General features: G+C 34.6%; 36 protein-coding genes, 2 tRNA genes and 4 pseudogenes (2 of these 42 running past the window's edge). 22 read left to right on the top strand and 20 right to left on the bottom strand.

All coding sequences use genetic code 11. The features are described 5' to 3' along the window. A protein-coding gene (locus tag P5P89_RS03320) for a C40 family peptidase (protein ID WP_278010733.1) crosses the window boundary here: on the bottom strand, window positions 1–69 show its 5' portion. Its footprint begins 276 nt before the window's first position; the window shows 69 of its 345 coding nt (coding positions 1–69); its start codon is at window positions 67–69; its stop codon lies beyond the left edge, outside the window. A gap of 347 nt (window positions 70–416) precedes the next feature. Between P5P89_RS03320 and P5P89_RS03315 the strand changes: the two genes are divergently transcribed. The 4 genes from P5P89_RS03315 (at window position 417) to P5P89_RS03300 (ending at window position 6,594) form a co-directional block, all read left to right on the top strand. Beyond that, on the top strand, window positions 417–1,511 hold the full coding sequence (locus P5P89_RS03315; RefSeq protein ID WP_278010732.1) for an SGNH/GDSL hydrolase family protein: 1,095 nt from the start codon (window positions 417–419) through the stop codon (window positions 1,509–1,511). Beyond that, on the top strand, window positions 1,501–2,877 hold the full coding sequence (locus P5P89_RS03310) for a sialate O-acetylesterase (RefSeq protein WP_278010731.1): 1,377 nt from the start codon (window positions 1,501–1,503) through the stop codon (window positions 2,875–2,877). The genes P5P89_RS03315 and P5P89_RS03310 overlap by 11 nt, the downstream gene beginning before the upstream one ends. A gap of 319 nt (window positions 2,878–3,196) precedes the next feature. After that, on the top strand, window positions 3,197–5,494 hold the full coding sequence (bglX, locus tag P5P89_RS03305; RefSeq protein ID WP_278010730.1) for a beta-glucosidase BglX: 2,298 nt from the start codon (window positions 3,197–3,199) through the stop codon (window positions 5,492–5,494). 143 nt (window positions 5,495–5,637) lie between these two features. Next, a complete protein-coding gene (locus tag P5P89_RS03300; RefSeq protein WP_278010729.1) occupies window positions 5,638–6,594 on the top strand; it encodes an aldo/keto reductase in 957 nt (318 codons plus the stop codon). A gap of 37 nt (window positions 6,595–6,631) precedes the next feature. Here the strand turns inward: P5P89_RS03300 and P5P89_RS03295 are convergent, their stop codons facing one another. The 9 genes and pseudogenes from P5P89_RS03295 to P5P89_RS03255 all read right to left on the bottom strand — a co-directional run. Further along, on the bottom strand, window positions 6,632–8,611 hold the full coding sequence (locus tag P5P89_RS03295; RefSeq protein ID WP_278010728.1) for a retaining alpha-galactosidase: 1,980 nt from the start codon (window positions 8,609–8,611) through the stop codon (window positions 6,632–6,634). A gap of 94 nt (window positions 8,612–8,705) precedes the next feature. Beyond that, window positions 8,706–9,995, bottom strand: coding sequence for a glycoside hydrolase 5 family protein (locus tag P5P89_RS03290; protein WP_278010727.1), 1,290 nt, complete (start codon window positions 9,993–9,995; stop codon window positions 8,706–8,708). Window positions 9,996–10,106: 111 nt separating this feature from the next. Next, on the bottom strand, window positions 10,107–11,336 hold the full coding sequence (locus tag P5P89_RS03285; protein WP_278010726.1) for a glycoside hydrolase family 26 protein: 1,230 nt from the start codon (window positions 11,334–11,336) through the stop codon (window positions 10,107–10,109). A 7-nt stretch (window positions 11,337–11,343) separates the two neighbouring features. Further along, entirely contained in the window at window positions 11,344–12,366 is a 1,023-nt protein-coding gene (locus P5P89_RS03280; RefSeq protein ID WP_278010725.1) for a carbohydrate binding domain-containing protein, read from the bottom strand. 138 nt (window positions 12,367–12,504) lie between these two features. Beyond that, on the bottom strand, window positions 12,505–13,698 hold the full coding sequence (locus P5P89_RS03275) for an AGE family epimerase/isomerase (RefSeq protein ID WP_278010724.1): 1,194 nt from the start codon (window positions 13,696–13,698) through the stop codon (window positions 12,505–12,507). Window positions 13,699–13,701: 3 nt separating this feature from the next. Further along, window positions 13,702–14,889 (bottom strand): glycoside hydrolase family 130 protein, encoded by a 1,188-nt coding sequence (locus tag P5P89_RS03270; RefSeq protein ID WP_278010723.1) that lies wholly within the window; start codon window positions 14,887–14,889, stop codon window positions 13,702–13,704. Window positions 14,890–14,901: 12 nt separating this feature from the next. Then, on the bottom strand, window positions 14,902–16,305 hold the full coding sequence (locus P5P89_RS03265; RefSeq protein WP_278010722.1) for an MFS transporter: 1,404 nt from the start codon (window positions 16,303–16,305) through the stop codon (window positions 14,902–14,904). A 34-nt stretch (window positions 16,306–16,339) separates the two neighbouring features. Beyond that, window positions 16,340–16,588 carry a hypothetical protein gene (locus P5P89_RS03260; protein WP_278012049.1) on the bottom strand — a complete coding sequence of 83 codons (249 nt, stop codon included), beginning with the start codon at window positions 16,586–16,588 and terminating at the stop codon, window positions 16,340–16,342. A gap of 21 nt (window positions 16,589–16,609) precedes the next feature. Beyond that, a pseudogene (locus P5P89_RS03255) lies at window positions 16,610–17,355 on the bottom strand (glycoside hydrolase family 26 protein); the annotation flags it as partial. Between the two features lie 426 nt (window positions 17,356–17,781). On the opposite strand from P5P89_RS03255, the gene P5P89_RS03250 reads away from it, so the two are divergent. The 7 genes from P5P89_RS03250 (at window position 17,782) to P5P89_RS03220 (ending at window position 28,737) form a co-directional block, all read left to right on the top strand. Next, window positions 17,782–18,660: a helix-turn-helix domain-containing protein gene (locus P5P89_RS03250; protein ID WP_278010721.1), complete on the top strand. Its 879-nt coding sequence runs from the start codon at window positions 17,782–17,784 to the stop codon at window positions 18,658–18,660. Window positions 18,661–18,972: 312 nt separating this feature from the next. Next, window positions 18,973–22,167, top strand: coding sequence for a SusC/RagA family TonB-linked outer membrane protein (locus P5P89_RS03245; protein WP_278010720.1), 3,195 nt, complete (start codon window positions 18,973–18,975; stop codon window positions 22,165–22,167). Window positions 22,168–22,178: 11 nt separating this feature from the next. Then, window positions 22,179–23,777 carry a RagB/SusD family nutrient uptake outer membrane protein gene (locus P5P89_RS03240; protein ID WP_278010719.1) on the top strand — a complete coding sequence of 533 codons (1,599 nt, stop codon included), beginning with the start codon at window positions 22,179–22,181 and terminating at the stop codon, window positions 23,775–23,777. 17 nt (window positions 23,778–23,794) lie between these two features. Next, window positions 23,795–24,850, top strand: coding sequence for a hypothetical protein (locus tag P5P89_RS03235; RefSeq protein WP_278010718.1), 1,056 nt, complete (start codon window positions 23,795–23,797; stop codon window positions 24,848–24,850). Between the two features lie 90 nt (window positions 24,851–24,940). Then, a complete protein-coding gene (locus P5P89_RS03230; protein WP_278010717.1) occupies window positions 24,941–26,173 on the top strand; it encodes a glycoside hydrolase family 27 protein in 1,233 nt (410 codons plus the stop codon). 11 nt (window positions 26,174–26,184) lie between these two features. After that, window positions 26,185–27,150, top strand: a complete 966-nt coding sequence (locus tag P5P89_RS03225; protein WP_278010716.1) for a glycoside hydrolase family 5 protein — start codon at window positions 26,185–26,187, stop codon at window positions 27,148–27,150. A 786-nt stretch (window positions 27,151–27,936) separates the two neighbouring features. Further along, on the top strand, window positions 27,937–28,737 hold the full coding sequence (locus tag P5P89_RS03220) for an outer membrane beta-barrel protein (protein ID WP_340696539.1): 801 nt from the start codon (window positions 27,937–27,939) through the stop codon (window positions 28,735–28,737). A gap of 510 nt (window positions 28,738–29,247) precedes the next feature. Here the strand turns inward: P5P89_RS03220 and P5P89_RS03215 are convergent. From P5P89_RS03215 to P5P89_RS03195, 5 genes are all read right to left on the bottom strand, one after another. Next, the gene (locus tag P5P89_RS03215) at window positions 29,248–30,159 is read right to left on the bottom strand and encodes an N-acetylmuramoyl-L-alanine amidase (protein ID WP_278010715.1); all 912 of its coding nucleotides are present in this window, start codon (window positions 30,157–30,159) and stop codon (window positions 29,248–29,250) included. A 33-nt stretch (window positions 30,160–30,192) separates the two neighbouring features. Then, window positions 30,193–30,735, bottom strand: a complete 543-nt coding sequence (locus P5P89_RS03210; RefSeq protein WP_278010714.1) for a hypothetical protein — start codon at window positions 30,733–30,735, stop codon at window positions 30,193–30,195. Between the two features lie 33 nt (window positions 30,736–30,768). Continuing rightward, complete coding sequence (gene rimO / locus P5P89_RS03205; RefSeq protein ID WP_278010713.1) at window positions 30,769–32,082, bottom strand: 30S ribosomal protein S12 methylthiotransferase RimO; 1,314 nt, start codon at window positions 32,080–32,082, stop codon at window positions 30,769–30,771. A gap of 216 nt (window positions 32,083–32,298) precedes the next feature. Beyond that, the gene (locus tag P5P89_RS03200) at window positions 32,299–33,813 is read right to left on the bottom strand and encodes an OmpP1/FadL family transporter (RefSeq protein WP_278010712.1); all 1,515 of its coding nucleotides are present in this window, start codon (window positions 33,811–33,813) and stop codon (window positions 32,299–32,301) included. Window positions 33,814–33,861: 48 nt separating this feature from the next. Next, window positions 33,862–34,881: a hypothetical protein gene (locus P5P89_RS03195; protein WP_278010711.1), complete on the bottom strand. Its 1,020-nt coding sequence runs from the start codon at window positions 34,879–34,881 to the stop codon at window positions 33,862–33,864. A 101-nt stretch (window positions 34,882–34,982) separates the two neighbouring features. Between P5P89_RS03195 and proS the strand changes: the two genes are divergently transcribed. The 5 genes from proS to P5P89_RS03170 all read left to right on the top strand — a co-directional run bounded on the left by proS (window position 34,983) and on the right by P5P89_RS03170 (window position 39,649). Next, window positions 34,983–36,461: a proline--tRNA ligase gene (proS, locus tag P5P89_RS03190; protein WP_278010710.1), complete on the top strand. Its 1,479-nt coding sequence runs from the start codon at window positions 34,983–34,985 to the stop codon at window positions 36,459–36,461. A 77-nt stretch (window positions 36,462–36,538) separates the two neighbouring features. Next, window positions 36,539–36,610, top strand: a tRNA-Glu gene (locus P5P89_RS03185). 38 nt (window positions 36,611–36,648) lie between these two features. Further along, window positions 36,649–36,720: transfer RNA gene (locus P5P89_RS03180), tRNA-Glu, on the top strand. Window positions 36,721–36,875: 155 nt separating this feature from the next. Further along, on the top strand, window positions 36,876–37,127 hold the full coding sequence (gene rpsT, locus P5P89_RS03175) for a 30S ribosomal protein S20 (protein WP_041517133.1): 252 nt from the start codon (window positions 36,876–36,878) through the stop codon (window positions 37,125–37,127). 152 nt (window positions 37,128–37,279) lie between these two features. Beyond that, window positions 37,280–39,649: a GAF domain-containing protein gene (locus P5P89_RS03170; RefSeq protein ID WP_278010709.1), complete on the top strand. Its 2,370-nt coding sequence runs from the start codon at window positions 37,280–37,282 to the stop codon at window positions 39,647–39,649. A 12-nt stretch (window positions 39,650–39,661) separates the two neighbouring features. Here P5P89_RS03170 and P5P89_RS03165 read toward each other — a convergent pair. Continuing rightward, window positions 39,662–40,839: pseudogene (locus P5P89_RS03165) on the bottom strand (Pycsar system effector family protein). Window positions 40,840–40,865: 26 nt separating this feature from the next. Here P5P89_RS03165 and P5P89_RS21760 point away from each other — a divergent pair. Then, window positions 40,866–44,599, top strand: a pseudogene (locus P5P89_RS21760) (metallophosphoesterase). Here P5P89_RS21760 and P5P89_RS03155 read toward each other — a convergent pair. Then, entirely contained in the window at window positions 44,600–45,460 is an 861-nt protein-coding gene (locus P5P89_RS03155) for an SdiA-regulated/phytase-like domain-containing protein (RefSeq protein WP_278010708.1), read from the bottom strand. Between the two features lie 11 nt (window positions 45,461–45,471). Beyond that, window positions 45,472–46,524: a hypothetical protein gene (locus P5P89_RS03150; RefSeq protein ID WP_278010707.1), complete on the bottom strand. Its 1,053-nt coding sequence runs from the start codon at window positions 46,522–46,524 to the stop codon at window positions 45,472–45,474. A 98-nt stretch (window positions 46,525–46,622) separates the two neighbouring features. On the opposite strand from P5P89_RS03150, the gene P5P89_RS03145 reads away from it, so the two are divergent. The 3 genes from P5P89_RS03145 to P5P89_RS03135 all read left to right on the top strand — a co-directional run bounded on the left by P5P89_RS03145 (window position 46,623) and on the right by P5P89_RS03135 (window position 53,022). Beyond that, window positions 46,623–47,534 carry an ABC transporter ATP-binding protein gene (locus P5P89_RS03145; protein ID WP_278010706.1) on the top strand — a complete coding sequence of 304 codons (912 nt, stop codon included), beginning with the start codon at window positions 46,623–46,625 and terminating at the stop codon, window positions 47,532–47,534. 3 nt (window positions 47,535–47,537) lie between these two features. Next, entirely contained in the window at window positions 47,538–48,374 is an 837-nt protein-coding gene (locus tag P5P89_RS03140; RefSeq protein ID WP_278010705.1) for an ABC transporter permease, read from the top strand. A 121-nt stretch (window positions 48,375–48,495) separates the two neighbouring features. After that, window positions 48,496–53,022, top strand: coding sequence for a T9SS type B sorting domain-containing protein (locus tag P5P89_RS03135; protein WP_278010704.1), 4,527 nt, complete (start codon window positions 48,496–48,498; stop codon window positions 53,020–53,022). A 92-nt stretch (window positions 53,023–53,114) separates the two neighbouring features. Here the strand turns inward: P5P89_RS03135 and typA are convergent, their stop codons facing one another. Beyond that, window positions 53,115–54,911, bottom strand: a complete 1,797-nt coding sequence (gene typA / locus P5P89_RS03130; protein ID WP_278010703.1) for a translational GTPase TypA — start codon at window positions 54,909–54,911, stop codon at window positions 53,115–53,117. 167 nt (window positions 54,912–55,078) lie between these two features. Between typA and P5P89_RS03125 the strand changes: the two genes are divergently transcribed. Both P5P89_RS03125 and P5P89_RS03120 read left to right on the top strand, forming a co-directional pair. Continuing rightward, the gene (locus P5P89_RS03125) at window positions 55,079–56,788 is read left to right on the top strand and encodes a PAS domain-containing sensor histidine kinase (protein WP_278010702.1); all 1,710 of its coding nucleotides are present in this window, start codon (window positions 55,079–55,081) and stop codon (window positions 56,786–56,788) included. Window positions 56,789–56,791: 3 nt separating this feature from the next. Next, window positions 56,792–57,199, top strand: coding sequence for a response regulator (locus P5P89_RS03120; RefSeq protein ID WP_278010701.1), 408 nt, complete (start codon window positions 56,792–56,794; stop codon window positions 57,197–57,199). A gap of 66 nt (window positions 57,200–57,265) precedes the next feature. Here P5P89_RS03120 and P5P89_RS03115 read toward each other — a convergent pair. Then, a pseudogene (locus P5P89_RS03115) lies at window positions 57,266–57,671 on the bottom strand (nucleoid-associated protein); it runs 652 nt beyond the window's last position.

Here is a 57,671-nt window from a genome sequence, read left to right as displayed (position 1 = left end):
ATTTTTGAAAACGTAAGATACAAAACCCGAACAGTCAAATCCTTTGTCTGGATTGCTGCTTGCATACAAATATCGTGTTCCTAAATATTTTTTTGCATACGAGATGACAGAATCCCGTTCAATTTCAGTCTGGATTTTTTAACCGAATCAGATTGTGTTTTGTTGTCTTTTTTTAAAGTAAAAGAAGAAAATAAAATAGTAAGCAAAAGAAACAGGGTGGGAATAGTAGTTTTCATGTGAGCGGGCAGATAAATATTAGTTTATAAAGGTAAAGTGTTTGTTTAGAATAGCAAAAAGAGGCTGATTTAATAAACGTTTTTGGTATTTTTTTATTGCTTTTTGATATTTTAGTATCTTTCTGTAAAATGTAATTCGGATATATTTGTGAAATGTATTTATATTTTAACGAATAAATTATGTTTATCAAAAAAATACCTTATTTAATTTTGTTTTTGCTGATTTCCGTAATGTCGATTTCGCAAACTAAAGTAAAAACCTTTTTATATGCCGGAAGAGTAGATGTACTGCAGGATAATAAAGCTGTTCTGATCGGGACTGCAGCTTCGGTATCGTTTAATTTTTCAGGCGAAAAATGTTCTGTTTTACTCCAAAGTATTGATTCGTGGGAACATCATAATTATGTGGTGTTAGAACTTGATGGGCAGTATATGGGAAAAGTAAGAGTCGAAAAGGGACCGGTTCAGTCTTTTGAAATTAAAGTTACTTCCAGTCAAAAAGTACATACGTTAACTATCTATAAAGGAACGGAAGCCACAATGGGCAATGTTTTATTTGCCGGAACTACAGCCAAATTAATGACAATAACTCCAGTCAGAAAGAAAAAAATCGAATTTATTGGAGATTCCATAACTAGTGGTGCAGCAAATGATCCATCCACAATTCCGTGTAATCAGGGCGAATATTTTGACCATCACAATGGATTTTATGCCTACGGACCCGTCTTGTCCAGAAATATTGATGCCGATTATTTATTGAGTTCCGTTTCCGGAATCGGAATTTATCGCAACTGGAATGAAGAAGGTTCTGATGCACCAATTATGCCTGCTGTTTATGAAAATTTGTATTTGACAAAAGACTCTTCAAAACCTAAATATGATTTTGCTTTTCAGCCTGAAATTATCAGCATTGCGTTAGGAACCAATGATTTTTCTAATGGTGACGGCATCAAAGAACGTTCGCCTTTTAGTCCTGAAAAATATGTTTCGAATTATGTCAATTTTATAAAGATGTTATACCAGCATAATCCAAATGCACAATTGGTTTTAACAAACAGCCCAATGGTAAACGGAGAAAAAGCCGTAATTTTTGAAGACTGCCTGAATAAAATAAAAGCCGAATTTGATACTGATAAATCACACAAACCAATTCTGATATTCAAATTTAAGCCTATGACACCAAGCGGATGTTCCGGACATCCAAATATTGAAGAGCACAAAATTATGGCTGCCGAATATGGTCCTTTTTTAAAAAATCTGCTAAATGAAAAATAATATATTTAAGTTTGTTTTTTCTCTGATTTCAGGTACGATGATGGCAAACGTTTCCCTTCCTAATATTTTTGGCGATAATATGGTATTGCAGCGCAACTCCGAAGTCAAAATTTGGGGTTGGGGCAATCCAAAAGAGGAAATCAAATTGGTTTCCAGCTGGAATAATCATGAATATAAAGTTACAACAAACAATCAGGCGCAATGGGAACTCAAAATCAAAACGCCTGAAGCCGGAGGACCTTATACGATTTCAATAAAAGGTTATAATGAGGTTGTACTAAAGAATATTTTAATTGGCGAAGTCTGGGTTTGTTCTGGTCAGTCGAATATGGAAATGTCTGTAAGCTGGGGAATCGATAATGGCGAGGAAGAGGCTAAAAATGCAACAAATCCTAACATTCGTTTTTTTACCGTTCCAAAATTAACCGCAATGACACCTCAAAACAACTTACTGGGAAACTGGACCGAATCGACTCCGGAAACCATGAAATATTTTAGTGCGGTGGGTTACTTTTTTGCCAAACGTTTACGTGAAGATTTAAAAAATGTCCCTATCGGATTAATTTCTTCCAACTGGGGCGGAACTCCTGCAGAAATCTGGATGCCCGAAGAAGTCGTTCAGAACGATGCTGTTTTATTAGAAAATGCCAAAAAACTAAACGAGCAGGAATACGGACCAAGACAGCCAGGACGTGCCTACAATGCGATGATTTACCCATTTGTCGGGTTTAAAATTGCAGGAACTCTTTGGTATCAGGGCGAATCCAATGTGGGTTCAGAAGTTTATAATAAAACATTATCGGCTTTGATTACGTCATGGCGAAAAGGCTGGCAGGATGATTTCCCTTTTTATTATGTTCAAATTGCGCCTTTTAAAACAGGCAGTAACAACTTCTCAAATGTTACCCTTCGCAACTCCCAGCGAAAACTTTTAAAGGAAATCAATAATACCGGAATGGTCGTTATCAGTGATGTTTCGGATACGATTGATATTCACCCTAAGGATAAAAAATCCGTTGGAATTAGATTAGCAAATTTAGCATTGGCAAATACTTATAAAACCAATTCTAATCTGGTAAACGGACCACTTTTTAAAGAAATCAAAATTGATAAAAACAAAGTAACTGTCTCTTTTGATTATGCTGACGGATTGTATTTTAAAGATAAAATCACGAAACAGTTTGAAATTGCCGGTGCTGATGGAACTTTTTATCCTGCAGAAGCTTCGATAAAAAATAATCAGGTCATTGTAACGAGTAAAAAAGTGCTGAATCCTGCAAAAGTGAGATTTGCGTGGGGAAATACAATTCAGTCTGATTTGTTTAATAAAGCGAATCTGCCGGCTTCCTGTTTTATTTCGGAGTAAAAGTTTACACGCTTTTTTGTGTCATTTTGACGAAGGAGAAATCACACAAGAAGCTCGACGAAGATTGGCGATTTTGATTGAGGAATTCCGAGTGTGATTTACTTCGTCTGTTCGCTATCACTTTGGTCTCGTTCCTCGGAATGACAAGATTGTGGATAATTGTAATTCCTTAACAACCGAAAAAGTTCTCGTTACCCGTCGCGTGAGGGATAGAGGCGGTATCCTTTTGTGAAGAGAAACGGAACAAAAGATATAGCCGAAAGCCCGACACTTGCCTTTTTTTGGCAAGGGACACGCCCAAAATATGAAACTAATTATCATGAAAAATAAAAAAATACTAATTATTGGGGTTTTTGCCCTGTTTACTGCTGGAAATATGAATGCACAGAAGAAACCGTATCTGGATAAAAATAAAACGATTGAACAACGCATTGATTTGCTTTTGCCATTGATGACCCTTGAAGAAAAAGTAGGACAAATGAATCAGTATAATGGTTTTTGGGATGTGACGGGACCCGCTCCAAAAGGCGGAAATGCCGAGTTAAAATACGAACATCTGAGAAAAGGATGGGTAGGTAGTATGCTCACAGTTCGCGGTGTGAAGGAGGTTCGTGCGGTGCAGAAAATTGCTGTGGAAGAAACCCGGTTGGGGATTCCGCTGATTATTGGTTTTGACGTCATTCATGGCTACAAAACGTTAAGTCCAATTCCGTTAGCAGAAGCGGCGAGCTGGGATTTGGATGCAATTAAAAAGTCAGCTGCGATTGCGGCAGATGAGGCTTCGGCATCCGGAATTAACTGGACTTTTGGTCCTAATGTAGATATTACAAACGATGCGCGCTGGGGACGTGTGATGGAAGGCGCCGGAGAAGATCCGTATCTGGGAAGCAAAATTGCTGTTGCGAGAGTAAAAGGATTTCAGGGAGAAACAACTGCTGATCTGGCAAAAGTAAACACAATAGCAGCCTGTGCGAAACATTTTGCAGCGTATGGATATGTAGAATCCGGTCGTGATTATAATTTGGTTGATATCAGTAATTCGAAATTATTCAATACTGTTTTGCCTCCTTTTAAAGCGGCGACACAAGCAGGCGTGAGAACCTTTATGAACTCGTTTAATCTGGTAAACGGAATCCCGGCAACCGGGAATGTTTTTCTGCAAAGAGACATTTTAAAAGGCAAATGGAAGTTCGATGGTTTCGTGGTTTCAGACTGGGCTTCGGTTCGTGAAATGATTCCGCATGGTTATGCCAAAGATGGTGAAGATGCTGCATTAAAAGCAGTAACTGCAGGCTCTGATATGGATATGGAGTCGCATTTATATGTTGCCGAATTAGCCAAGTTAGTGAAAGAAGGAAAAGTTAAGGAAGCTTTAGTTGATGATGCTGTGAGAAGAATTTTGCGCGTGAAATTTGAACTGGGTTTATTTGATGATCCGTACAAATATTGTGATGAAAAACGTGAAAAAGCAACTATCAGAAATAAAACCAACAACGACGGTGTTTTGGATATGGCGAAAAAGTCAATTGTATTGTTGAAAAACGATAAAAATTTGCTTCCGCTAAAGAAGTCCGGACAAAAAATTGCTTTGATCGGCGCTTTGGCAAATGATAAAAACAGCCCGTTGGGAAGCTGGAGAATCGCTGCAGAAGATAATACAGCGGTTTCAGTTTTAGAAGGGATGCAGCAATACAAAGACAACCAACTCATTTTTGAAAAAGGAGCTGATTTAATTGTTGGGAAAGCGACTTTTTTGGATGAGGTCGTTTTTAACACAACCGATAAAACCGGATTTGAAGCAGCGAAAACAGCGGCTAAAAACGCAGATGTTGTAGTAATGGTTTTAGGCGAACATGGTTTTCAGAGTGGTGAAGGGCGCAGCAGAACAAACCTTGATTTACCGGGATTACAGCAGGAATTATTGGAAGATATTTATAAGGTGAATCCAAATATCGTTTTGGTTTTAAACAATGGGCGTCCGTTGACTATTCCGTGGGCAGCAGAACATATTCCGGCAATTGTAGAAGCATGGCATTTAGGAACTCAAACAGGTAATGCAGTAGCCCAGGTTTTATACGGAGATTATAACCCAAGCGGGAAACTTCCAATTTCTTTCCCAAGAAACGTAGGTCAGGTTCCCATTTATTATAACAATTACAGTACAGGAAGACCTGTAAATGTTGATAAAAATGTGTTCTGGTCGCATTTTTCCGATGTAGAAAAAACGCCTCAGTTTCCTTTTGGCTTCGGATTGAGTTATACAACTTTCGATTATAAAAAGCTGAAATTAAATAAGACAACTTTTGCAAAAGGAGAGCCGGTTCAGGTAAGTGTTGAAGTTACGAATTCAGGTGATTATGATGGAAAGGAAGTTGTTCAGTTATATATTCACGATGATTTTGCCAGCATTGCCAGACCGGTTGAAGAACTGAAAGGTTTTGAATTGGTAAGTTTGAAGAAAGGAGAAACTAAAACAGTAAACTTTACTTTGACAGATGCAGAACTTGGTTTTTTTGATAATAACGGAAATTACTTGGTTGAACCTGGGACTTTTAAACTTAAAGTTGGAGGAAGTTCTGATTCAGGTTTAGAGCGTGGATTTGAGATAAAGGAATAGTTTTAAGATTAACCAAAAAAGACTATTTTCTCTCGCAGATTTTGCAGATCAGGAAGATTTATTATCTCCTAAATCTGCAAAATCTGTGAGAGTTTTTTTATCTTTAAAACCTAAAAAAAACTAAACTATTAAACTTTTAATTAATGAAATACAACAGATGTGGAAAAAGCGGGTTGCTATTACCTGAAATTTCTTTAGGATTATGGCATAATTTCGGATCGGTAGATAATTTTGAAAATGCTGAAAGTATAGCTGTAGAAGCCTTTGATAAAGGAATAACTCATTTTGATCTGGCAAACAATTACGGACCGGTTCCAGGTTCGGCAGAAACCAATTTTGGTAAAATACTTTGGCATAATTTTCAGGGAAATTTACGTGATGAAATCATTATTTCTACAAAAGCAGGTTACACGATGTGGGATGGGCCTTATGGGGACTGGGGTTCCCGTAAATATCTTTTATCCAGTTTAGACCAGAGTTTGAAAAGAATGAAGATTGATTATGTAGATATTTTTTACTCACACCGTCCGGATCCTGAAACCCCAATTGAAGAAACGATGATGGCGCTTGATTACGCTGTTCGAAGCGGAAAAGCATTATATGTTGGAATCAGTAATTACTCAGCTGAACAAACCCGAGTGGCTGTTGATGTTTTGAAACAATTAGGAACACCATGTTTGATCCATCAGGCTAAATACTCCATGCTGGTACGCTGGGTTGAAGAAGGTTTATTAGATGTTCTGGAAGAAAAAGGAGTAGGGTGCATTGCCTTTTCCCCTTTGGCACAAGGGCTTTTAACCGATAAATATTTAAACGGAATTCCTGAAAATTCCCGCGCTCATAATCCAAACGGACATTTAAAAGAAGACGAAGTTACTCCAGAAAGAATTCAGAAATTAATTCAATTGAATGAAATTGCTCAAAACAGAAACCAGTCTTTAGCGCAAATGGCTCTGGCGTGGCTGCAAAAAGACAAACGAATTACGTCTGTTTTAATTGGGGCGAGTTCTGTAAAACAATTATGTAATAATATTGACTGTCTGCAGAACACTGAATTTTCTCATGATGAATTGAATGCGATTGAAAACATCTTAGTGTGAAATGTAAAATGTAGAGACGCAATGCTATGCGTCTCTTTTATTTTACAATCATTGCAATTCCGCCACCGCTTGCCATTCTGTATTTTAATTTTGTTGTTGAATCAACTGTTACAGTTTCTCTTTTGTAATCATTAGCAGCTTTATCAGCATTTAAGCCATCCGATAAAATTTCTGCTTCATACTTTTTGTCCTTTTCAAGGAAAGAAAAATCAATGGTTATCTCTCTTGAATCCCAATTGGTAATGGCTCCTAAATACCAAACATTCGCTTTTTTACGTGCAATTGAAACAAATTTCCCAACTTCGCCATCTAAAGCTACAGTTTCATCAAAAACGGTTGGAATCTTAGCAATGAAATCAGTGCTTTCCTGTTCTTTCATATAAGCTGTCGGACTGTCAGCCATCATTTGCAGGGGAGCTTCAAAAATCGTGTATAATGCTAATTGATGAGATCTTGTTCCCTGACTCACCGGATTAGAATGGCTGGGTTTGAACTCGCTTTTAGTTGCATTTCGCATTGCACCAGGCGTGTAATCCATTGGTCCTGCCATCATTCTGATAAACGGAATTGAGCAATCATACAACGGAACATCATCATTTGGTGTCCATTTATTGTTTTCCAGTCCTTTTACGCCTTCAAAATTTAAAATGTTAGGGAAAGTGCGCTGAATTCCCGTTGGTTTGTACATACCGTGAAAATCCAAAAGCAATTTATGATCGGCAGCTTTTTGCGCAATATCATAAACCGAATTTACCATTTTGGCATCGTCACGATCCAGAAAATCAACTTTAAACCCTTTGATTCCTAAGTCAGCATAATTTTTGAAAATTTCTGCTGTGTTTTTTGTCAAAGCCATCCAGGAACTCCACAAAATAACACCAACATTGCGTTCTTTTCCGTACGCAATCAAAGCTTCCAAATCGACATTTGGATTGTGTTTCATAATATTGTCTTCCAGACTCCAGCCTTCGTCTAAAACCACATATTCAACTTTGTTTTTGGAGGCAAAATCAATGTAATATTGATACGTCTGCGTATTGATTCCTGCTTTAAAATCGATGTTGTAAATGTTCCAGTCATTCCACCAGTCCCAGGCTACTTTTCCGGGTTTGATCCACGAAAGATCTTTAATTTTTGTTGGTTCGGATAATTTCTGAATCATATCATTATTCGCTAATTCAGCATCGTTTTCAGAGATCACAATCGCTCTCCATGGAAAAGTCCGGCTTCCTTTGGTTTTAACCAGATAATCGGCTCTCTCCGTAATTAGTAGGTTGATGTTGTTAAATCCGCCGTTGGTTTCCTTTAACGGATATCTGGAAAAACGTGCTTCAAAACCTGATTTAGATTTAGTATTGGTTACAAACAATCCAGGGTAATCTTCGAGATTAGCTTCCAGAAAAACAGCTTTTTTACGGTTTTTGAAATCAATTAAAAATGGTAAAAATGCCAAAGTATCTTTAGAAAATTCACTGATTTTTTTGTTTTCGTACTGTGCTTCAAAAGACGAAATATAAGGGTCTTTCGGATTTCTTAAATCACGAACATACGGTATTAAAGTATTGTAGTCCTGATCAAAATTCAAAGAAACTTCTTCTGCTTTTACTGTAATGTCTTTTTTCTTTTTAGTTATAAAACGATACGCAACACCATCATCAAAAGCGCGATATTCAATACTGAAATCATTTTTGAAATTTAAAACCAAAAGATTATACAGGTTTTTTACATTGCTCTTTTTGTAAAATGGTGATGGAAATGTAGTATTGACTTTTTCTCTTTTTGAATTCAAAAGCGAAGCATTTTTTCCTAAAACTTCATTCAGATCCAGCGTCATTGAAACCGATGATGGAGTCAGAATCAAATCTTTTTCATGCAAAACAGACCAGGTTATTTTTTCGCTGATTTCAATGTTAACTTTTATTTTTCCATTTGGAGATGCCAGTGTAAAATCTTGCTTCTGTTGAGAAAAACAGATATTAAAAAGTAAAATTGAGAAGGTATAAAATATTTTTTTCATAATATATGTTTTAAACGACAGAAGTGATTACAAGTCCATTAATTTTGACAAAGCCAGTTAAATGTACTTATAATCACTTATATGGTTAAGAGAATTATTTTTTCTTCAGTTCTTTATTGTATTTTTTTACAATTTCTAAAGTTGATTTATCACCATTAAAAACTGAATTCAGTCCTTGTGGTTCCTGCGGCGGGTCTGTTGTCAAAGGTTCTCCCGGATTCCATTTTCCGGTTTCATTAACGGCTTTTCCTTCACCTCCAAATCCCCAGAAATTCGCAGCCTGCAACGGGCCATTATTTTTTTTGTTTTCTAAAACACTATTAAAAATAAAATTGTAAAATTGATCTCTGTGTACAGAAGATGCTCCTGCATTTAAATTTTCGTTTTCCCTTGGTAATCCAAATTCTTCTATTATAATTGGTCGTTGCAAATTGTTGGCAACTTTAACATGGGCATCAATGTATTTTCCGGCATTTGCAATAGTAGCAGGAATAGTAGCTTCGGCATTATCCGCTTTAAACCAGTTCCAGTTTTTTGGCCAGATGTGCATGGTCAGATAATCGATATTTGGGTTTTTGTGAGTTCTTTCAAAAATTCCAATGTCATCGTTCGAACTGTTCAAACCTTCAGAACCTGTAGAAATTAAATGGTTTTTATCTAAACTGTCTATTAAATTGACAATATTGTTCAGCCAGATTGTAAACTTTTCTTCGTTTTCTACCGTAAAAAGTCTGGGTTCATTACCCACCTGCCAGGCCATGATGGTATGATCTTCACTGTATTTCTTTTTCGAATATGGATTGGTACGGGTCATGATAAATTTTACATGCTTATTCAAACCTTCCATACAAGGTTCACAACTGTAAAATTGCTGCGTATATGCCATAAACTGAGGCCAGGTATTTGGAGCTATGGCCGGAATCGGAATAGCACCTTTGCCATTCCACTCGAGATATTGCGACATTCCGCCAGACCATTCCCAGTTATTGGTGAGATACAAAACCGCATACATGTTGCGTTTTCTCATTTCATTCATCAGGAAGTCCAGTCCGTCAAGTAAATCCTCATCATATTTTCCCTGCTCATACTGCAAAGCCGGACGAACTGTAAAATCATATTTTCCACCATCGGCACCCACTAAAATTCGCAAGTTGTCGATTCCGTTTTTCTGCATAAAATCCAGTTCCCGAAGCAGCCTTTTTCGGTCGCCTACTTTTTTAGATGCCAGTAAACTTCCGTACCAATAATTGGTTCCAATGTAAGAATAAGGTTTGTCTCCCTTATAAAATTGCGTTCCTTTTACCGTAATTCTTTCCTGCGCCTGACAAGAAAAAATGGAGAAAAGTAAAGTTAATCCAAGGATTTTTAAAAATCTGTTTTTCATAGTATATTTTTAGAAGCTAATCCTGCTATCCGTTACAATCTTTTGTGCCGAACCCCGGCAAAAAAGGATTTTCACTTCTATCAGGGCTAGGAATTTACATTTTTAAAGAAACTATTTTGGTAATTCATACATTTTTGGCAACGAATTTACTAATGCCGATTTTGGTTTTGAAGCAAAGTTTTTAAAATCAGCTGCATTCGAAACACTGGAGTTTGGAACATAGTATCCATTATTATCATTAGTCCAGAACATCATATAGCTTATTTCTATACTATTTGATGTCAAAGCATTATATAAATAGGTAGAAAACCAATCATTTATTGGCGTGTTTGAACTTGTAACTCTATAACCTGTTTCTGTTAAAGCTGCTATTTTTACTTTAGTTTTAGCAAGATCTGAAATGATTTTTAATTTGGTATTTGCTTTAACAGCTCCTGTTGAACCCTGATTGTCAAAATCACCGTAATTATCCATTCCTAAAACATCTACATATTTATCTCCCGGATACCTGCTTAAATAATCGGTTGAGGTTGAGTAGGTTCTGTCAGGTGAAAAAGCATACAAGATATTGTGTACGCCTTTTGTATCTCTTAAATATTCAACCGTAAATTTGTAAGCTGTTTTATATTCTTCGGGAGTACAAAAATTAGCGCCCCACCAAAACCAGCTTCCGTCAAATTCGTGAAAAGGTCTGAAGATTACGGGAATCAATTCGCCTTTAGAACCTTTTAAATTTAAAAATACACTTGCTAACTTATCCAGTTTTTTCTTGTACCATTCGTGATTGGCTCCTCCGGGCAAAATACTTTTAAAAGCCTTACTTTTTTGGTCGGTTGTCATTTCATCTGTATAAAAAGTATCTTCATTATACGGTTCTCTCAAATGCCATGAAAAAGTATTGATCATTCCTTTGATATAAGCAGCTTTTGTATCACTGATAATCTTTTGCTCTTGCTGGTAAAACCAGTTATTAGATTGATTATTGTTGTTTTTATCTGTAATAAACATAAAATCAGACCCTAGGATAGCAGGATCAAAACCCGTGTTTTTTTTGATATCCGAATCACCACCGGCATCCTGATAAAAGTTATTGAAAGCATCCTGCTGTCCAATTGCAATTTTGGTTTTACCTAGTCTCTTTAAGTTATAAAATAGTGCTATGGTTTCTTTTGATGCGTTTGCATCGGCCATATAATTTGATACATTTTGTGTAGTCAGAGGATCATCCTGCGTTGGCGGGTCAACTATAACTTCGTTATCTGATTCTTTATCAGATGAGCAGCTTGTAAGTGCCAAAGACAAGAAACTCAAAAATGCTGTTTTTAGAAATGTATTTTTCATTTTTAATTTATTTCGATAGCTTAACTTCGATATTATCAGCTAATAAAGTTCCCGTACAAACACTCATGGCAACCATAATCCGGTATTGTTTTGCACCTTCCGGAATTAGGAACGTTTTTTTGAAAGCTGTCCAGTCAGTAGTTCCGGTTACAGTTCCAATAATTTGGTCTTCTGAGGCTTTGGTTGTGTCGTTTTTTTTGAATTCGATGATAAACATTCCGTTATTCCAAGGATCTTTACCTTGTTGAATATCTTTTGCTTTTAACCAGCCTGAAATTTCTATGGTTTTATCTCCGTTATTAATATCAGCTATCTGGTCAATTGCTTTCCATTCGGCTGTTTTTGAAGTGATTTCTACAGCGGTATTGCCCTCTTTTTTATCTGTAGCCGAAATAATTCCGGCGCCATTCCATGAGTTTAGATTGTCTTCGAAATTTCCGTTAGAAAATTGTTTTGGAGTTGAAATTGTTTTCTGGCCTTCGTGAATTGTAATTATTGGATTTAGCTTAAAATATTCTTCTTCAGAAAGGGCAGTTGCATTTACATCATCAAAAAAAATAGAACCGTTTATTTGTGCCAAAGCCAGCATGATTCTGATTTGTTTGGCTTTTTCAGGTACCAAAACCGTTTTTTTATAATTGGTCCAGTCCACAGTTCCTTTTACTTGTGCAATGTTTTCGGAAATTATTTTCTTTCCACCACTATTTGTAAATTCGGCAATCATTAAACCGGCATTGTAAGCTTCCTTACCGTCTTCAACTTGATCTGCTTTTACCCAAACACTGAATTCTATAGCATAAGAATTTTTCGGGATATTTATAATTTGATCAATTGCTTTCCATTCGGCACCTACAAACTGATTAATGACAGCGCTGTTTTTACCCGTTTTTTTGTAATATGGAGACAGGGTAGCAGCATCGCCATTCCAGTTTAACGTTTCAGATTCAAAACCACCATTTTTAATCAGATTGGTTTGTGCATGGCTTATTGCGCTAAAAAATAATAAACTAAAGAAAAAGAGTTGTTTCATATATGTGAAATTTATTTTTTAAAGGTCATATATGGGATCGCTTTTTTATTTGTAGGTTTTGCTTTTGCAAACTTGTTAGTGGCGATTTCATAATTGTTTTTTTAATGCAATAATCAGTTTTTATGAAAGTGAAATAATTTAAGTTTTTATTCTTTGTATCAGTTCCAGGCAGGCACGGCTGTTGTGGTAAGGACATTTCCAGAAGCCGGCTTTGTCTTTCTGAATCAGGCTGTAATCCTTGTAAACTCCCCAAAACCATTCTCCATTTTGCTGGTCTAAAATGTGATTTTTTATAAATTCCCAGTTTTTCAATACAATGTCTAAAAACTTTTCATCACGGGTTAATTGGTATGCATTGTAAAAACCTATTAAAGCTTCGGCTTGTACCCACCAATGTTTTTCTGCTATAAGTTTGTTTCTTTTTGGATCAAATTCATACCACAAACCGCCGTCTGAATCTAAACCTTCCTGCGTAACTTCTGCTATTTGAATGGCATGTCTTTTATAATTAGCAATCAGGTTTTCATCTTCTGAAATTTCGGCACACTGCAATAAAAGCCAGGATGCTTCAATATCATGACCGTACGAAATAACATCTGGTTTTTCAATCCAGTTTTCGTCAAAAAACAAATGCAAATGTCCCGTTCTGGTATTGATAAAATGTTCTTCTATGGTTTGCAATAATTCTATAATATCACTTTGCAGTTTTGGATTTTTCCATACCCTGAATAATTTTGCATAAGCTTCAATAATATGCAGATGCGTGTTCATAGTTTTCTTTTCATTAGCATCTTTACTGCTCAGCCGCAAATCTTCAATAGGCTGCCAGTCTCTTGTAAATGCCTCTAAATAACCTTTTTTTACAGGGTCGTAACTGTATTTTTGGATTGTTAAATACAGATTGATTGCAATTGTCAGAGCTTTTTCATCTTTCGAAATGATATAATATTCAGACAATCCATAAATGGCAAAAGCTAAACCATAAATTTGATTTTTAGTATCTTTTGGTGTTGTATCTGAATTGATGCTCCAAAATAAACCTCCAAATTCAGGATCATAAAAATGATTTGAAATACATTTAAAAGCCCTTTCTGCTATTTTTTTATGTTCTTTATTTTGAGTAACCTGATAACTGGCTGAGAAAGACCATAAAATCCTTGCGTTTAGAACACAACCTTTATCAGCATCAGGAATTATTTTTTCATTGCTATCAATCTGACCAACAAAACCATCGTTTTTATTATCAATTGCGTTTTTTGCCCAATAGTCTAAAATAGAACTAAGTTCAGCTGATAATTCGGTTTTTAGCTGTTGTAATATTGATGATACCATGAATTATATTGCGTTGTTTTTTTCGATCTGACTGATTATTGTTTCTACTGATCCTGCAGAGATAAAGGTGTCTTCAGGAGTATTCGTAACATAATCAACCAGTTTTTCTGTAGAAGAAACAGCAACATGCATTCTCGTGTCTGATGATGCATAATAGATGTAAACAGTTCCATCAGTGTCTTCAATCCATCCGTTAGAAAATAATACATTTGAAACATCACCAACTCTTTCGATACCTTCTGGTCCCATGAAATGTCCGGCAGGAACGTGGGTAACTTTCGAAATATCATTCAGATCGGTCATAAACATATACAAAGTGTAGCGTAAACCTGCAGCAGTGTTACGAACGCCATGTGCTAAATGCAGCCAGCCTTTTTCTGTTTTAATAGGAGAAGGGCCAAGGCCGTTTTTTAATTCATATATGGTGTGATACTGTTTTCCGAAGATAATTTTTTCTTCTTTTACAACCGGATTTGCCATATCATCAACATAGCCTAAACCAATTCCGCCGCCAGATCCAACATCAATAAAACCATCCTGAGGGCGCGTGTACAAGGCGTATTTACCGTTAACAAATTCAGGATGTAAAACAACATTGCGCTGCTGTCCTGTATTCGAAATTAAATCAGGAAGTCTTTCCCAGTTCACTAAATCTTTTGTACGGACTATCCCTGCATTGGCTACAGCTGAACTAGTGTCTCCTTTTGGAGCCTTTGGATCTTTTCTTTCTGTGCAAAAAATACCGTAAACCCAGCCGTCTTCATGATGAATCAGGCGCATATCATACACATTGGTGTCCGGTTCTTCTGTTTGCGGAATGACGCACGGTTTGTCCCAAAATTTGAAATTATCAATCCCGTTTGGACTTTCGGCAATGGCAAAAAAAGATTTTCTGTCAATACCTTCAACACGAACGGCTAGTAAATATTTACCGTTCCATTTGATGGCTCCGGCATTAAACGCAGCATTCATTCCGATACGTTCCAGTAAAAAAGGGTTTGTATTTTCGTTGAAATCAAAGCGCCAGTTCAATGGTACATGAGCAGCGGTCATTACCGGATTTTTATATCGCTGATAAATACCGTTTCCGATTGTATTTTGAGGTTCATTTTTTAGTCGAATGAGTGTTTGATGTTCCTTTTCTAATGCTATTTTTCTATCCTGAAATGTAGCGGACGTTATTGTTGTCATATAAATTGATTTCTAAATCTGTATTTTATTTTTTTGGTCTCTTTTTGCATTCAAGTCCTGTTCTATAGTTTGCAGCTTTTCTTCGGTTAAAGGATAAAATGCTATAAAACCGACTGATATTGCTGCAGCAATTGCAGGAAGAATACTTAACATTAACTGAATTCCGTTTTGCGCCGTGGCAGTTTGTTCAACATTCGCCTGAAAACCGTAGTAGCCCAGAAGCCAACCAGCTCCTGCACCTCCAATAGTCCATCCGAATTTTTGTGACATTGATGATGCTGAAAAAACCAATCCCGTAGCCCTGCGTCCTTGTTTCCATTCTGAATAATCGGCGCTGTCAGCATACATAGACCAGATAAGAGGAAAGATACAGCCGGCACAAATGCTAATTAATATTTGAAAACTCATGATTAAGAAAATATCTTCTTTTCCGAAGACATAGAAAATTAAACTCAGGATTGCAGCAAAAGTCATTGCACCAAAAAAGGTTTTCTTTTTTCCAAATTTATTAGCCAGTGGGGTTGCTGCAATGACTCCAATAATATTGGCTGCCTGTCCCAATACTAAATAAATAGAAGTTGGCGTCATGTGAAAATCTGTTCCGAAAAGGTTAAAATCAAAATTTACATTGCTGCTTACATAATATTTAAAATAATAAACTGCTGCGCCGTCACGGATAGAGTTGAATACTAATGCCCCAATTCCGGCTCCCAGTAAAATCCACCAGGGCCTGTTCTTTACTAAATCTTTTAAATCTTCCTTTAGATTTGTTTGTTCCTCATCAATTGGTTTTATTCTTTCTTTTGTCCAGAAAAAACAAGCCCAGAAAAATATGGTTGTTATAATTCCGAATACAGCTATTGTAGCTAGCCAGCCGTTTTTTGAATTAAGGTTTCCTCCAAAATAATTGACAAGGGGCTCAATTAACCAAAGAGCTAAAAGGCTTCCTCCAAAGGCAAAAACCATTCGGTAAGAGGATAATGTGTTTCTGTCTTTTCGGTCAGAAGACATTACTCCTAAAAGCGAAGCATACGGAACATTGATCAAGGAATAAATCATCATCATTAAAGAGTATGTTACGTAGGCATAGATTATTTTTCCTTTTTCATCAAAATCAGGAGTGTAAAAAGTCAAAACTCCAATTACAGCAAAAGGTATAGCAATCCATAATAAATAAGGCCTGAATTTTCCCCATTTGGATTTGGTTCTGTCAGCTATGATTCCAACAATTGGATCAAAGCAGGAATCCCAGATTCGGGTTATTAAAAACATAGTTCCGACTACTGCTGGTGCCAGTCCGAAAACATCGGTGTAGAAAAACAGCAGATACATGCTGAATATTTTCCAGAACATAGAAGAGGCGGCGTCTCCAAGTCCGTAGCCTATTTTTTCTTTTAAGCTGATTTTTTCGTGCATTTAGATTTATTTTAAAGGTTGTAGTTAGGTTAGTTTATTTTTTTGATAGTTTTTGAATGTCTTTTTCAAATAAAGTTTTATCAAGATTGTAAAACTCGACAAAATTTTTTTCACTTATCTGACCAGGGTAGGGAGCATAATAATGCATTTTTTGCTCTTTTTCCTGCCAGCCATGATTTCTCCAGAGCAAAGCGTATGAAATTTTATAATCACCAATAGCTTTAGAAAAAGTGCCTGTCCACCATTTGGGATCTGGAATGGCTTCATACCCTGCTTCTGCCAAAGCAATTAATTTATGTTTTTTTTGAGCAATTTCATTTATGATTCTAAACTGACTCTGGACTTCGGCTATGAATTTTTCACCGTTTTTGTCATCAGCATTTTGGTAAGTGTCAAAGCTTAAAATATCAGCATAGCCATCGCCCGGATAGTTTTCTAAAAAAGCTTCTTTGGAGTTGAAACTACTTGTGTTATATACGTAAATTAAATTATGAACTCCTTTTTTTGAAGATATTCGAAAGTGAATTTCCAGATTGCCTTAAATTCTTCGGGAGTACAGTTTCCTTTTCCCCACCAGAACCAGCCACCAGTCAATTCATGGTAAGGCCTGAAAAGAACCGGAATGTTTTTTCCTTTTTTATCTTTCAATGATAAAAAGAAACCGGCTGCTTTATCAAGCCAGGATGTGAATTTTACATGATTTTTTTCACCCGGTAAAATGGTTTTTAGTGAATTTGGAGTGTTATCCCAGGCATTTTTTTCGGTTGCCGGATTGTCAAAATGCCAGCTTATTGTTGAAATCCCTCCTCTTTCATTCGCCTCTTTTATGTATTGTTTCATTTTTTCAAAAGGAACTCCGTCAATATTATTATGTTCGTCCTTTTCCAGGCCCGCGATGTCCCATCCATAAACGGCGGGATAGTCGCCGCAAACTTCTTTTACATCACTTCTTCCATTTTGATATTTCCAGTTTACACCATAAGCCAGGTCATCCTGATGTCCAAAAAGATATCCTTTTTGAGTTAATACATTCAGTTTTTTATAAAGCAAAACTGTTTCGTGTGTAGATTTTTTATCTGAAAGTGACAAATTAATATTATCTGTAACTGTCTTTGATGAACATGAAATTCCCGTAAGGGCTGATATTATAAGGATTATTATGTTTTTTTCATTTTTTGACTACTTGTTTTTAAATAAAGCAGAAAGTAATTTCTACTTAAATAGTGTATTGTAATTTTCTTAATTTTTTCAAATAGGAATTAATATTATATTTCCTTTAAAATTATTAAAACTATAAAAAAATATTAGTTTAAAAATCATTAATGCTTAATATTAATAGTGTTTTAAAGGAAATGATAATTTTATTTTTCAAAGATAATCGGATGTTTATAGTAGAATTAATATTATTTTATCAATTATATATCATATTATTGCAATTGAATTTATTGTATCATATCCTTAAAAATATATTATAAGATGAGTACTGCTAAAAATTTTTATAGAGAAATTGCTCCATTGTCAAGTGGAGATAGTTTTTTAGTCTTTGACAGAATTAAAGATAGTTTTGATTTTCCGGTGCATTATCATCCTGAATTTGAAATTAATTTTATTTTAAACGGAAAAGGAGTTAGGCGTGTCGTGGGAGATAATATTGAGGAAATTGATAATGTTGAATTGGTTCTTATCGGTCCAAATTTATATCACGGTTGGGAATTAAATAAATGTACAAGTAAAAAGATTCATGAAATTACGATCCAGTTTCATAATGATTTATTTCACGAATCCTTACTTTCAAGACGGATTATGAATCCGATTCGGGACATGTTTAATCGCTCTATTCATGGTATTTTGTTTTCTAAAAAAGTAGCCGAAGAGTTAACTCCTAGATTGATAAAGATCTCTAAATTAGATGGTATGGATTATTTTTTAGAAATTACTTCGCTGTTGTATGATTTAGCAAATTCCAGAAATCAGAGACTGCTTTCTACCTATACAGTAGATTACGATACTTTTGATGATTATGATAAAATGAAGTTGGTTTATGAATATGTGCAAAAACATTTTTCAGATAAAATTACTTTAGAAGACGCAGCAAATGTAGCGAATATGTCTATAATTTCTTTTAACCGGTTTATTAAAAAGCGTACCGGAAAAACTTTTGTAAACTATATTAATGATATCCGTATAGGTTATGCTGCCCGATGGCTGGTTGAAAAAGATATGAGCGTTTCAGAAGTGGCTTTTAAATCCGGATTTAATAATATTGCGAATTTTAATCGTAGTTTTAAAGCTATTAAAAACTGTACACCCAGTCAGTACAGGGAAGATTTTTCTGGGTTAAAGCGTATTTTATAGTGATACTTTTTTTTCATATACAAATATTATTTTTAACGAAATCGTTTTAATTTTTTGAGTTTCATTAATTATTGTTTATTGTTTGTTGGGTTTTCAGGGTGTTTAATTACGAATATCTTAATAAAATGATATTTTTATTTTGTTATATGTTTTTTTAAAACAACATAGTAAAAATATTATCATTAAATGATATAATACTATTAACTTCCTATATCGTTCTGTTATAGATTTGTTAAAAATAAATCGGTAAAATATAACTTCCTTTTTACTGCTTTATAAAGGATTAAACTTTCAACTAACCAAACATTTATTATGAAAAAACTAATCACTAATTTTATTCACTGGAATGCTAGCCGTAAGACCATTCCATTGATGTTATTTCTGTTGCTGAGCAACTTCATTACTGCTCAGGTAAAAGTATCAGGTGTCGTGTCTGATGAAAAAGGATTATCGATTCCTGGTGCCAATATTTCGATTGCCGGTTCTAAAGTTTCGACTTCAACAGACTTTGACGGAAAATATTCGATCGATGTTCCTGCAAATGGAACTTTATTGTATTCTTTTATCGGATTCAATACTCAAAAAGTTGCTGTTGACGGCAGAAAAACCATAAATGTAATTTTAAAATCAGCTGCAGAAGATCTTAAAGATGTAGTTGTAATTGGTTACGGTACTCAAAAACGAAAAGATGTAAACAGTGCAATTTCGAGCATCAGCTCAAAAGATATCGAAAACTTAAAAGTAGTTTCTTTTGACCAGATGATGCAGGGTAAAGCGGCAGGGGTAGTCGTAAATAGTAACTCTGGTGAACCGGGAAGTAACGTTTCGGTGAGAATTAGAGGGGTCTCTTCTCTAACAGGGACAAACGAACCGTTATATGTAATTGATGGAGTGCCAATGTCTGGAGACGCAAGGAACTCATCTACATCTGGAAGAAATGCTCAGGGAAACTCGAATTTTTCTAATAATGGTAATATTACACAAAGTCCGCTTGCGCTTTTAAATCCAAGTGATATCGAATCGATTGATATTTTAAAAGATGCTTCTGCGACTTCTATTTATGGTTCGCGCGGAGCAAATGGGGTTGTGATTGTTACAACAAAATCAGGTAAAAAAGGAACTGGAAAATTGTCTTTGGAGAGTTCCTATACAATTAGTAATCTTCCTAAAAAGCTTCATTCTATGGATCTTCAGGAATATGCGAGGCATCAAAATGCATTGTCAGCAGTTTATGATCCAACTTCTTACAGACCAGAATTTGCTCATCCTGAACTTTTAGGAAAAGGTACTGACTGGCAGGATGCCATTTACGAAACAGGATTGATGAGTTCGAATCAATTGTCATTTTCTGGCGGAAAAGAAGGAATTAATTACTATATCTCTGGAGGTGTTTTAAATCAGGAAGGTATTGTGATCGAATCTGGTTTTAAACGATACAACTTCAGAACTAATATTGATGCTAAAGTAAACAGCTTTATTAAAGTTGGTGTAAACGTAAGTGGTGCTATAACAGATGAAAAACTAACACTCAACGGACAATTTAACGGAGTTGTAGCGACTTCATTATTAGCGACTCCAGATGTGGCGGTTAGAGAATTATCAGGCGCTTTTGCAGGACCTCCTGCGGGCGGAGCAACATCGTTTGTAAATCCTGTTGCTACTTCTTTATTAGGATCAAATACTTTAGTTAGAAAAAACTATTCAGGAAATTTTTATACTCAGGTTGATATTGCCAAAGGTTTAGAATATCGTTTTGAAGCTGGTGGATATATTTATGACAACTTAGGTCAGCGATTCGATCCAATGTATTCTTTAGGAAACGCAGTAAAAAGTTTTGCCAATTTGTATTATAATCCTTCTTCAGGAAATTCATGGAACTTAAAAAACATGCTTACCTATAGAAAAACAGTGGATAAACACAATTTTACACTTCTGGCTGTTCAGGAATCAAACAGGGCACACTGGCAAGGTTATACGATTACAGGTTATGGCTATAAAGATAACAACGATAAATCGCTAGCAGCTTCAGACTTATCAAAAGCAGTTACAAGCGGAGTTTACTCTGGTACTCAAACGTTGGCTTCTTACTTAGGAAGGGTAGTTTACGATTTTGGAGACAGATACGGAATTACAGCTGCGGTTAGAACTGACGGATCTTCAAAATTCTTTGTGGGTAATAAATGGGGTGTTTTCAGCTCAGCAAGTGGTTCATGGAAACTTTCAAATGAAGCTTTTATGGCAGGAACGAAAAAATATGTTGACAATATTAAACTGAGAGCAGGTTGGGGACAAACAGGAAACAATCAGATTGGAAACAATTTGTATGATTCTAATCTTCACCTGATTAATAGCACAATGGGAACTTCTTATCTTCCATCAAATTCGGCTAATAAAGATTTGAAATGGGAGACTCAAGAGCAGACCAACTTAGGGTTGGATTTTACTTTGTTTAATTCATCACTTTCTGCAACTGTTGATTTGTATAAGAAAGTTTCTAAAAACTTCTTGTATCAGGTGCCGCTTCCAAACTTTCTTTCAGGTGGTGGAGATTATGAGGGAGGAGTTAATCCTCCATACTTTAACTTAGGAAGTATGCAGAACAAAGGTCTTGAGGTAACGCTTACTTACAACAAACAGTTTACTCAGAACTTTTCTTGGAATGCCAGTGCCAACTTTACTAAATATGTAAATGAGGTTACAAACATGGCTGGATTAAACATTGTAAAAACAATGGGAACACTAGCTTATAATACTGTTACAGTTTCCAGAACTCAGGAAGGTCTGCCAATTGGTTCATTTTTAGGGTATCAAGCAACAGGGATTTACAGAACCGATCAGGATTTATTGACTTACGGCCATGATAATGGTTCTGGAACAAAAGTAGTTTTGAAAAACGGTACCAACTCATTATTGCCTGAATTCCAAAAAGGAGATGTGATTTACAAAGATCAGAACAACGATGGTGTTATTGATACTAAAGATTTAGTGACAATTGGGAATCCAAATCCAAAATTCACATATGGTTTCACTAATAATTTCAAATACAAAAATGTTGATTTGTCTATTTTCCTTCAAGGAACTTCTGGAAATAAGCTGATGAATTTAACTCGTATGTCGGGTACATTAAATAGTAATTTAGGAACTAATTATTTAACAGAAGCTGCTGATTTTTACTCAGCGACAAATACCAATGCTGCGTTGCCAAGACCATCTGCATATAATGATATTAATAATGCAGTTTCTTCAAGATTTATTGAAGATGGATCTTATTTAAGAATTCAGAATGTGACTTTAGGATATTCACTTCCTTCTGATATAATTTCAAAAATTAAACTCACAAGATTAAGAATTTATGCTTCTGGTCAAAACTTATATACTTTTACAAAGTATAAAGGATATGATCCTGAAGTAGGTTCATACAATCAGGATGCTTTATTATCTGGTGTAGATAACGGACGTTACCCAGTGCCAAGACAGATTTCTTTTGGTTTTAATGTTGAATTTTAATACGAAATAATATGAAAAATATAATAAAAAGAAGCGGTGCTGTTGCTTTAACAATCATTATGTTAATGTCTTCTTCTTGTTCTCAGGACTTTTTAGATGTACCTGCAGAAGGAGTACCAACAATAGGGAATTATTATGATTCTGATGTAAAGCTGGATAACGCTAGTAACGGACTTTACGGTATTGTATGGTTTAATATGAATAAAGAAGGATTTTATGGTATTACCGATGTTATTTCGGGGAATATGTATGCAGGTCCTTATAATGAGTTTGGAAAATTTACAGATTTGAGTTTTACAAGCAGCCAGTCTTTTATTGGTGATTCATGGAGATCATGTTTTGGAGCGGTTGCCAATTGTAATTCTTATATTAATACACTGCCTCAAAGTGTTGGCCCAAACGTTTCAAAAGAAGCTTTGAACAATGCAATGGGAGAAATGCATTTTATTAGAGCTTTTGCTTATTTCTTCTTAGTAAGATTATGGGGAAATGTGCCAATCATCGAAAACAATGCTGATTATTCTAAAAACTTCGTGATTCCAAGTAATCCGGTTGAAGATGTTTATAAATTTATTGAAAACGATTTAAAATTTGCTATCGATAATTTAAGATCAAAAAACAGAGGTTCTGATTACGCGGCAAACGCACATGTGTCTAGCGGATCTGCAAAAGCACTTTTGGCAAAAGTATATTTGTATCAAAAGAAATATGATCTGGCAAGAACAATGGCTCAGGAAGTAATCAACAGCGGAGAATTTAAATTATTAGGAGGAGATGAACTGCCAACAAAATCATTTGCTGATTTATGGCTTCAGAAAAATAATAACAACGAAGAATCTATTTTTTCATGGCAATGGACAGGAGCAGGGACCTATTTCGAAGGAAACTTCTCTAATACATTATTTGCACCAGAAAACAGATTGGTTGAAACTTCTTATTCAGGTCAAATTGCGCCATCTCAGGATTTAATTCATAATGTTTATGAGCCAGGCGATAAAAGGAGAGCCGAAACATTTATGCTTCCTGGAGATTATTATCCAAACTTAATGTATGCACAAACACTTGCGGTAGATTCACCAAAACTTTTAGGATATACTTTTGATGAAGAAAATGAGGCGCAGAATTCAGGAGCTGGTTTGAAGAAATATGTTATTGGGAAAGAAAATTTAGCGATTACTGGACCATTCAATGCACCATTTAATGGAGAAAGTAGTATGAATAGTTATATGATGCGTTATGCTGATCTGCTTTTAATTCATGCCGAAGCAATATTAGGTTCGCAATCAGGAAGTACTTCAGATCCTGCTGCTTTAAAGTCATTTAACGCAGTTCGTAAAAGAGCTGGTCTGCCAATTAAAGCTTCTGTTTCATTTGATGATATTTTCAAAGAAAGACGAGCCGAGCTAGCTTGTGAAGGAGATTATTATTTTGATTTAGGACGTTTGCCATTCGCGAAAGCAAAAGCAATTTTAGAAGCACAAAACAGAGGAGATAAAGAAACGCCAAAACACATTACCATTTCGGCATCAAATCTTTTACTCCCTTATCCTGCAGATGATTTAATTAAAAATCCAAAATTAACAGAAGTAGCGCCGTATACTTTTAAATAATTTTTAAAAATAATAGTATGAAAAATATAAAAATTGTTTCGTTAACAATAAGTATGGCGTTGATGCTTTTTCTGACGCTTTTTACTTCATGTTCAAGTGATGACAGTACTGAAGCTTATAATGGCGCTCCTGTAATAGAATCTGTGATGCCTTCAGGATATAATGTAGACGGAAGTCTTAAACCATTAACACCGGTAACATTAGTAGATCCAAAAAACTATTATGTAATTCATGGAAAAGGATTGCTTACTACAAAAAAAGTATACTTTAATGACTTCGATACGTATTTCAGACCAACATTTGTAACTGATACTGATATTATTATATTAGTTGATGAAGATACGCCTTATGCGAATGCTTCTAATCAGTTAAAAGTAGTTACTGATAGAGGAACTGTGGTTTACAATTTGACAGTTGCGCCTCCAGTGCCTACATTCAGCGGTTTTAATTCTATAAACTGTTCAGAAGGAGATCAGGTAATAATTAAAGGTAAATACTTCTTAGATCCTGTAGTTACTTTGGCAGAAACACCAACACAACCTGCGGTTCCGGTTACAGTAGTTTCTTCAACTTTAGAGCAGATCGTGGTAAAAATCCCGGCAAATGCTAATCACAGATATCTTTCTGTAACTAATATATCTGGAACAGCAACCTCAAAAGAAGCTATCGGGACAGCATTGTATGATGACGTATTGTATGGTGTGCAATGGGGAGGTCCATGGGCTGGTAAAGGTGTTAATTTTGATTTTGGCGGAGATTCTTATCAAGGCCAAAAATCCTGGCAGTGGGAATTCGGTCAATGGGACGGAGGAAATTGGGGGTTCAATGTAGATTTAACTCCATACAAAGCATTGCGTATTGCTATTAAAGGGGCAAAAACCGGACGAGTTAATTTTAATGTAAATGGCGGTGTAAATTATGTATTGCCTGTTACAACTTCATGGGTGTATCTGGAAATTCCTTTTAGCGATTTAGGAAACCCAACCAGCCTTACAATGCTTACCTTCCAAGAATCAAATAGTGATGGTGGTAATACCGTATTATTTGACGATATAGGATTTGTATTAAAATAAGAGATTTCTTTTTGAGTTAGTTTATGTGATATTCCCTAGTTGAAAAATTAGGGAATATCTTTTTTGTGAAGAACTTTAAATTTAAAAATAATGAAAAAAATAGTTTTAGGATTGATTTTACTTAGTTCGGTTTTAGTTTTTAGTCAGGGAAATACACATAATCAAGTAGGAGGGAAATTCGAAGGTCTCGCCATGACCCCGCCAATGGGCTGGAATTCATGGAATACTTTTGCAACCAATATCGATGAAAAATTGGTAAAAGAAACGGCTGATATTATGGTTTCATCAGGAATGGCCGCGGCAGGTTATAATTATATTGTCCTGGACGATGGATGGATGGCAAAAGAACGAGATGCAAACGGAGATTTAGTGCCGGATCCGGTTAAATTCCCTAACGGAATGAAGGCAGTTATAGATTATGTGCATAGCAAAGGTTTGAAATTTGGTTTGTATAATTGTGCAGGTACGCAAACTTGTGCCGGTTATCCTGGAACACGCGGTTATGAATATCAGGATGCCCGTTTTTATGCGAAACTTGGAATTGATTTCTTGAAATACGATTGGTGTAATACAAAAGGAATTACAGCTCCGGAGGCATACACAACAATGAGTAATGCGTTAAAAATTGCTGGAAGACCAATTGTTTTTAGTCTTTGCGAATGGGGAGATAACCAGCCTTGGGAATGGGGAAAACCGGTTGGGAATCTTTGGAGAATTTCGGGAGATATTTATCCTTGTTTTGACTGTGAATTCAAACATCCTGAAAATTGGTCATCCTGGGGGTTTATGAAAATTGCAGATATGCGTAAAGATATTCGTAAATATTCGGGTCCTGATCACTGGAATGATTTTGATATGATGGAAGTAGGAAATGAAATGAATGATATTGAAGATAAGGCGCATTTTAGTATTTGGTGTATGCTGGCATCACCATTGTTTAGTGGAAATGATTACAGAAAGATGACAAAAGAAACACTAGCAATTTTAACTAACAAAGAATTGATTGCTGTGAATCAGGATAAATTAGGAATACAGGGTTTTAAATATCTTGCTGAAGATGGTGTTGAAGTTTGGGTAAAACCCTTGTCAGATGATAATTGGGCGATTACTTTTTTGAACAGAAGCGATGTTGCTAAAAAAATCAATTTTGACTGGAAAAAGTATTTAATAAAAGATGTGGATTTTGGTTATGAAGCCGACTTTAATAAAAAAGTTTTCAGGTTAAAGGACCTTTGGAAAAATAAAGAAATCGGGAATACTAAAAAGAATTTTACAGCAGATCTTGGATCTCATGATGTAATTACATTACGATTAATTCCATAACACTCTTTAATATGAAAACAGAAGCTAGACTTTTTGTCTATACCTTATTATTAATGTTTTGTTTTACCAATGCTCAATTTGTGAAAAGACATGGTCAGTTAAGTGTTCAGGGGACTCAATTAGTTGATCAGGATAATAATCCGATAGTTTTACGCGGAATGAGTTTTGGATGGCATAGCATGTGGCCCAGATTTTACAATGAAAAAGCAGTTAAATGGCTAAAAAAAGATTTTAACTGTAATGTAGTTCGTGCTGCTATGGGAATCGAATTAGGAAACATGTCTTATATAAAGGAGTCGCAGTTTTCGAAAGATAAAATTGAGGCAGTTATAAAAGGGGCTATAAAATCGGATATCTATGTAATTATAGACTGGCACAGTCATAATATAAATTTAGAAGAAGCAAAAGCTTTTTTTGCTGAGATATCTAAAAAGTATTCTAAGTATCCAAATATTATTTATGAGGTTTTCAATGAACCGGATGATGAAACCTGGCCACAAATTAAGGAGTATGCTGAAGAAGTTATTAAGATAATAAGAAGTAATGATCCTAAAAATATTATTCTGGTCGGATCTCCGCACTGGGATCAGGATGTTCATCTTCCGGCAGCAGATCCTATTTTAGGATACACTAATATAATGTATACGATGCATTTTTATGCTGCAACACATGGAAAAGAATTAAGAGACAGAACGGATCAGGCAATAAAAAGCGGTCTGCCCATTTTTATTTCAGAATCAGCTGGTATGGAGGCTACTGGAGACGGACCTTTAAATATGAATGCTTGGCAGGAATACATCGATTGGATGGAATCCCGAAAGTTAAGCTGGATTACCTGGTCGGTTTCTGATAAAGATGAAACATGTTCAATATTGAAAAAATCTGCAAAATCGGAAGGGAAATGGAAGGATACTGATTTGAAAGAGTCAGGAATTAAAGTTCGTGAATTTTTAATAAAATATAATAGTCAGAAGTAGTATCAGTTATTTTTAGATTATAAGAAGGCCTGTTTATTTTAACAGGCTTTCTCCGTTTTAAAAGGTCTTTTATAGCGGTTAATCTAAGCTGATCTCGTGTGTTGTTTTGTAGGAATTTTATTTGATTGCTTTTTAGCTGTTATTTAATATGTATTCTTTGTTGGTTATTTTTGATTTACATTTTTTTAATGTGCCCCCTTATTTTTTTAGGGTCTTCTGTTTTTTTTATTTAAAAAAAGATTAAAAAGTGGCTATTTTATTATTTTAAAAATTTTAAACCCTATTTTTTAAGGCTTAATGTTGAAAAAATCGTTGTTGAATTTTTAAAAAGCTATCCTTATAAATATCAAATAACGATTATTTTTAATTTAATTTTTGTAATCCGTAATTCTGCTCTAAAAACATTAAAAAAATAGTTTTCGATTCTTCTACTCATACAAAAGTTAATAAATTCGCTGAAGAAAATGATGATGATTTAGACCGATTTAAAGTTCAAAAAAAGCAATCGTAATTATAAAAAGATAAAAATTTAACTAACCAGAATCAATTAATAACTAAAACCAATTTACACATGAAAAAAGTATTATGTATTTTATCATTAGCCCTAACAACAAGTTTTGCATTTGCACAAGATGAAACATCAGAAACCACTCCATTAGAAATTTCAGGTTCAGGTGATATATATTACAAATATGATTTTGCTAAAGTTCCTAACATTCCGACAAGTTTTGCAACAGACCAGAATTCAGTTTCTTTAGGGATGTTGGATATCGCTTTGAAGAAAAAATTAAAAATATTTCTTTTGTTGGCGAAATTTCTTTTGGACCAAGAGGTCAATATCAGTCAATACCAAATGGTGATGGAACTGATGCAAATTCATTTCACATCCAAAATTTATATGCAAGCTATGCAGTTTCTGATAAACTTAGCCTGACTGCGGGTTACATGGGCACATTTATTGGGTATGAAGTAATCTCGCCTGTTGGTAACTTTCATTACTCCACTTCTTATTTGTTTACTAATGGACCATTTCAAAATGCAGGTGTTAAAGCAAATTATGCTATAACTGAAAAATTTGGAGCAATGGTAGGTGTATTTAATGACTCATGGAATACATATAAAGCAGATCCTCAAAAAGGATTAAATGCTGTAGGGGGGCAATTGTCTTATGTAACTGATAAAGCAAGTGCATATTTAAATTTTATGGATGGCTCTGTAAGTGGTACTATTGTTGATTTAACTGCAACATTCCAATTAACCGATAAATTCAAATTAGGTTTAAACGCTGCTGATTTTTCAAACGAAGGTGATGTAGGTTATACAGGAGCCGCATTATACCCATCTTATGCGATTACTGATGCTTTTGCTTTGGGAATACGTGGTGAATATTTTAAGTCTAAAGAGGGGTCAGATGACACAGATATTACAGCTTTGACTTTGTCTGGGAACTACAAAATAAACGGTTTGACTATTATTCCAGAGTTCAGATTTGATTCAAATTCAGATAAAGTTAAGTTTGTAGATTCTGATTTAGTGCCTGCTAAATCTGCTTCTCAAGTGCTTCTGGCTTTAGTTTACGGATTCTAAAATCAATTATAAAACATACTCTTTCTAGAAAAGAGATAAAGATTGATATTTTTTTTTTTTTTGGAAGCTGTCAAAAATTATAAATTTTTGGCAGCTTTTTTATATGTAATTGAATTTGAGTTTATAATTCTCATTCGGTACAATTAGTCAACAGGTAAGGAAAATTATGCTTAAGAAAAATCTTTAACCTAAATAAGTCTTTGTGTACGACTTTGTATGAAAAAAAGATTAGGATGAACTGGATCAAATCATTTTTATGATGATAAACCATCTTCAAATACTCAATGTTTTTATTTATTTCTAATGATATAAAGTAGTACTTAAGTTTTATATGTAAGGGTTGTTTTTTTGCCTCAGGCATTGCTGGTAATTATGAATGAATAGGGGTAAGGCTTCGGACAAACTTTTTTGATAGTATTTTGAAGGTCTTGAAAATCTAATAATAAAAAAACGCATTCTCTAAATTTTATCAGGAATGCGTTATTTATTTTATTTTTAATGTATTATCGTCTATTGAACCTGTTTTTTGTAAATAGAATAAATAGTGTCTATTGTTTTTCGGTCTAAAATAGCTGTAGTATCTGTTTGAATATAATGTAATTTAAAAGCCTGAATCGCTGCTGAAAGATTTTTGGTATTGTACCCAATAATTCGCAATGCCGGTTCAATTTTAAAATCAAAAGGGGCTTCTTCCAGAACTTCATCGGGCCAAATTCCAAATCCTTTTTCCGCTAAAGTCTTCCATGGGAATAAAGCACTTGGATCTTGTTTTCTTCCTGGAGCGATATCAGCATGACCTAAAATATTTTGTGTCGGAATATTGTAATCTTTTTTCAGTTTTGTCAAAAGGGCCACTAAACTGCTGATTTGAGCTTCTGTAAAAGGTTTGAAACCATTGTTATCAAGTTCTATACCTATTGAAGAAGAATTTAAATCCGTGTTTTTTCCCCAGCTGGATGCCCCGGCATGCCACGCTCTTAAGTAATCATTTAACATCTGAACTACTTTTCCGTTTTCAGAAATGATATAATGTGCACTAACCTGTGTTCTGCTTTTTGTAAATGTACTTACAGTTTGCTGGAGTGAATCCTGAGCAGTATGATGAATAACAATAAAACTCGGCTTTCTTAGATTAAAATTGACTGTTCCAATCCATTCTGTTGTAATACCATTTACTAAAGAAGTAGAGCCTGTTTTTGAAAGTGTATCCTTTACAATCCCTAATTGCGAAGCATAAGTAGTATCTATAACTACAGGCGGAACAGCTGGTGGTATTGGCTGGACTTCTTTACTTGTAATTTGATTTTCTAAAGTTTTAAGCTGCTGATCGTAAACTTTTTCAGTAGTTTTATATGGATTTTTTGTCCCGCAGGAAGTTATAATAATGGCTGAAATCAGATAAAAAAAATGTTTTTTTAACATGCTTTAATTACATTTAAGGTTGAGTCAGGATTGTTATTCAGCAGGCTTTATTGCTTCAGTGTCTTCTTTGACTTCTTTAGTGTCTTTTGAATCTTTATCTTTTTTCTTTTTAGATTTAGTTTTTTTTATTTCTTTAAAATTAGCCATAAAAGTAGTATACTTTTCGATTTGCCCAGGATTAAGGAAAGCTGTTATTTTTTTTGTCGTAACTTCTCTTAGTGCGTTTATCTGTTCAATTTTCTGATCCTGGCTGCTGCTTTCGTTTTTCAAAAGAACGCCTTGTTCTCTCATGCTGTCTGCCAAAACATTTGTAATAGCGATAACCTGTAATTCATCAAGATTTACTTCGGGTTTCATTTGCTCTACAATTTTAGCAGCTGTTTCTTCTACAGGAACTTCTTTTGGTTTGCTTGGGCTGCTTTGGGGACCCTGCATCATGCTTCTGTCCATGCCCATTCCGCCTCTGCCGTAACCGTTCCCATAGCCATTATTGTAGCCATTTCCATATTGTGCTGAAATAGAATTATAGCTTAATAAAGCGAAAGCTAAAAGAAAAATAGAGTGAAAAGGTTTCATAAACTTTAAAATTGATGATTGGTTAGCGTAAATTTAAGCAGGTTCTCCGTATAAATCAAATTCGGTCGCTTCTATTATCCTTATATTAACAAATTCGCCAGTTTTTACATAATGTTTTGAGGCGTCTATTAAGACTTCATTGTCAACATCCGGACTGTCAAATTCTGTTCTTCCTACAAAATGAGCACCTTCTTTTCTGTCAATAATACATCTGTAAACCTGACCTATTTTTTCCTGATTCAAATCCCATGAAATTTGTGATTGTAGTTCCATGATTTCATTGGCTCTGGCTTGTTTTACATCAGCAGGAACATCATCTTCCAATAAATAAGCATGCGTATTTTCTTCATGGGAATAAGCAAAACAGCCCATTCTGTCAAATTTCATTTCCTGAACAAAATCTTTCAAAATTTCAAAATCTTCTTGTGTTTCACCAGGATATCCAACAATTAATGTGGTTCTAATAGCCATTCCCGGAACTGCAGCGCGAAAATCTTTTAATAACTGAGTCGTTTTTGCCTGAGTAGTACCGCGGCGCATCGATTTTAGAATGTTATCCGAAATATGCTGCAACGGAATATCAATGTAATTACAAATTTTTGGTTCGCGTTTCATTAGCTCCAGAACATCCATCGGAAAACCGGTAGGGTAGGCATAATGCAAACGTATCCATTCGATGCCTTCTACAGCTGCCAGTGCTTCTAATAATTCTGCAAGATTTCTCTTTTTATAAAGATCAAGGCCATAATAAGTCAGGTCCTGAGCGATTAAAATCAATTCTTTTACGCCGTTTTTGGCTAATCCCTGTGCTTCTTTTACTAATTTTTCGATTGGCTGAGAAACATGCGAACCTCTCATTAACGGAATAGCGCAGAAACTGCAGGGCCTGTCACAGCCTTCAGCGATTTTTAAGTATGCGTAATTTTTTGGAGTAGTCGTTAAGCGCTCTCCCAATAATTCATGTTTATAATCTGCACCCAGCGCTTTCAAAAGCTGAGGCAGTTCTGTGGTTCCAAAATATTGATCCACATTTGGGATTTCTTTTTCCAAATCAGGTCTATAACGTTCAGATAAACATCCTGTTACGAAAACCTTGTCAACTAAACCTTTGTCTTTTTTATCAGCGTATTCCAAAATCATGTTTACCGATTCTGCTTTCGCATTGTCAATAAAACCACAAGTGTTGATTACGATAATGTTTCCTTCTTCTTTTGCAGTCGCTTCGTGAGTAACTTCTTTTCCGTTTGCACGAAGCTGTCCCATAAGCACTTCGCTGTCATATACATTTTTCGAACACCCAAGAGTGATTACGTTAATTTTGTTCTTTTTTAAAGACTTGGTTCTCATACTTTTATAAATTGGAGTGCAAAATTACACTTTTTTATTCAAACACCGCTTGTTTAGAGTTCTTTTAGGTGTTTTTTCGGGAGCTATTTCCCGCTATCCGTTGCAATCTTTTGTGCCGAACACCGGCACAAAAGGATTTTCACTTCTATCGGGGCTAAAAAAAATCCGCCGGGTCAGACCAGACGGAAATTTTCAATCCTCTATTTTGATTTTTAATTACAATTCAAATAATAAAGTTACGGAAACATTGTTGAGTTTAGAATTGATTTTTGCAGGGTTGGTTAATCCGGTTGCAAAAAATCCCTGATTAGATTCTCTTTCAGTATAAGAATAGGCAAGATCAATTTTTGTGCCTCCAAAATTATAGCCTAAACCTCCCGAATAGCTGTTTAAATCCCCAATTGTTTTGCCGTCTTTGTAAGGGCTTCCTTCAAAACGATATCCACCCCGCAGGCTTAATCTCTTGATTTTGTACTCGCCTCCAATCCTTAATTCGCCACTTGTTGTTAGTTGGTTGCTTATGTCATTGTTCAGTTCCCTGAATCCTGAATCACTCGTCGGTTTGAATTTAGTATTTCCGTAGTCTTTAATAGAATAGTCAAGACTGATTAAACCGGTTTTTCCAAATATATAAGCACCGCTAAAAGTGAATTTCCCTGGAGTCTGGAGGGTGTAAGGTTTGTAAACGTTCGTTATATTAGGATTTACGGCATAATCAAAAACCTCATTTGCGCTATTTTCTGTTGTGGTAAATAAACTTTGGGTGATTTCATCATATAATTCATACCATGTATTCGATTCGTATGCTACGCCAAGTCGAAAAGAATCTGTGATTTTTCCAATTGCTCCCAGTTGAAATGAAAAACCATTGCCATATGTATAAATTTCGTTATTAAAACGCAAATTTGAAATTGTTTCTCTGGCTTGCAATGGGTTTGCGTTGTCCTCGTAAAAAGTTCTTGTGCTTCTGTGATCCGTAACATGGACATTTAAATTAGCTCCCAGATAAAGTCTGTCATTGTAGGATGTTGCTATGTTAATACTTAATTTACTGTTGTATCCGACAGTATGAACTTCATTTTCTTGATAATATTTACCTTTTGTAGGGTCACTTCCCGCAGGAACATTTGTTAGGTATTGAGTATTATTGGCAGTATTAGAAGCCGGTATGATAACTTTTCCTCTAAGTCCGAAATAAGCCTGTTGTTCACTGTAGGATTGATCTCTATAATCCAGATTTGTATTTCTTAGTTCTATTCCGTTTGCATATGCTAAAAAATAATCATCTATAGAATTGTTTGTGTTGGTTCCTACTGAAACTGTTTTGTTGCTGAAATTGTTTGTGTTTTCATAATTCGCTCCAATAGTTATTTTTTTCCAGTTGTTGTTTGGATTCATGGTGTTAAATACAAAAACAACTCCGGCCTGATTTAAAACCGACGAGTTGTCTTTCGTGGACATTTCATCGTTGAAATAATTGGAATTGTTTTTAATGTTCTGATTGCTAAAAGTCAGTCCAGCCTGATTATTGTTAAAAATTGCAGATCCGGCAGGGTTTACAGATAATGATGATAAATCTCCTCCAAGTGCTCCAAAGGCGCCACCCATTGCCCTAAAACGGGCAGTTCCTGTTAAATTGTCCTGAGAATATCGTACACCATCCGAAATTTCCTGAGAATAAGAGACGCTGGCAGTTAATCCTGTTATAAGTAGGATGAATATTTTTTTCATTTTTTGTTGAATTTGATTTGTAACTAAATAAGCTGAAGAATGAAATTGTTACCTTCTTCCGCCACCGCCACCACCATAGGATCTGCCGCCTCCACCGCCGCCAGAGGATCTCATACTTCCGCCACCTCCGCTACTGTTATATGAACGGGAAGGAGAAGAACTGGGTGCTGAATAACTTCTTGAAGAATTGTTGCTATTGTTGTTGTAATTGTAAGTTCTGTTTGAATTAGTAGTACTTGATCTTCTGCTTGAATCGTAACTGCTATTGTTTTGATTTGAACTTCTTCTGTCTGAAAATGTAGGACTTGATGTTCTGTTTACTGATGATCCTCTTCTGTAATCTGAAAAGGTGTTTTGTCTGTTTGTATTGTAACTTCTGTTTGTAGTATAGTTTCTGTTGCTGTTATAGCTTCTGCTTGTGTTGTAACTTCTATTTGTGCTATAGCTTCTGTTTGACGTATAATTTCTTCCGCCATAGTAAGCAGCAGATCCTCTTCTTCCGTAATTATACGAATAGTTATTATATCTGTATCCGTAGCCATAAGCGGGTCCCCAATAGCCGGAATATCCCCATCCCGGTCCCCAATAAGGAGGATATCCCCATCCGTATCCAGGATAACCCCATCCGTATCCGGAATAACCCCAGTAGCCTCCGTATCCTCCCCATCCGTAATATGGATATCCAAAGCCATAACCAAATCCCATAGACCACATTGGGCTGGAATAAACGTTGACTGAGACTTCAGAATTACTGCTTCCCCATGAAGGGTAAGATGATACTGAGGCAACTTGTGTGCTGTCATTTTCTGCGTAATTACCATAGCTGTCTACGTCAGTAAATATTTCGGTAGGCATTCCGTCGTTTTGAAGTGATTTAAAATAATCCTGATATTGATTATTGGCAGGAGTAGTATTTGACTGAGTGTAATTACGACTATTGCCATAGACTCCATCATTATCGTTATACGAACTGTTTTGGTAAGAACCACACGATGCTAATAAAAAACTCAACAATCCAATTAGATAGAAATGAGCTGAGTTTTGTCGGAGTGAAGTATAAGTTTTCATATCTGTGGTGTTTTTTATTGTTGCACATTACAAAAATAGTTAGTTTTGCGAAACTATTTAGTTAAAAAAAATAAAACAAAATTTGTGCCAAAATATTCAATATGAGCAAGAACCTCACTACAAGAGCAGAAGATTATTCGAAATGGTATAACGAACTGGTTGTTAAGGCAGATTTAGCCGAAAATTCAGGTGTAAGAGGCTGTATGGTGATTAAACCGTACGGATATGCTATTTGGGAAAAAATGCAGGCTGAATTAGACAGAATGTTTAAAGAAACCGGACATCAAAATGCATATTTCCCTTTATTCGTGCCAAAGAGCATGTTTGAAGCTGAAGAAAAAAACGCCGAAGGATTTGCAAAAGAGTGTGCGATTGTAACGCATTACAGATTAAAAAACGATCCTGATAAACCTGGAAAGCTAATGGTTGATCCGAATGCAAAGTTAGAAGAAGAACTTATTGTTCGTCCAACAAGTGAGGCAATTATCTGGTCAACATACAAAGGGTGGGTGCAATCGTATAGAGATTTGCCTTTGTTGATTAATCAATGGGCGAATGTAGTACGTTGGGAAATGCGTACGCGTTTATTTTTGAGGACGGCTGAATTTTTATGGCAGGAAGGACATACTGCACATGCTACAAAGGCAGAAGCGCTGGAGGAATCAGAAAAAATGATGAATGTGTATGCGGATTTTGTAGAGAATTTTATGGCGATTCCGGTTGTAAAAGGAGTGAAAACCGAAACTGAACGTTTTGCAGGAGCAGATGAAACATATTGTATAGAGGCTTTAATGCAGGACGGAAAAGCATTACAGGCGGGAACATCTCACTTTTTAGGTCAGAATTTTGCAAAAGCTTTTGATGTTAAGTTTGCGAATGCAGAAGGAAAACAGGAACATGTTTGGGGCACCTCATGGGGAGTTTCAACCCGTTTAATGGGAGCTCTGGTAATGACTCACTCTGATGATCAGGGACTGGTTTTGCCTCCAAATTTAGCACCTATACAAGTTGTAATTGTGCCAATTTATAAAACAGATGGACAATTGACTGAAATAACAGCAGCAGTTAATGATTTAACAACTAAGCTTAGGAAGCTGAGAATTTCAGTTAAGTATGATGACAGAACGACCCAAAAACCGGGATTCAAGTTTGCTGAATGGGAATTAAAAGGAGTTCCTGTTCGAATTGCAGTAGGTCCAAAAGATTTAGAAAACGGAACTTTTGAGGTGGCAAGACGTGATACTTTGACAAAAGAGACAGTTTCTGGTGAAAGAATTGTAAATTATATAAATGAATTATTAGAGCAAATCCAGTCGGATTTATTTAATAAAGCATTAGACTATCGAAATAACCATATTACGGAAGTAAATAGTTTTGAGGAGTTTAAACAGGTTTTAGATGGTAAAGGCGGATTTGTTTCGGCTCATTGGGACGGTACAGCTGCAACCGAAGAGAAAATAAAAGACCTGACAAAAGCAACGATTCGCTGCATCCCTTTAAGTCATGCAGAAGAGGTGGGAAGCTGTGTGTTTACTGGTAATCCGTCTACAAAAAGAGTGTTGTTTGCTAAGGCATATTAAAAAAAAATATTTTTTTTACATGAGGTGTTGTACATCTTAAAAATAGTTGTATTTTTGCATCCGCATTAGAGAAACACGGTCCGTTCGTCTATCGGTTAGGACGCCAGGTTTTCATCCTGGTAAGGGGGGTTCGATTCCCCCACGGACTACTTTTTTTCTTGCAGATTAAGTGTTTACTTGATATAATGGTCCGTTCGTCTATCGGTTAGGACGCCAGGTTTTCATCCTGGTAAGGGGGGTTCGATTCCCCCACGGACTACTAAAATTAGTTGTGAATAAGTTTTGTAAAATAGAAATTGGTGTCTCGGTTTTTGTTTTATTAGTTAAAACCAAAGTGATTGTTATGCAATTGTGGGAGGTTTTTCTTTTTTAACTAGTATCTATAATAAATTATTACATCTAAAATTTAAAAAAATGGCAAATCATAAGTCAGCATTAAAAAGAATCAGAAGCAACGAAAAAAGAAGAGTTCTTAACAGATACCAGCATAAAACTACTCGTAACGCTATTAAAGCATTAAGATTAGCTACTGATAAATCTGATGCAGCTTCTAAATTATCAACTGTAATCTCTATGATTGATAAATTAGCTAAAAAGAACATCATTCACGACAATAAAGCTTCTAACCTGAAGTCTAAATTAACGAAACATGTTGCTAAATTGTAATTAATTACAATTCTAAAAATATAAGAGTCCTCGAAAGAGGACTTTTTTTTGTTTTAATAAGTTTGAATTGAAAGGTAATCGAAAATTAAAACAGAAGAAATAGAAAACAGATTGACTTAATTGCTAATTTTGTATTCTAAAACAAAATTCAGATGAAACCTGTTTTGCACACTGATAGTCCATTTAAAACTATCATCTCTTTTCATAAATTAATTGAGTCTTTTGAAGAAATCGCTTTGTCTAATGTAGATTATCGCTCAAATTATGCAAAAGCTATTTTAAAGCAAATAGAATCAGTCCCGGAATTCAGGACAGGAATAGAAGATTACAGTCTGATTAAAAATCATGAGGCTTTAATCAAAAATATAATGGCTGACTTGTTTCCAACAGCATTAACTCATAATGAGATAAAGGCAGTAACAATTCCTTTTCAAAACATCTCTTTTAATTATACTGAGCGTTTTAAGAAAATTCTGCGCAATGCAGGCGATGAATTTTATATGGAAATCCGTGATTTTGATGATCACCAATTCTATATCAGTAATTGCTGCCTGATTTTGAGTAGCTATTATAAACAGAACATTGAATTTAATAAAATCTTTTTCTATGATATTCCTGATGAGAGTGGAATTGAAAAACATTACCGTATTATGTACAATGCCGATTTTATGGAGATTACTCCAACATCTAATTCGGTAGTACTCTCACAAGACGATATTGATTTATTGATCGACAATTACAGTGATATTGATCTCTGGAAAGCTAAATTCCCACCAGGGAGCTGGATATTAAAAGGTTTTGGAATTGTTTCTTTATTTGATGCCACGACAGAAAGTGCTATTTCGAATTTGAAAAGTAATTTGCTGAAACCGGATGCAAAAACGGTAGCATCAAATGATATTATCGAAAATATCTTTAAATCAATTTTTAAAATTCCGGATCTAAAAGTCGGTTTTATCATCTACAATCCGGAGGAAGAGAAATTTATAAGACCTGTCAAGTTCGATAATCAGTTGCAGAGCTTCCTGCTTTCAACGAATCAGGAAGTAGAATGTAAAAACGCTTTTTTTGGTTGTTCTTTTGAAAATTTATTGGACAATCAGGAGCCTTTTGTAATTTCTAATGTCCAAAAATTCACTGAAGAATCTGCAAACAAACATCTTGGTGAACATTTATTAAGACAAAATATTCAGAGCTATGTATTTGCTCCGGTTATTAAGGACGGACATTTATTGGGTGTTGTCGAATTGGTTTCAAAGGTTCCAAGAGCTTTAAATACAGTAAATGCTACAAAACTGGATTTAGTTTTGCCTTATCTTACCGATACAATTGACCGATACAATACCGATATGCAACATCAGGTTGAAGCCATTATTCAACGTGAGTATACTACAATTCACCCTAGCGTATATTGGAAATTTAAAAAGGAATCTCAAAATTATTTTCAAAATACAAATCCAACCAAAGATTATATCTTCAAAGAAATTGTATTTAAAAATGTATTTCCGCTGTATGGACAAATTGATATAAAAGGTTCTTCTGAACACAGGAATGATACTGTGAGAAGGGATTTGAAAAATCAATTGAATACTATTTTAGAGATTTTCGAAAATCAGAAACCGAACAGCAATCTGATGCTTTTGGAGCAGCGTAAGTTTGAATTGGAATCGTTGCGTGATGAATTGGATCAGCCGTTAAAAGCGGATACTGAACAATATATTCAACGTTATATAGAAGAGGAAATTCATCCAATTCTAAAAAATACAAAAGATACGGCCATCAATAAAAAACTGGAAGAGCAATACTTTGAAAGTCTGGACGAAAAAACAGGAATGTTTTATCAGGAAAGAAAGAAGTTTGACAATGCGATGTCTATTATCAATAAAAAACTGGCTTCGGTTCTGGATAAAAAGCAATTAGAAGCTCAGCAAATATATCCGCATTATTACGAACGTTTTAAAACTGATGGTGTTGAGCATAACTTATATATAGGAGCTTCAATTGCGCCAACCAAACCTTTTGATATTATGTATCTGCATAATCTGCGTTTGTGGCAATTACAGACTTTATGTGAAATGGAGCTGGAACATCACCAGCTTAAAGAATCCCTGCCCTATGAATTGGATGTTACTTCTCTTATTTTAGTGTTTAGCTCTGCTCTTTCAATCCGTTTTAGAATGGATGAAAAACGTTTTGATGTTGACGGAACATACAACGCGAGATACGAAGTTGTAAAAAAACGTATTGATAAAGCGCATATAAAAGGCAGCCTAGAAAGAATTACCGAGAAAGAAAAAATCACAATCGTATATTCTCAAAATAGTGAAGAAGCGGAGTATTTAAAATATATTAAATATTTACAGCATAAAAAAATACTGGAGCCTGCTATAGAACAATTTGAAGTGGAAGATCTTCAGGGCGTTTCGGGCTTGAGAGCAATTCGTGTAAAAGTAATTAATAATCTTGCCAGCGCTGCGACAAAGAAAATTACTTATCAGGATTTATTAGATGAGCTCAGCTAAATGTTGAGCTTTTTAAATGCTTTTAAAAGCGATTACAAATGCAATTACCGTAATGATGATTCCAGTCATGAAAAGGTTATAAGCAATTCGGAGTAGGTTATATTTTCGTTGCAAAACCAGACCTAAATAATATAAATCTTTTATCATTGTAGAATATAAATAATCACGGTCTTTCATCATTTCGTTCATGGCCCAGTCATATTCATGTAAAGGCATCTTGTAAAAATTACCAAAAAACATCAAATTGACTTTTTTGGCTTCGACATCTTCTCGTGTAAAAATGCCTGAAGTTACTTTTGGTCTGGTGGATAAAATGGCAAAAATAATGGTGATTACACTAGACATTAGCATTATAAAGGTAGGAATTACAAGATGTGCATTTTTTGGACTGTCTAATTTTGGAATTATAGAAGAGAGTGCAATTGAAATTATAATTGCGTTTACAGATAATAAAATATTCGCTTTGCTGTCTGCAATTCCGCTTAAACGTGTATGATTTCCTAAAGTGACCCGAAATAAGGTATCAACACCGCGATCTGTTTTTTCTGATTTTTCCTTTTTTTGTCTTTATCTTCAATTGTAGCCGCTTTTTTGATTTTTTGCTTATTTATTTTTTTCTGAATTCTGACTAAGTTTTTTTCTTTCAACGGCTGCCAGTTTTTTTGAGCATAATCTGTATAAAAGTGATGTTTTGTCATTAAAAATTTGAAGTTTTCTGTCGCCCACTCCAGATTTGAAAAATCTACAATACCTGTGTTTTTTAATTCAAGTCTTAATAATTCGCAGGTACTAATATATTCGGGACTAATAATATGGATGAAATCGGCGTCCTTTATTATCTTTTCAAGATGATTTTTCGGAATATATTCTTTGGCTGTAGCCGAAATCAAATCCCCTACTTTTTTTATGAATTCATCTGTTTGATTTTTTTCTTTTAAAAATTTAGAAGCAATCCTGATACTTTCATTTTCATGGTTTTCATATCCGCTAATATATCCGGTATCGTGAAACCATGCAGCTATTAAAAGTAATTCCCTGTCATCAGAATTTACATTTTCTTTTTCACAAAGTTCTTTAGTTGCATTTACCACACTAAAAGTATGGTTGAAATTGTGGTAAGAATATAAAGCAGATAGTTTATCTTTGAGTAAATTAGTAACGAAATCTTCGGACTGTTCTATTAGGTTCATAGAGAATATTTTTATACCACTAAATTATGAAATTGTTTCTGGATAATCATTTTGTTGTAAGGATTAAAAGCCAAATTGTTCCATTTTTACTTTTGTCTTTAATCTATTCGTGTGCAACGCATCATGCTCAATATGGAAAAAATGTAAGCGCCAACGAAAACGAAAACGCAACAGATACCATAAAAATTGCACACACTTTTTATTTAGTTGGTGATGCTGGAAATGCAGATGAAGAAAAACCGCAGCAAACACTGGAATTGCTGCATAATAAATTAAAGAAATCCAGTAAAAGAGCTACGTTATTATTTTTAGGAGATAATATTTATCCTAAAGGTTTTCCGGACAGCAAAAAGGAAGCCGAAGTAAAACCTGCACAAACCAAACTGACCAATCAGCTCAAACTTACTAAAGGTTTTAAAGGAAGAACCATTTTTATTCCTGGAAATCATGATTGGTATAATGGTACAAAAGGGCTAGAGCTTCAGGCTGATTTTGTAACGAAATATCTCAATGATAAAAAAGCTTTCTTACCAAGAAAAAATTGCCCAATTGAAGAGGTAAAAATGGATAGCATTACTTCTTTAGTTACGATTGACAGTCAGTGGTTTTTAGAAGACTGGAACGACCATCCGACTATAAATGATAATTGCGACATTAAAACCAGGGAAGATTTTTTTGATGAGCTTGAAAATATTCTGAATAAAAACCAGGAAAAGACAATAGTTCTGGCTATGCATCATCCTTTAATGAGTAATGGTACACATGGCGGACAGTTTTCATTAGAGAAGCAATTGTTTCCATTAGAGAATAAAATTCCTCTTCCGGTTATTGGTTCTATGATTAATTTAATTAGAAAAACATCAGGAATTAGTCCGCAGGATCTTCAGAATAAGCAGTATACTATTCTTGCAAAAAGAATAAAAGCACTTATTCAGGGGCAAAAAAATATCATTGTAGTTTCGGGACATGATCACAATCTGCAGTTCATCAATAATGAGAATATCAATCAGATTGTTAGCGGAGCAGGTTCAAAATCAGAAGCAGCAAGAGCAATAAATCCAAACGATTTCTCTTATGGAGGTAATGGTTATGCAGTATTGACATTGTTTAAAAGTGGGGATGCAAAAGTAACCTTTTATGGCAACGAAAATAATAAAGAAAAAATGCTTTTTGAACGCGAAATTATAAAAGCAAAAGAATTTAACTGGGTCAAAAAAGCCTCTAATGATTTTCCTAAAACAGTTTCTTCTTCAATTTATACTGAAGAGATGACCAGAAAAAGTGCGGTCCATAAATTTCTTTTTGGGAATCATTATCGTCAATATTACAGTCTTCCAATAGAAGCCCCAACTGCAACCCTGGATACACTGAAAGGAGGCTTGAAACCGGTAAGAGAAGGAGGCGGACATCAATCAATATCATTAAGAGTCGTAGATTCTAAGAAAAGAGAATACGTTATGCGAGCCTTAAAAAAGAGCGCCACACAATTTCTTCAATCTGTTGCTTTTAAGGATCAGTATGTCGAAACAGATTTTCAGGATACGTATGCGGAGGATTTTTTGCTTGACTTTTATACTACGGCACATCCTTATACACCTTTTTCAATTGGAAATATGGCTGATAAATTAGGATTAGCACATTCTAATCCGGTTTTGTATTATATTCCGAAACAAAATGCCTTAAAAGAGTTTAATTCAAATTTTGGTGATGCATTATACATGATTGAAGAAAGGGCAGCAGATAATCAAAAAGATACACGAAGTTTTGGAAAACCAAATGATATCATTAGTACAGAGGATATGATGAAAAATCTTCATAAAGATGAAAAATATAGTGTTGATGAAAAAGATTATATTAAAGCACGATTGTTTGATATGCTTATTGGCGATTGGGACAGGCATCAGGATCAATGGCGCTGGGGAGAATATAAGGAGGGAGATAAAATTGTATATAGACCTATTCCTCGAGATCGTGACCAGGCTTTTACAAAATATGATGGCACCTTGCTTTCTTTATTAATGAATATTCCCGCATTGCGGCACATGCGAAGCTTTAAAGATAAAATTGATAATGTAAAATGGCTTAACAGGGAACCTTATCCGTTAGATTTGGCTTTTGTCAGAGTAGCCGATAAAAGTGACTGGATTGCACAGGCAAAGTATATTCAGGAACATCTTTCGGATGCTGATATTGACAATGCTTTTAAAAACCTGCCAAAAGAAGTACAGGATGAAACTATTGAAGATATAAAACGAAAATTGAAAAGCAGAAAAAAGAGCTTCAAAAATATGCTGCAGTCTATTCTGATGTCCTTTCACGAACAGTAATGATCGCAGGAACAGACAAAAAAGATAAGTTTGTTCTAAATCATATTTCTAAAAATAACGTCGAACTAAAAGTGTATCGCGTTAAAAAAGAGGGTGAAGAACTGCTTTATACCAAAGTTTATAATGATAAATTGACAAAAAATATTTGGATTTACGGTTTAGATGATGATGATGTTTATGAAGTAAAAGGAAAATATAACTCAAGAATTTTAATTCGTTTAATCGGAGGACAAAACAATGATTCATACGCTGTTGACAATGGAAAAAGAGTAAGGATTTATGATTTTAAATCAAAAAACAATACTTATAACCTTGATAAAAAAGCACAAAAAGTACTTACAGATGATTATGATGTGAATTTGTATAATTTTGAAAAACCGAAGTATAATGTCGTTGCAGGTTTGCCAACCGCTGGCTTTAATCCTGATGATGGTGTGAAAATAGGAATCAATCTTAATTATACGGTTAATAATTTTAAACAAAATCCTTATACTCAAAGACATGTTTTAAACAGTTTTTATTATTTTGCTACAGGCGGTTTTGAGCTGGATTACACCTCTCATTTTCCTGGATTATTAGGAAATTGGGTTATTGACGTTGAAGCAAAATATACTACGCCAAATTTTGCAATCAATTATTTTGGATATGGAAATGAAACAGTAAATGACGATAAGGATTTAGGGATGGACTTCAATCGTGTTCGTATCCAAAAAATAAGAGTGGCACCTGCTGTAAGACACGTTGGCCGTTATGGAAGTGAGTTGAGTTTTCAGCCTGTTTTTGAAAAAATGAAGGTTGACGATACAGAAGGACGTTTTATTGATGTGCCTAGTGTTGTAAATCCTGATGTTTTCGAAGGCCAGCAATTTGCGGGTGCAACCATAAAATATAGTTTTAAAAATGCTGATTTTGCTTCAAAACCTTCGTTAGGAATGGGTTTTATGATTTCAGGCAGCTGGCTGACAAATCTGGATAATTCTAAACAAAATTTCCCTACTGTCGAAAGTAGTTTAAGCTTTGTACATAAAATCGATTCGCATGGCAAATTAGTTTTTGCAACTTTATTTAAGACAAAAGCGATTTTAAATAATAACTACGAATTTTATCAGGGGGTGACTTTAGGCGGAGACAAAGATTTACGAGGTTACAGAACAGAAAGATTTTTAGGAAATACGTCTTATTCACAAAGTACGGATTTGCGTCTAAGTCTTGGAAAGATTCGAAAAACAATTGCTCCTTTGACCTATGGAATTTTAGCGGGGTTTGATTATGGTCGTATTTGGCTTGATGGTGAAGATTCAAAAAAATGGCATAATGATTTTGGTGGCGGAATCTGGCTTAACGGTATAAATCTAATTACAGCGAGAGTTTCCTATTTCAAATCACCGGATGAAAGAGGAAGAGTAGTTGTAGGAGCTGCTTACAGCTTCTAGCTATTTTAATCTAAATTCATACACATTGCCGCCGATTTTATTGGTTTTTTCATCAGCAATTAATAAAGTGTTATTGTTTTTGAAAACAATGGCTTCTTTTTGTGAAAAGTGATTTAAGGGAATTTCTGATTGGATGCCTTTGTTAAAAGAATCGCCATTAAAATCTTTGAATAAAACAATTTTATCGTGACTTAACAATGCAATTTTTTTTCCATCCGGACTAATGGTTGCACTTGTTAGAACACAATGGTTGTAATTGTTACAAGTTTTAAATTCCCCAATTTTAAAAGCTTTTTGAGTTCCTGGTGCATTTAAAATTTTGTAAATAAAAGCAGTTCCGTCAAAACCTTTACTTCGGTTTTTGGTAAAGAGATAAAAGTAATTTTGATATTCAAAAAAGCCTTCAACATCATAAAATAATTCTTTTTTCTTAGGAGGGAATTCTGTCTGCTCCGGATATGAAAAAGAAACTTTATATTGAGAAACGGCGTTTTCTTTATTTAACTCTTCCTTTGGTACTTTGTAGATGCACAAATCCTGACGATCATTATCATTATTGCCAAAGTCACCTATATAGATATTTCCTGCTGTGTCTTTTGTAATATCTTCCCAATCTACATTTTTAGCGTTTGTAATGGCGATAGTCTTTTCTAATTTTCCTTCTGAATTTATAGCGTAAATTTCATTTTTATTTCCGCTGTCTTCCAAAGTATAAATCAAATCACTCTCAGGGAAATAAGTAATTCCTGAAACTTCCTTAAGCTTTTTCGGAAGCGAATAAAGCGTTTTTAAATCACTATTTGATTGCTGTTGGCAAGCCAGTAAAATAAGAGAAGTAACAATTAAGAAAGATTTTTTCATAAGATAAATTTTTAAATCAGGTTGGTGTTTTTAAAATTACGTATAATAAATTCAAAAGCAGCATGCATGATATGCCCCATAGATTTTGCATTTTTAAATTTCATATCATTAGTATAACGGTACAATTCCATTTTTAGCTGATTTAAATGTTCTTCGGTAGATATAGTGTCGTGACACATTATATTGAGTAACTTTTTAATTCTGTTTTCAGCAGAGTGAATTCGCTTTGCTAAAATAGCACGTTCTTCGTCTTTGTATTGAATAATAGAGCGTTCTTCAAGCTTTTCCTTGATTAGTTTTATCATCGGATAATTTTCTTTGAAAAACTGTGGGCGATACACTTTAAAATTGCCTTCATAACATTGCTGGTCAAAATCGATTGGACGGATTTTATACACTACCTGATCAAAATCGTGGATAGGGACAATTACATAATTATAAGCTCGCATATCGCCTAAAAGCCTAATCATGCAGCGTTCATTGAATTTTACAAACTCTTTTGCGATTTGTGATTTTTCGGTTTCTGTACAGGAATCCAATAAAGTGCCCATGAAAACATCACCCGGAATGCCTATAATATGTTCTTCAATCAACGTATCATTATAAACTAGAAAGTTGATTTTGTCCGGAGATAAAATATCTTCTAATTCCAGCCCGTAAATTCTGGATGCATCGGCTTTTTTGATGTAAAAATGAACATAATTATCGTTAAGTATATTTCGAACCTTAATACGGAAAGGTTTTGAATTGCCAAATGTGCAGTAATCAATGGCATCAATATTAAGAAACTGGATAATTTCGCTATTTCCGTCAGAATGTAAAAGAGAATATATTTTCTTCAGGTTCAGATCAATTTCATTTCTTTCAAATTCATTATAATAGACTCTGATCCATAAAGTGTCAGCATCATTCTTATCATATACATTTATAGAACCTGAAAAGCGCAATAAGTCGTCATAAAACACAGAAACTTTAGAGATTCTTTCGTATCGTTCTAAGTAACTTAAAAGAGGCTGTGTCAGAGGGTAAGTAGGTTTTTTTAACAGCATTAAAGGCTCGCTCATTTTCAATATCTTTAATGCAAATTTACATTAAATTTATATTTAGGAGTAACAATATCTAAGTTGAAACGTCTTACTAAAAAACTAAAACCGAAATAAATTTGGAAACCATACTTACAATTGAAAATCTTCATAAAAGATATGGGCGGATTCAGGCCTTGAAAAATATATCTTTTGAAATACTAAAAGGACGCGTTTATGGTATTTTGGGGCCAAACGGAAGTGGGAAATCAACCACTTTAGGAATTGTTCTGAATGTTGTAAACCGAACATCAGGTAATTATAGCTGGTTTGGTGGTAAAATGAAAACCCATGAAGCTTTAAAAAAAGTAGGCGCAATAATAGAGCGCCCTAATTTTTATCCTTACATGACCGCCGAAGAAAATTTGAAGCTGGTTTGTAAAATAAAAGGCATTGATTATTCTAAAATAAATGAAAAGCTTGATCTTGTTGGTCTGACAGAAAGGAAAAACAGTAAATTCAGTACTTTTTCTTTAGGAATGAAGCAGCGTCTGGCTATTGCTTCGGCACTTTTAAATGATCCTGAAATTTTAATTTTGGATGAACCTACAAATGGTTTAGATCCTCAGGGAATTCATCAGATTCGGGATATTATTAAAAAAATTGCTTCACAGGGAACGACTATTCTACTGGCTTCACATTTATTGGACGAAGTTGAAAAAGTGTGTTCGCACGTAGTGGTTTTGCGAAAAGGGGAGATGCTATATTCTGGCTCAGTAGATGGCATGTCTGTAAATGAAGGTTTCTTTGAGGTTCAGTCAGAGGACAATGAAACTTTGAAAGCTATTTTGAATGAACATCCTGCAGTTGACAGAATTGCTGAAGAAGAAGGGAAAATTTTGGTTTATTTAAAATCTGAATTGTCAGCTTCTGAACTAAATAAATTTTTATTCTCAAAAGATATTGTACTAAGCCATTTAGTGAAGCGCAAAAACAGTTTAGAAGCCCAGTTTTTAGAATTAACCCAAAATGCCAATGCTCAAAATAACTAAACCATGAACAGACTTATTTCAATAGAATTCAAAAAAATCTGGAAAAATAAAGCCAGTAAAGTATTGACCCTAACATATTTCATTTTACTTTCATTTATAGCTTTAATTGCGTCAATAAAATTTGATTTAGGAATTTTTAGATTCCACTTAGCAGAAATGGGGATTTTTAATTTTCCTTTTATTTGGCATTTTAATACATATGTAGCCGCATGGCTGAAATTTTTTCTGGCCATTGTAATAGTGTCTATGATGGCTAACGAATATAGTTATGGTACTTTAAAGCAAAATTTAATTGATGGGCTTAGCAAAAAAGAGTTTGTGTTGTCTAAATTCTTTACAGTTGTTGTTTTCGCATTTTGCTCTACAATATTCGTTTTTTTAATGAGTCTTACTTTAGGACTTTGTTTTTCATCTTATACTGAATTTGGAATTATTTTTACTGATTTAGATTATCTTCTGGCTTTTTTTATAAAGTTGACGGGTTTCTTTTCTTTTTGTTTGTTTTTAGGGATTTTAGTAAAACGATCTGCTTTCGCATTGGGTTTTCTTTTGGTTTGGAGCATATTGGAAGGAATTGTGAAAGGTATTTTAGTATTTAAAATATTTCCTGACAGTTCTATTGGATATACTATTATGAAGTTTTTTCCATTAGAAGCCATGTCAAATTTAATTGTTGAACCATTTACAAGATTGTCAGTAATTAAAACTATTGGTACTCAAATGGGAGTTGAAAATGTGAAGGATTACAGTGTTGACTATTTATCTGTTTTAATTGTTCTGGTCTGGACATTTTTGTTTGTTTATTTTTCATACAAACTATTGAAAAAAAGGGATTTGTAGTGCTTTGAATAATTTATTTTTTTTCGGATTATTGGAATGTATTCTTAGAATAGTGTTGTAAAAAAGCGGTAAAAAAATGCTTTGATTTTAAAAGTAATGTAAAAATCACTACTTTTAAAATATGCTAAAAAATATACTTTTATATCTTTTTTTACTATTTGTACCTTTTCCGGGTTTTTCGCAATTTAGTAAAACGCATTATATTCCGCCTGTAGTGGCTTCAGTAGGTATGCCGGTAGGTCAGCAATATATTTATATTTCTACTCCAAGTTTAACCCCGGTTAATTTTATAATAAACGAAATAGGAGGAGCATCTTTTAAAGGAATAGTTTCGAGAGATGTACCTTATATATTTGATATTAATGCGCATAATTCAAAACAATTCGTTCTTGAAGAGTTTGATGTAAGCAATATTCAGTCAAATAGGGGTTATACTATCGAAGCAGGAGACGTTGTGTATGCCACATTACGTATTACTGACAGAACTGGAAATCAGGCAAGTGAAATAGTTTCAAAAGGGCTGGCAGCCCTGGGAACGCAGTTTAGAATTAGCGGCTTTACCAATAAATTAAATGAAGGTTATTCAGATAGACATTTGACATTCGCATCTGTTTTAGCTACTGAAAACAATACTACAATCAATTTTAAAGACATTAAAACAGGTGCTGTCCTGATTAATAATACCCTTACCGGAAACTCACTTTCGAGTATTACTCTCAATAGTGGTGAAAGTTATACTATTGCAGTAAAAGGCCCTCTGCCTGCTAATAATGATGCACTTATTGGTGCGTTAATTACATCAAACAAACCTGTAGCTGTAAACTGTGGTTCCTTTGCAGGATCTAATGGAGAAATAAGGAATAATGTAGATTTAGGTTTTGATCAGATTGTTTCGGCAGAGCGAACAGGAACTGAGTATATTTTTATTAAAAGTACTGGCTCAGAAAATGTAGAAAAAGTCATTTTAATTGCTCATGAAGATAATACTGAAATATTTTTAAACGGTACTGCAACACCTGATTATACCATTAATGCCGGTGAATATGTTTCCCTTTTAGGCTTTGATTACAATACTCAGGGGAATTTGTATGTGCGCTCCAGCAAAAACATCTTCGCTTACCAGAGCATAGGTGATGATTTAAGAGGGGACGAGGCTAATCAGGAAATGTTTTTTGTTCCGCCTTTAAGCTGTCAGACTCCAAAATCAATCGATAATATTCCGGCAATTGAGTCAGTTGGTAATCGCGTTTTTAAAGGCAGGGTCACACTTACCACTAAAGCAGGATCAGATTTAAATTTTATAGAGAATAAAATACCTTATACTTTAGAAGCACTCCGTAGAAAAGTAAATGTTTTAGGACCAACTGCTGTAACAGGAAATGCTGAATATGAATGTTATGTTATAACCGGACTAACCGGAGATGTATCTGTTTTTTCGACTTCGCAATTGTATTTAGCGGCATATGGAAGTGATGATGCAGCAACATTTGGAGGTTATTACTCTGGATTTACTTTTAAACCCGAAATCAATTTTCAGCAATTGAGTGTAACCCAATCAGGCTGTATCCCGAATGTGAGGCTTAATGTGAGTTCTGTAGCTGGGTTTGACATGTTTCAGTGGTATTTTAATGATGTAGAAATTCCAGGGGCTACTTCAAACAGCTATTTACCAACGCAGCCGGGATATTACAAGGTAAGAGCGACCTTATCAGCTTGCGGGACTGAATTTTTTTCGGATGAAATTCCCGTAAGTGATTGTCCTGCAGATAGGGATAATGACAAAGTCAATGATAATATAGATCTTGATAATGACGGGGATGGAATAGCAAATTGTACTGAATCGTTTGGAAATCAGAATATAGATCTTTCTAAATTAACTTTAAATACTATTTCCATTGGTGGTACTTATGCGAATTCATTTGCTGGAACAATAACTACTTCAGCAACATCTAGTCTTGTGCCCTTTTTAGGAAGTCCTGATGGAAGTTTTGTTAGTGAAGTACCAGCCGGAAAAACAAATTGGATAAAATATACGATGACTTTCGCTCACCCTGCGTCAATAGCACTGGATTATATTTCAGTAGGAAATGCTGCTGATTTACTCAATTCTACAGCGGAATATGTGGTGAGTTCAGAAATAAATAAAACAGTAACGGTATTAAATCCAAACAACCAATTATTGATCGACACTAATTATGATGGTTTTTATGAAAGCGGTGTAACTGAATTTTCATCTTTTGAAATTCGTTTTAGACTAAATGGTGCTGCCCCATTAGCAGCTGGTACAGGAACTTTTAAATTTTTAACAAATGACTCTAAAATAATTAGCTTTAAACATCAAAACCTTTCTGATATATTATTAAATAGAACATCTTTAAAATTCTATTTGGTTTGTGTTTCTAAAGATTCGGATAATGACGGAATTCCGGATCAGTTAGATCTGGACAGCGATAATGATGGTATTCCTGATGCTGTTGAAGCACTAGGTGTAAATTTAAAAGTAGTTTCTAATATTGATACCAATCATGACGGGATTGATGATGCTTTTGGAGACGGAATGATACCTTCGGATTTCGATAATGATGCTATTCCTGATTATTTAGATCTGGATAGCGACAATGACGGAATTTATGATTTGATTGAATCCGAAAGTAACGCTGCAGATGTAAATAGGGATGGTGTAATAGACGGGAATAATTTTGGTTCAAACGGACTGGCTAATGCTGTGGAAACTACTCCTGAAAGCGGAAAAATAAATTATAGCATAACAGATACTGATTTAAACAACATTTATAATTATATCGAACTAGATAGTGATAACGACCTTTGCCCTGACGTTACAGAAGCTGGATTTATGGATAGTAATAATGATCATTTTTTAGGATTTGCTGCTCCTCCGGCAGTAAATAAAAATGGGATCGTTACTAGTGGGACTGGTTATAGTAGTCCAAATTTAAATTATACAATTCCTGCGCCTATTATTATCGATAAGCAACCAGAAAACAAATCGGTTTGCGAATTACAAAACACTGTTTTTACAGTTGTTGCTGCTTCAATTTCCGGTTATCAATGGCAGATTTCTACTGATGGCGGTACAAGCTGGAATGATTTGGTAAATACGGCAACATACTCAGGGGTAAATTCTTCTTACTTAACAGTTTCTAATGTTTTGAAATTAATGAATGCCTATCAATACAGAGTGTTTTTGAGCCGTACAGGCAATTCATGCGGATTATATTCGGATGCTGCAACTTTGACATTATTAGCTTTCCCAACGGTTAATTCTCCAGTAACTCTTGTACAGTGTGATGATGATATGGATGGTATTTCTACATTTAATCTAATACAGAAAAATAACTATATTTCAGTCAATTCCGCACTGGAAAAATTCAGTTATTACACCACTTTTGCAGCAGCAGAATCAAAAGATAACGCATCATTAATTGCAAATCCTTTAGCTTATAATACTTCTGATAGAGTTATTTATGTTCGTGCTGAAAATGCAAATGGTTGTTTTAGTGTGTCACAATTAAATCTGTTTGTTTCAGTCACTCAAATACCGAATAGTTTTCAAATTGCTGATTATCAGATTTGCGATGATTTTATTGATGGAATTAGTACAGATACAGATGGTGTTTCGGCTTTTGATTTTAGTAATGTAACACAGGAAATTAAAAATATGCTCCCGGTACCAGCATCAAACTACACAATAAATTATTATAAAAATGAAACTGATTTTCTGATGGAAACAGATGCTTTCGGTAATTCATTGGCAATTCAAAATATTGCAAATTATCGCAATATTGGATATCCAAATAAACAGAAAATATGGGCCAGGGTTGAAAATTCTTTGTCAAATGAGTGTTTTGGATATGCAACTTTTGAGTTAGTAGTAAATCCATTCCCAAATATAGATTTAAACATTGACGGCCTGGAAAATGAAATCGTCTGTACTAATTTACCTGAATTTATGGTCAAACTTGAAGCGGGAATTAATGACGGTACGCCAATAAATGAGTATACCTATCAATGGTTTTTGAATGGAAATACCATCTCCGGAGCTATAAATTATTCAATTGAAGTGAATAAGCAAGGAGAATATAGCGTTGAAGTAAAAAATACAAATAATTGTTCGAGAACCCGAATTATAAAAGTCACAGCATCGGATGTTGCCGGTATTAACGAAATTAAAATTAAAGATTTAAGCGACAATAATTCAGTTCTGATAGCTGTAAATGGACCTGGACATTATGTGTACAGTATTTCGGATTCAGATGGTCCTTATCAGGATTCAAATGTGTTCCAAAATGTTGATATTGGTTTTCATAATGTTTATATTAAAGATATGAATGGGTGCGGAATAACTGAAAAAGTAATTGCAGTTCTCGGAGCTCCAAAGTTTTTTACTCCAAATGGGGATGGTCATAACGATACCTGGAATGTAAAAGGCATAAGCAAGGATTTTTATTCTAAGTCAATCATTTATATTTTTGACAGATATGGAAAAATGATCAGCCAAATTTATCCTTTAGGTTCGGGGTGGGATGGTACATTTCAGGGAATCCCGATGCCTGCTGATGATTATTGGTATTCTGCAAAATTTGAAGATGGGCGTGAAGCAAAGGGACACTTTAGTCTGAAAAGATAATTTTTGAAATTCCAATAAACATATCTTAAAAAAAGAATCCCAAACTCCATGATTGGAATTTGGGATTTTTGTTATTGAAATTTAAATATAAATTAGATTTTATATCTTTTTCTATCAGTTTCACTTAAGTAAATTTTTCTTAAACGAAGAGATTTTGGAGTGACTTCAACATACTCATCTTTTTGGATGTACTCTAAAGCTTCTTCTAATGAGAATTTAATAGCAGGAATGATTCTCGCTTTATCATCAGCTCCTGAAGAACGTACGTTAGAAAGTTTTTTCGTTTTAGTAACGTTAACCGTCATATCGTCGCTTCTTGTATTTTCTCCAATTACCTGGCCTTCATAGATATCCTCGTTTGGATCAACAAAGAATTTACCACGATCTTGTAATTTATCGATAGAGTAAGGAATTGCTTTTCCGTTTTCCATAGAGATTAACGAACCGTTGTTACGTCCAGGAATTTCTCCTTTGTATGGTTCGTATCCGATGAAACGGTGTGCCATAATAGCCTCACCAGCAGTAGCAGTAAGCAATTGATTTCTTAAACCTATAATTCCACGGGATGGAATGTTGAATTTAACAATCATACGCTCACCTTTGCCTTCCATAGAAAGCATTTCTCCTTTACGAATAGTAACGAATTCAACCGCTCTACCTGAAAGGTTTTCTGGTAAGTCGATTGTTAATTCCTCTATTGGCTCACATTTCACACCATCAACTTCTTTGATGATAACCTGTGGCTGACCAATTTGAAGTTCGTACCCTTCTCTTCTCATTGTTTCAATAAGAACAGATAAGTGAAGTACACCACGGCCAAAAACCATGAATTTATCAGCAGAATCAGTTTCTCCTACTTTCATTGCCAGGTTTTTTTCAAGCTCCTTGGTTAATCTTTCACGGATATGCCTAGAAGTAACAAATTTACCTTCTTTACCAAAGAAAGGAGAATCGTTAATGGTAAACAACATACTCATTGTTGGCTCATCGATAGCAATAGTTTGTAAAGCTTCAGGATTTTCGAAGTCAGCTATTGTATCACCAATTTCAAAACCTTCGATACCAACTACAGCACAAATATCACCAGCTACAACTTCTTCAACTTTTCTACGGCCTAGACCTTCGAAAGTATGTAATTCTTTAATTCTTGATTTGATGATTTTTCCATCTCTTTTTACCAAAGAAATTGGAGATCCTTCTTTTAGGATACCTCTTTCAAGACGTCCGATTGCGATACGACCTGTAAAAGAAGAGAAATCTAAAGATGTAATCAGCATTTGAGGAGTACCTTCAGAAACTTTAGGAGCTGGTACATTTGCGATAACCATATCTAATAATGGTTCAATGTTTTCTGTTTGATTTTTCCAATCATCAGACATCCAGTTGTTTTTAGCAGAACCGTAAACAGTTGGGAAATCTAATTGCTCTTCAGTAGCACCTAATTCGAACATTAAGTCGAAAACTTTTTCATGAACTTCTTCCGGAGTACAGTTTTCTTTATCAACTTTATTGATAACTACACAAGGCTTAAGACCTAAATCAATAGCTTTTTGTAATACAAAACGAGTTTGTGGCATTGGACCTTCAAAAGCATCCACAAGTAAACATACACCATCGGCCATGTTCAATACACGCTCTACTTCACCTCCAAAATCGGCGTGGCCTGGAGTGTCAATAATATTGATTTTTGTCCCTTTATATTGAACAGAAACGTTTTTAGAAGTAATAGTAATACCTCTCTCACGCTCTAAATCGTTATTATCAAGAATTAAATCACCTGTGTTTTCGTTTTCACGAAATAACTGACAGTGATACATAATTTTATCAACCAAAGTGGTTTTACCGTGATCGACGTGGGCAATAATTGCAATGTTTCTAATAGATTCCATCTGTGATTTTTAATGGGCGCAAAGGTACACTTTATTTTGATAAAAAAAACGTTTTGAAGATAGTTTACGTAATGCCAGCGAATTAGTTTAACGAAATAGTAATAATTCAATAGATTTAAACACACTTCTGTTTGGTGCAGTCTGGTTTATTTGCCTATATTTGAGTAATGAAAAGTAAACCTAAACAAATTACGCTGATATATATTATCATTTCGTTATTTATGGCTGTCTTGTGTCATAAATTACTGGTTTGCTACGCTTTAAAAGCTGAATTCTTTTATCTTAGTTTTATAAAAGATATCATTTATATATTTTTTACCGGAGTGGTTTTTAATTATATTTTATCTAAAAATGAAAGTAAGAATATTTCCATTTTAAAGAAAATGCAGCTTACTAATGAAGAGATTAAAGAGTCTAATGAAAAGTATGATATAGTTGCAAAAGCTACCAGTGATACCATATGGGACTGGAGAATTCAGGAAGACTACATTACATGGAATAAAGGGATTGAAAATGTTTTTGGATACAAGCAGGAAGATGTAGGAATGACTTCGAAATGGTGGTTCGATAAAATTCATCCCGAAGACAGTATCAGGATGTCTGTTAAATTATACTCTTTTATTGAACAGAAAACTGAAAAATGGCAGGATCAATATCGCTTCAGGTGTGCAGACGGAAATTATAAATATGTTTTGGACAGAGGCTTTCTCTTAAAGGATGAAAACGGCAAGGCTATCAGGATGATAGGGGCTATTCAGGATATTACGAAGCAAAAAGAAGAGGAACAGCGGCTTAAACTTTTAGAGACTGTAATTATTCAGTCTAAAGATTCTATTTTAATTACCGAAGCAAATTCTACGGATGGTAAAATTCCGAGAATTGTTTACGTAAACCCTGCTTTTTCTAAAATGTCCGGCTACGAATCCGATGAAATACTGGGGCAGTCACCAAATGTTTTTAAAGGGCCAAATTCAGATTCTGAAGCATTAAAAAAAGTATTAAAAGCGATCAAGGAAGAAAAGGAATGTCTAATTGAAACCATAAGTTACAGCAAAGATAAACAGGAGTATTGGGTTCGTTTTTCTATGATTCCAATTTTTAATTCAGAGGGTATTTTGTCGCATTGGATATCGATTCAGCAGGATATTACAGAAGAAAGAAAACTGGAAAAGGAAAAAGAGCATTTAATTCGTGAATTAACTCAGAATAATAAGGATTTAAAGCAGTTTTCGTATATAACTTCACATAACCTTAGGGCTCCGCTGTCTAATTTAATGGGGTTGTTGAATCTGATTGAGTATATACCTATCGATAATCCTGAGTTACAGGAAATTCTTAATGGTTTTTATAAATCGACGTATCTTCTAAATGAAACAATTAATGATCTGGTAAAGGTTATCATTATAAAAGATAATCCTTCGATGCAGAAAGAAATGGTTTCTCTGTCTGAGGTTTTTGAAAATGTATTTAGCCAGTTGTCTTTTCAAATAGAGACACACAAGCCTATAATAAAACTTAAGCTGGATAAAGTTCCATTACTTAATACTAATAAGGCATATATTGAAAGTATATTATTAAATTTGTTAACGAATTCGATTAAATACAAATCTGAAAATAGAAAGTTAAAAATTTCAATAACCGCTGAACAGGTTGATCAGACAGTTTTTTTGACTTTTACCGATAATGGAATCGGTATTGATTTAGAAAGAAACGGTGATAAAGTTTTCGGATTATACCAAAGATTTCATAATTATCCCGATAGCAAAGGTCTGGGTTTGTATCTTGTGAAATCGCAGGTTGAAACTATGGGAGGAACAATTACCGTTGAAAGTGAGGTTAACAAAGGAACCTCATTTATCATAACATTTAAAAATTAATTTATGCTGGAAGAAATTTTATGTATTGATGATGATCCTATTACATTAATGCTGTCTAAAAAAGTAATTGCAAAAGCGGGTTTTTCTGATTTAATCATCACAGCTCAAAATGGAGAGGAAGCTTTGTCGTATTTCAATACTCTAAAATATAGTAAAGATCAGCCGGTAAAAAAGCCACAATTGATCTTTCTGGATTTGAATATGCCTGTTATGGGAGGCTGGGAGTTTTTAGATCATTTTATAACGTCTGATTATGAGGAATTTAATTCTATTAATGTTATCGTTTTATCTTCTACAATTAATCCTGAAGATTTAGCAAAAGCAAAAAAATATCCTATTATAATTGATTTTCTTTCTAAGCCTATAACCTTGCAAATGCTTGAATACCTTAAAAATAAAATTGAACTATAATAAAAAAACGGCAATTAGATTTAATTGCCGTTTTTGTTTAAGTAAGTAATAGAAAATGAATCCTCCTTAGTTTTTTTCTTCTTTGTTGAAATATACTAAGTAGTAATACATTTGTTTTTCTTCATCCCAGCCTTTTTCGACAAATTTTTCTGCGCTTTCAGGATTAATAAAGTCCATTTTAATCTGAATATGAGTATCCAGATTAATCACGTTTTTAATCGATTTTCTGGCGTCAGAAACTGCTGCGTTAGCAATAGGGAATGAGGTAACATCTTCGATGCTGTATTTTTCTCCTTTATCGACTTTATAGTTTTTAAATTCGGGGATTAAATCAGGATTGTCTAATACTTCATTTAGGAAATTCTGTTCTTCAAACTGATCATTTTTAGCGAAATAATTCACAGATCGGTTCATAAACATTACTTCTTCTTTTTTGTCTTCTGCTGGTAAAACAACATCTTTCGCAAAGTTT

The sequence above is a fragment of the Flavobacterium gyeonganense genome, from assembly GCF_029625295.1.
GTDB classification, from domain to species: domain Bacteria; phylum Bacteroidota; class Bacteroidia; order Flavobacteriales; family Flavobacteriaceae; genus Flavobacterium; species Flavobacterium gyeonganense.
Note: the sequence above shows the minus strand (reverse complement) of the source record. Positions and strands in the feature narration are given on the sequence as shown.

Bases quoted from the DNA above. Each gene is read 5' to 3' on its own strand.
- P5P89_RS03290 (WP_278010727.1), bottom strand. From the start codon at position 9,995: ATGAAAAACAGATTTTTAAAAATCCTTGGATTAACTTTACTTTTCTCC.
- P5P89_RS03200 (WP_278010712.1), bottom strand. From the start codon at position 33,813: ATGAAAAAAATATTCATCCTACTTATAACAGGATTAACTGCCAGCGTC.
- P5P89_RS03155 (WP_278010708.1), bottom strand. From the start codon at position 45,460: ATGAAAAAATCTTTCTTAATTGTTACTTCTCTTATTTTACTGGCTTGC.
- P5P89_RS03230 (WP_278010717.1), top strand. From the start codon at position 24,941: ATGAAAAAAATAGTTTTAGGATTGATTTTACTTAGTTCGGTTTTAGTT.
- P5P89_RS03135 (WP_278010704.1), top strand. From the start codon at position 48,496: ATGCTAAAAAATATACTTTTATATCTTTTTTTACTATTTGTACCTTTT.
- P5P89_RS03280 (WP_278010725.1), bottom strand. From the start codon at position 12,366: ATGAAACAACTCTTTTTCTTTAGTTTATTATTTTTTAGCGCAATAAGC.
- P5P89_RS03245 (WP_278010720.1), top strand. From the start codon at position 18,973: ATGAAAAAACTAATCACTAATTTTATTCACTGGAATGCTAGCCGTAAG.
- P5P89_RS03140 (WP_278010705.1), top strand. From the start codon at position 47,538: ATGAACAGACTTATTTCAATAGAATTCAAAAAAATCTGGAAAAATAAA.
- P5P89_RS03250 (WP_278010721.1), top strand. From the start codon at position 17,782: ATGAGTACTGCTAAAAATTTTTATAGAGAAATTGCTCCATTGTCAAGT.
- P5P89_RS03170 (WP_278010709.1), top strand. From the start codon at position 37,280: ATGAAACCTGTTTTGCACACTGATAGTCCATTTAAAACTATCATCTCT.
- P5P89_RS03150 (WP_278010707.1), bottom strand. From the start codon at position 46,524: ATGAGCGAGCCTTTAATGCTGTTAAAAAAACCTACTTACCCTCTGACA.
- P5P89_RS03125 (WP_278010702.1), top strand. From the start codon at position 55,079: ATGAAAAGTAAACCTAAACAAATTACGCTGATATATATTATCATTTCG.
- bglX (WP_278010730.1), top strand. From the start codon at position 3,197: ATGAAAAATAAAAAAATACTAATTATTGGGGTTTTTGCCCTGTTTACT.
- P5P89_RS03300 (WP_278010729.1), top strand. From the start codon at position 5,638: ATGAAATACAACAGATGTGGAAAAAGCGGGTTGCTATTACCTGAAATT.
- P5P89_RS03265 (WP_278010722.1), bottom strand. From the start codon at position 16,305: ATGCACGAAAAAATCAGCTTAAAAGAAAAAATAGGCTACGGACTTGGA.
- P5P89_RS03285 (WP_278010726.1), bottom strand. From the start codon at position 11,336: ATGAAAAATACATTTCTAAAAACAGCATTTTTGAGTTTCTTGTCTTTG.
- P5P89_RS03240 (WP_278010719.1), top strand. From the start codon at position 22,179: ATGAAAAATATAATAAAAAGAAGCGGTGCTGTTGCTTTAACAATCATT.
- P5P89_RS03120 (WP_278010701.1), top strand. From the start codon at position 56,792: ATGCTGGAAGAAATTTTATGTATTGATGATGATCCTATTACATTAATG.
- P5P89_RS03235 (WP_278010718.1), top strand. From the start codon at position 23,795: ATGAAAAATATAAAAATTGTTTCGTTAACAATAAGTATGGCGTTGATG.
- P5P89_RS03215 (WP_278010715.1), bottom strand. From the start codon at position 30,159: ATGTTAAAAAAACATTTTTTTTATCTGATTTCAGCCATTATTATAACT.
- typA (WP_278010703.1), bottom strand. From the start codon at position 54,911: ATGGAATCTATTAGAAACATTGCAATTATTGCCCACGTCGATCACGGT.
- P5P89_RS03310 (WP_278010731.1), top strand. From the start codon at position 1,501: ATGAAAAATAATATATTTAAGTTTGTTTTTTCTCTGATTTCAGGTACG.
- P5P89_RS03225 (WP_278010716.1), top strand. From the start codon at position 26,185: ATGAAAACAGAAGCTAGACTTTTTGTCTATACCTTATTATTAATGTTT.
- P5P89_RS03275 (WP_278010724.1), bottom strand. From the start codon at position 13,698: ATGGTATCATCAATATTACAACAGCTAAAAACCGAATTATCAGCTGAA.
- proS (WP_278010710.1), top strand. From the start codon at position 34,983: ATGAGCAAGAACCTCACTACAAGAGCAGAAGATTATTCGAAATGGTAT.
- P5P89_RS03195 (WP_278010711.1), bottom strand. From the start codon at position 34,881: ATGAAAACTTATACTTCACTCCGACAAAACTCAGCTCATTTCTATCTA.
- P5P89_RS03270 (WP_278010723.1), bottom strand. From the start codon at position 14,889: ATGACAACAATAACGTCCGCTACATTTCAGGATAGAAAAATAGCATTA.
- rpsT (WP_041517133.1), top strand. From the start codon at position 36,876: ATGGCAAATCATAAGTCAGCATTAAAAAGAATCAGAAGCAACGAAAAA.
- P5P89_RS03295 (WP_278010728.1), bottom strand. From the start codon at position 8,611: ATGAAAAAAATATTTTATACCTTCTCAATTTTACTTTTTAATATCTGT.
- P5P89_RS03315 (WP_278010732.1), top strand. From the start codon at position 417: ATGTTTATCAAAAAAATACCTTATTTAATTTTGTTTTTGCTGATTTCC.
- rimO (WP_278010713.1), bottom strand. From the start codon at position 32,082: ATGAGAACCAAGTCTTTAAAAAAGAACAAAATTAACGTAATCACTCTT.
- P5P89_RS03210 (WP_278010714.1), bottom strand. From the start codon at position 30,735: ATGAAACCTTTTCACTCTATTTTTCTTTTAGCTTTCGCTTTATTAAGC.